Origin of the sequence: Neobacillus notoginsengisoli (assembly GCF_003515685.1) — a bacterium.
Taxonomy (GTDB): domain Bacteria; phylum Bacillota; class Bacilli; order Bacillales; family Cytobacillaceae; genus Bacillus_D; species Bacillus_D notoginsengisoli.
The window spans coordinates 115,344-173,014 of the sequence record NZ_QWEG01000011.1 but is presented as its reverse complement, the minus strand read 5'-3'; the positions used below and the strand labels follow the sequence as shown (position 1 = coordinate 173,014).

Below are 57,671 nucleotides of genomic sequence, written 5' to 3'. Positions count from 1 at the left end.
CTTCCAACTGATGGGTATTGACACGTTTAAGCCTAGGATTGGAGTTCTAACCAATCTCTATGAAGCGCATCTGGATTACCATGAAACAAAGGCGGAATACAATCAAGCGAAAGCAAATATTACAAAAAATCAAGATCAAGATGATTACTTTATTTACAATGCGGACCAGGAAGAAGTAGAAGAAATTGCCCGTAAAACAAAAGCTACACTCGTCCCATTTTCAGCGGTAAAAGACCTTGGAAGAGGGGCGTACGTGAGGGATAGGTGGCTGATGTATGGTGATGAACGAATCATCAGGAGGGACGAAGTGGCGCTTCCAGGTGCCCATAACCTCGAAAACATTCTTTCGGCTATAGCTTCTGCAAAGCTATCAGGGGTTGCCAATGATGCAATCAGGATAGTTTTAAAAACCTTTACAGGCGTCCGCCACCGTTTGCAGTTTGTTGCAGAAAAAAGCGGCAGAAAAATTTACAATGATTCCAAGGCTACGAATATCCTTGCGACAACGAAAGCCTTGGAGGCGTTTGATGCCCCGGTCATTCTTCTTGCCGGCGGTTTGGATAGAGGGAATGAGTTTGACGAATTAATCCTTGCATTAAAAAAAGTAAAAGCATTGGTTACTTTTGGCCAAACGGCCGGAAAAATTGAAGAAGCAGGAATTAAGGCAGGAATAAAAACGATTGTCCGGGCCGATAATGTTGAAGGTGCTGTACCGAAGGCGTACCAGCTCTCAGAACCTGGGGATGTGATCCTATTGTCTCCAGCCTGTGCAAGCTGGGATCAGTACAAAACTTTTGAGGTCAGGGGCGACATGTTTATCGAGGCCGTGCATAAACTTTAGTAAGGGCTTGTCTTTTGCTGGAGCGGCCGCGCGCAACTCGTTTCCGGCCTTCGGAAAGGCCCAATTTACCGGGTTAGAGGGTGTAACCAAGTGCCTGCTAAGAAAAACACTCCTGATATGATTCTGTTAATTATTACCTTGGCGCTTTTAACATTTGGCCTCATAATGGTTTACTCCGCCAGTGCTGTTTGGGCGGAGTTTAAATTCGATGATTCCTTCTTTTTTGCAAAACGGCAAATGCTCTTTGCAGGGGTTGGGATTGCTGCCATGTTTTTTATTATGAATGTAAATTATTGGACATGGCGGACTTGGGCAAAAGTCATCATTATCGTATGTTTCTTTCTTTTGTTATTAGTCTTGATTCCCGGAATCGGAAATGTGAGAAATGGCTCGAGAAGCTGGATTGGCGTTGGGGCCTTCTCCATTCAACCGTCCGAATTTATGAAACTTGCAATGATCGCCTTCCTGGCAAAATACCTTTCTGAACGCCAAAAGCTGATAACTTCCTTTAGGAAGGGGCTCGTCCCATCGCTTACACTCGTTTTTACGGCATTTGGCATGATTATGCTTCAGCCAGACCTTGGGACCGGGACTGTCATGGTAGGGACATGCATGGTGATGATATTCGTTGCCGGAGGAAGGATTCTTCATTTTGCCGGCCTAATGCTGCTTGGTGTTATTGGTTTCGCCGGCCTAATCATTTCAGCTCCCTATAGGATCAAACGGATTACTTCGTTTTTAGATCCATGGTCGGATGCGCAGGACAGTGGCTTTCAAATAATCCAATCGCTTTATGCAATCGGGCCTGGCGGCTTGTTTGGACTTGGTCTTGGGGAGAGTAGGCAAAAGTTCTTTTACTTGCCGGAGCCACAGACGGACTTTATTTTTGCCATTCTAGCGGAAGAGCTTGGGTTTATAGGCGGCTCTTTAGTGTTGATTCTCTTTGCACTTCTTTTATGGAGAGGCATCAGGATTGCACTTGGCGCACCTGATTTATACGGGAGTTTTTTGGCAGTCGGAATTGTTGCTATGATTGCGGTGCAAGTCATGATTAATATCGGGGTTGTGACTGGTCTAATGCCGGTTACTGGCATAACCCTCCCATTCTTGAGTTATGGGGGTTCGTCTTTGACCCTGATGCTGATGGCAATCGGTGTCCTTCTGAATATTAGCCGTTATGTAAAGTATTGATTAAAGAACCCTGTCATAACGGGGTTCTTTTTTTTACCTCAGCCTTCAAGGCATGCTGGTAAGAAAATCCTAGCACCTTTTCAGTCGTTTCTAGGTTTAAATTATAGTAGAATGAGGTAAATAGAGCGGGTGCTCTTCTACAACTCTCATCCGCTTAAAAAAGCATGATTGATTAGTGAGGTGGACGTATGAAAATCGCCATTAGCGGCGGGGGAACCGGTGGGCACATCTATCCGGCACTAGCCCTGGTCAGGGAAATAAAAAAACAAAATCCGAAAGCGCAGTTTTTATATATCGGAACAGAGAAGGGGCTTGAAAGCAATCTTGTCCCACGGGAAAATATCCCTTTTAAATCTATACATATAACCGGCTTTAAACGAAAAATATCTTTTGAAAATGCAAAAACAATATGGAGATTCCTTGCGGGGGTTAAAAAAAGCAAAACGATTTTAAAGGAATTCAAACCGGATGTGGTGATTGGAACAGGTGGATATGTATGCGGGCCGGTTGTATACGCGGCGGCTAAGCTGAACATCCCAACTATCATCCATGAACAAAACAGCATACCAGGCCTTACGAATAAATTTTTAAGCAGATATGTAAATAAGGTTGCCGTTTGCTTTCAAGAAGCAGAGGGATACTTCCCGAAAGATAAAGTGGTCTTTACAGGGAATCCGCGCGCTTCGGAGGTAATTGGAAAGGATGGAATCAAAGGCAGACTCTCGGCTGGCCTCGAAACACGGAAACCTGCAGTTTTGATTTTTGGAGGAAGCCGGGGTGCCCGGCCAATCAATGAGGCAGTTGTTCAATCACTTGGTGAGTTTTCCTCTAAACCTTATCAGGTCCTTTATGTGACGGGAGAAGTGCATTTTGAGGAAGTACAGAGAGAGGCTGAATTGGTGGGCAGTCCTGCCAATGTAGTGATTAAGCCGTTTATCCATAATATGCCGGAGGTTTTGGCGGGGATGGATTTGGTGGTCTCCAGAGCGGGAGCAACCACTTTGGCTGAATTGACCTCTCTTGGCAAAGCGAGCATTCTTATCCCAAGCCCATATGTAACGGCCAATCATCAGGAGAAAAATGCGCTATCGCTTAGCTCAAGAGGAGCTGCTGAACTCCTAAAAGAGACTGAGCTATCAAGCAAAAAGCTTGTTGAAACGATCGATGGGATTCTCCTGGACAGGGAAAAGCTGGTTTCGATGGGGAAGGAAGCAAAGAAACTTGGCGTTCCTGATTCCGCGGCCAGACTCTATAAACTAATGCTTGAACTGTCAAAAAAATAATCGGGGCTACCAATCCTGATTTTAATTAGCGGCTGCTCAGGAAACTCCTGAGTGCCCACTGCATAAACTAAAAAAATTACTCTATATGAAAAAGGTAAAGGATGGGTTTTATGGAAGTGGTAAAAAAAGAACTTGAATTGGCTTCCATCGGCAGAGTGAAAGAATTAGAACCAATGTCCCAGCATACAACGATTAAAATAGGTGGTCCTGCCGATTTATTTGTGGAACCTTCATCGATTGCGAATTTGCTTAAGACAATGGAAATTATCAATGGGCATCATGTTCCATGGCGTGTGGTTGGCCGTGGCTCCAATTTGCTTGTTTCCGATAAAGGCATCAATGGTGTAGTAATTAAACTCGGCCAAGGCCTTGACGAGCTAAAGATTGACGATACAGAAGTCACGGCCGGGGGCGGACAATCTCTGATTTCTCTGGCGACAACGATCAGCAGGGGGGGACTGAAAGGGTTTGAATTTGCTGGCGGTATTCCGGGATCCGTTGGTGGCGCGGTCTATATGAATGCGGGGGCACATGGTTCGGACATCAGTAAAATATTGAAAAAAGCCCATATCCTGTTCGAAGACGGCAAGATGGAGTGGCTAACAAATGAGGAACTCGAATATTCGTACAGGACTTCAATCCTGCAGAAAAAGAGGCCCGGAATTGTATTGGAAGCTGTGTTCCAGCTTCAACACGGGAACCGGGAAGAAATTACAAAGGAATTACAAAAAAATAAAGACTACAGGAAAGAGACCCAGCCTTGGAACTTTCCTTGTGCAGGGAGCATTTTCCGTAATCCTCTGCCTAATTATGCTGGAAGGCTTGTTGAGTCAGCAGGCCTCAAGGGTCATCAAATAGGAGGAGCACAAATCTCTGAAATGCATGGCAATTTCATTGTCAATACAGGGAATGCCACCGCTGAAGACGTACTTGCCCTGATTCAGCACGTAAAAGATACAATCTCAAGCCTTTACGATATCAGGATGGAAACCGAAGTAGAAATCGTTGGCAGAAATTAGAGGGAAAATCTTCTGAAAGCCCCTAAAATGTATGCTATAATATTTCCATTGGATTAGGCGAAAAGCTGTGTACCAAAACGACGGCATGAGACTATCGTGCCGTTGTTTTAGATTGTCCCGCTTTTTATTCGGGATTTTTGCACTAATCATAATGGGGTGGACAAACATGCAAAAAAATAAAGTATTATCATTGGAAGACCGTATACCAAAATTGAAGGAGCAAAGGCGTAAAAAAGCAAATAGGAGGCTCATTCTTCTGCTTTTCATGTTCTTTATCCTGATTGCATGCGTCGTTTATATTCAATCCCCTTTGAGCCATGTCAGCTCAATTAAAGTAACCGGGAATTCCTTATACAGCGAATCTCAGCTTGCTCGTGCTGCAGGTATTACAAAAAAGGATAATGTTTGGAAAATCAAAAAAAGCGTGGCTGCTGAAAAAGTAGAAAAACTCCCTGAAATCAAGGATGCCGCAGTGAAGCTAATCCTGCCAAATACCATTATGATTCAGGTTAAAGAATATGAATGGATTGGTTATCTCGTTAAAGAAGGAGGATTTTTTCCGGTTCTGGAGAACGGAAAAATTCTGGAAGATAATAAAAAACAAACCCTATCAGAAAATGTGCCTGTCCTTGTGGGTTTTAAAGAGGGGAAAGCACTGGATGAACTGGCAGAGTCACTTGGGTCCCTCCCTGAGGAAATATACAACTCCATTTCAGAAATCCACTATACGCCACAAAAAACTAATAAATTCCATGTATCACTGTTTATGAATGATGGTTTTGAAGTAAGTGCTTCACTGAGGACCTTTTCTGAAAAAATGGTTCATTATCCCTCGATAGCCAGCCAGCTTGATCCCAACATCAAAGGGGTTATTGATTTGGAAGTCGGATCTTTCTTTAAAGCGTATGAAAAAGAAAGGGAGGAAGGCCTTGAAGAAGAAGGTGAAAGGTAATCAGGTGATTTTTTCACTTGTGTGCCTTGTACTAGGTTTTATTATGGCTTTTTCCTATCATCTGACACGTGTGGAAAATAAGCATAAAAATGAAGCTGTCACAGGTAGCCAGTATGAAAAGACGCTGGATTTGCGCAACCAGCTAATCGCCCTTGAGGAAACAAATAGACGCCTTCAAAATGAATATATCACGAAACAATCGAAAATGCGGGAGATTGAAAAGGAATTATCGAAAGAAGAGGAAGGATATTCTTCGATAGCTGCGGAAGCGGAAAAATACAGGATGTTTCTCGGGAAAATGAAAGTTAAGGGGCCTGGTATCCAAGTGTCGCTCCAAGATGGAGAGTATGATCCCAAAAATGAAAATATAAATAATTATCTTGTTCATGAATACCATGTGTTCAAAGTAGTGAATGAATTATATATTTCCGGTGCTTCTGCTGTTGCCATCAATGGCCAAAGGCTCTCGAGCCGTTCCTACATTGTTTGTAACGGGCCGGTCATTACAGTCGATGGAAAACAGCACCCAGCCCCGTTTGTCATTTCAGCAATAGGTGATCCGCCTGTTCTGGAACAGGCATTAAATATGAGCGGTGGCGTAAAGGATCAATTGGTAAATGACAATATTGTCTTTACACTTGAAAAAAAGGATTTAATCTTAATGAATCCTATATTGGGCAGCTAACGAATGGAATGGAATGTCCACTTAAGAAGGCCAGGTGAATCATGTGGACAAGCAGAGACATAAACTTACCAGCTTTTCAATTATAGCCGCTATAATCGGGTTTATGGTTGCAATTCAGTTTCAAACTGTGAAGGAACCAGTCGAGAGGGACACGAGGGATATATGGCAGCTTCGCCAAGATTTACTCAAGGAAAAGAAACTCCAGTCAGACCTGCTTACTGAAATACGTTCAACTGAAGAAAAATTAGCTGGTTACGAATCCAAACGGACGCACAGAAAGGAAACCGTGTTAAAGGATACTCTTGAGGAATTGAAAACCGAAGCCGGCTTATCCGAAATCACAGCACCCGGAATCATTTTAACAATTGAACCTGTGTTTGAAGAATTCATGCTCGGTGAACCGGCTGGCAGTTCCATTTCCCCTGATTTGTTAAAAAGGCTGTTAAATGAATTGAATATGTATGAAGCAAAGGTTATTTCGGTTGATGGCCAGAGAGTGATTAATTCAACTGTCATCCGGGAAGTCAGTGCTGAAACAAGAATTGATGGCCACAGGCTGGTTAGCCTGCCGATTGAAGTGAAAGTGGCAGCGGAAAGTATGATGGAAGCTGAGAAACTATCAAATAGAATGAAAGCCTCCCAGTCGGCGGAAGAATTTTTTATAGAAAACCTTAAATTAACGGTTTCAGACCCAATGCCGGAAATCACCTTTGAGGCGTATTCTAATAAAATCAGGACGAACAACATGAAACCCGCGAATGCTGATGAAGGGGGGGATTCTTAATGTGGCTTCCGCTTTTGGCGCTTATTATTGGAGTCATCCTCGGACTTATGACCGAAATCAGGATTCCTGATGAGTATTCCAATTACTTATCGATTGCGGTCCTGGCCGCATTGGATACCCTCTTTGGCGGAATTAGGGCGCAGCTTCAAAATATTTATGATGAAAAAGTATTTGTTTCAGGTTTTTTCTTTAATATTATACTCGCAGCAAGTTTAGCTTTCCTGGGAGTACATCTTGGTGTAGACTTGTATTTAGCTGCTGTATTTGCATTTGGGGTCAGGCTGTTCCAAAACATTGCGGTCATTCGCAGGATCATCTTGTCGAAATGGACAGCAGCCAGGGAAAAAACTGAAAAAAAATGATTTTTTTTAAAGGGAATCATTTCGTTCTGACGAATATTTTTATAATATATAATTATATTTACAATTTTATGAACTCTAAAATAAAATGGGTGCAGTATGGGCTAAAAGGAGGTGCCATAGGATGAACAGCAATGAGATATTTGTAAGTCTTGACATCGGTACATCCAGTGTAAAGGTGATTATTGGTGAAAAAGTCAATGACTCATTAAATATTATCGGAGTTGGCAATGTAAAATCAGCAGGCCTGAAAAAAGGGGCCATCGTTGATATAGAGGAAACCGTTCATTCTATTAAAAAAGCAGTTGAACAGGCAGAAAGAATGATAGGAATGGAGATACGCCAGGTGATTGTTGGGGTTACAGGGAACCATGTCCTGCTCCAGCCATGCCATGGTGTTGTTGCCGTATCTGGTGAAGACAAGGTGATAACCCGCGAGGATATTTACCGGGTTGAAGATGCGGCAAAGGTGATATCGATCCCACCAGAGAGAGAAATTATCGATGTCGTACCAAAACAGTATATTGTCGATGGCCAGGATGAGATAACAGACCCCATTAACATGATGGGAGTTAGGCTTGAGATGGAAGGTTCAATCATTACTGGGTATAAAACAATTTTACATAACCTTTTGCGGTGTGTTGAACGTGCAAACCTTGAGGTTTTGGATATTACACTTCAGCCGCTGGCGGCAGGCGTGTTTTCATTATCAGAGGATGAGAAAAATCTAGGCACTGCCCTGATTGACCTTGGAGGGGGAACAACGACAATAGCGGTTTTTGAAGAAGGGAGTTTAACCTCAACGAGTGTCATACCGCTAGGCGGCGAACATATTACGAAAGATCTTTCTATCGTCCTGAGAACCTCGACTGAGAATGCTGAAAAGATAAAACTGAAATATGGGCATGCCTTTTATGAGGATGCTGCTGAGGATGAGGTGTTCAGTGTCCCTGTTATCGGCAGCGACCAGCATCAGCAATTCAACCAGCTTGAGCTATCGGAAATAATTGAAGCACGGCTGGAAGAAATTTTTGAAATGGTCCTAAATGAATTAAAGCGGTTGGGTGTGAGGGATCTTCCCGGCGGCTTTGTCCTTACCGGCGGAGTCTCGAATATGGAAGGGGTTTTGGAACTTGCCCAGGCTGTTTTCCAAACAAGGGTGAGAAGGGCAGTTCCTGATTATATCGGGGTTCGGGAACCTCAGTATACGACAGGAGTCGGCCTCATTAAGTATGCGAGCAAAAACAGTAAATATGAGGATTATGGCACCGAATCGGTAAGCATTCCACATCCTACCGAGCAAAAAGAAAAAAGGCAAACGAAACCGCAGCCAAAACAAAAGCAGGCCAAACAGCCTGAAGAAAAAATGACGACCAAAGTTAAAAAGTTCCTGGGCTACTTTTTCGAGTAATTTGAAAATCGGTCAGGCTGGGTTTTCAGCTTATGACGGCCAGGGATACTTATGCCTCTTCATTTCCGAAGCCAGATGCCGGATGTGCCGGTGTACTGGCTGTAAGGACAGGCATTAACGAATATGGACGAATTAGGAGGATTTGTCATGTTGGAGTTCGATACAAATTTAGATCAACTAGCAACGATAAAAGTAATTGGGGTTGGTGGGGGCGGAAACAACGCTGTGAACCGGATGATTGAACATGGCGTCCAAGGAGTCGAATTTATCGCGGTCAATACTGATGCGCAGGCGCTAAATCTTTCAAAAGCAGAAGTGAAAATGCAAATCGGTGCGAAACTTACCCGCGGGCTCGGTGCCGGAGCAAATCCAGAGGTCGGTAAAAAAGCTGCTGAAGAAAGCAAAGAACAAATTGAAGAGGCTCTCCGCGGAGCAGATATGGTTTTCGTAACAGCTGGAATGGGCGGGGGTACAGGAACGGGGGCAGCCCCGGTCATAGCCCAAATTGCACGTGATCTAGGAGCATTGACTGTTGGGGTTGTAACCCGTCCGTTTACATTCGAAGGAAAAAAACGCCAAACCCAAGCGGCGATGGGGATTTCTGGTATGAAAGAAGCGGTGGATACGCTGATTGTCATCCCAAATGACCGCCTCCTTGAAATTGTTGATAAAAGCACACCGATGCTCGAGGCATTCCGTGAAGCTGACAATGTCCTCCGGCAGGGGGTTCAGGGTATTTCCGACCTGATTGCCGTTCCTGGATTGATTAACCTGGATTTCGCTGATGTGAAAACAATCATGTCTAGCAAGGGATCCGCCTTGATGGGAATCGGCGTAGCATCTGGCGAAAACCGTGCTGCGGAAGCCGCGAAGAAAGCAATCAGCTCACCTTTGCTTGAAACATCTATTGATGGTGCTCAAGGCGTCCTGATGAATATTACTGGCGGGACAAACCTCAGCCTTTATGAAGTCCAGGAAGCGGCTGATATTGTCGCATCTGCTTCTGATCAGGAAGTAAACATGATTTTCGGTTCTGTCATCAATGAAAATCTGAAGGATGAAATTCTTGTAACAGTCATAGCCACTGGATTCAATGAAGAAGTAATCCAACAAAGGCCGACAGCAAGGCCGTCATTTGGCCATGCGAAGCCTGCCCCGTCACCATCCGTAAAAAGGGAAGTTAAACGGGAAGAACCGATTGTGGAACCTGTCAGGCCTTCAACAGTTTCACAGGAAGATACACTTGATATTCCAACCTTCCTACGCAACCGCAACAGAAGAAGGTAATATCTCAATACTAATGAACCAACGGCATGGCTTATAGCTATGCCGTTTTTTGGGTTCGCTTTTTAAACAGCAATTTAAACAGAACCAGAATTCTTGGTTCTGTTTTTTTTTACTTTCTCGAGCTTATTTTTCCTGCAAAAAAATAATGACAAAAAACGCAATGAATAGTTGAAACTTCCTTCTTTTCACATACAGGAAGCGACACCTTCCATCTTCTTAATAAGATATACTTTTCCGTAAACAGAACACGGTTCGCAGGTTTTTCCAGGGGCCCAAAAAGGAGGTACGTGTGACTGTTTATCTTGATGTAATCTGGGCTTTGAATTTTCTGTTTGATTGCCTGCTTCTTTGTTTAGCGGCATTCATTCTCAAAAGGCGGGTAAAAATTTGGAGAATTGCAGCGGGCGGTTTTATTGGATCTCTTATTATCCTCCTTTATTTCACTCCGGCAGCTATCTATTCCGGACATCCGCTATCGAAAATGGGTTTTTCCGTTTTAATGGTACTTGCTTCCTTCGGATATAAAAGACTTAGGTTTTTTTTGTCAGCGTTAATGGCCCTTTATTTTTCTACCTTTCTGATCGGGGGGGCTTTAATGGGAACCCATTACTTTTTCCAATCAGGTAGTGGAGCAGTCCAAGCATTTCTTTCTTCTGCTTCGGAAGGATTTGGAGACCCTGTAAGCTGGCTGTTTGTCTTTCTTGGGTTTCCACTTGCATGGCATTTTTCCCGCAGCAGGCTTGAAAACCATGAAATGGCGAAAATCAAATATGAACAGACAGTTTTTGTGGAAATTTCGGTAAACAATGAAACTTTTGAATTAAAAGGGCTCATCGACAGCGGAAACCAATTGTATGACCCTTTATCGCGTCATCCAGTCATGTTTGTTTCAGTGAAATATCTGTTACAGGAGCTCCCAAAAGAATTAGCCCTTATCGCTTCATTTCCTGATGGGATTATTCAAGGAGAAAAATCCGTTCCGCCAAAATGGGAAAGCCGTTTAAGGATTATTCCATGTGCAGTAGTAGGACAAGAACACCAGCTCATTCTTGCTGTAAAACCGGAATATGTGTTAATCAGGCAAAGCGAAAAGAACTTTAGAACAAGCAAGGTTCTTGTATCCTTTACAGCTCAAGAATTATCATCAGATGGGTCTTATGAATGTATCGTTCATCCGAAACTGCTGGCTGGCATTCCGGAAGGGGAGAGGGTTCCGGCAAGTTAATACTAATATACTCGTAAAGACATTTTTTAGAAGGAGGAAAACAAGTGAAAAAATGGAGGCTCCGCTTAAACTATTATTGGTCCAAGCTGCTGATCAAGCTCGGATTTAAAAAGGATGAAGTTTTTTATATAGGCGGGAGCGAAGCCCTTCCTCCCCCTTTAAACAAGGAAGAAGAGGAAGTACTGCTGAAAAAACTGCCTGAAGGGGATAAGGCGGCAAGATCCATCCTAATAGAGCGGAATTTGCGCCTCGTTGTTTATATTGCAAGGAAATTCGAAAACACGGGAATCAATATTGAAGACTTGATTTCAATTGGAACAATTGGCCTCATTAAGGCGGTAAATACATTCAATCCGGAGAAAAAAATAAAGCTCGCTACATATGCATCCAGGTGCATTGAGAATGAAATACTCATGTTTTTAAGAAGAAATAATAAAATCCGGTCGGAAGTCTCTTTCGATGAGCCATTAAACATTGACTGGGATGGAAATGAACTCCTCCTTTCAGATGTTCTAGGAACGGATGAGGATATTATTACCCGGGATTTGGAGGCCAACGTTGACAGGAAACTACTTTCAAAAGCTCTTCACCAATTATCCGATCGTGAAAAGCAAATAATGGAACTGCGCTTCGGTCTTGCAAATGGGGAAGAAAAAACGCAGAAGGATGTAGCCGACCTGCTTGGCATATCTCAGTCCTATATATCTCGCCTCGAAAAGAGAATTATCAAGAGACTCCGAAAAGAATTCAATAAAATGGTTTAGATGATTTTATAATTTTTTCTCGAAAAAAAAAGACAATACTAGCAAGGATTTTCGGCCTTTTTTGCCCATATTTACGGCAGAGCAGAAATCTCGGTTCTGCATATTTTTCCACTCCAAGGAGATACTGTTTTTTGAACAGCAGCTCCTATAAGGAGGGAAAAGAGCATTGACTCGAAATAAGGTTGAGATTTGCGGTGTTGATACATCGAAACTTCCAGTTCTAAAAAACGAAGAAATGCGGAAGCTTTTCAGAGAAATGCAGGATGGGGACCTGTCAGCCAGGGAAAAATTGGTCAACGGAAACTTGCGCCTTGTTTTAAGTGTCATCCAGAGATTTAACAATCGCGGGGAATTTGTTGATGACTTGTTCCAAGTTGGCTGCATCGGCCTAATGAAATCGATTGACAATTTTGATCTTGGCCAAAACGTTAAATTTTCAACTTATGCTGTACCGATGATCATTGGTGAAATACGCCGCTACTTAAGGGATAACAACCCTATTCGGGTATCCAGATCCCTGAGGGACATTGCCTATAAGGCCCTTCAGGTAAGAGAGAGGCTGATGAGTGAGACGTCCAGGGAACCTACGGCAGAAGAAATAGCGAAAGTGCTTGAAGTTCCCCATGAAGAAATCGTATTTGCCATGGATGCGATTCAGGACCCCGTTTCTTTATTCGAGCCAATTTACAATGACGGTGGGGATCCTATCTACGTCATGGATCAATTAAGCGATGAGCGAAATAAAGATACACAATGGATAGAGGAAATCGCCCTTAAGGAAGGGATGAGAAGACTGAATGAACGGGAGAAACTGATTTTGAGAAAACGGTTCTTCCAGGGAAAGACGCAAATGGAAGTAGCCGATGAAATAGGCATTTCCCAGGCACAAGTATCCAGGCTTGAAAAAGCGGCCATTAAACAAATGAGTAAAAATATCCAAAGCTAAAGCTGCCTTTTGGGCAGCTTTTTCAATTTATTCGTGTTAAAGTGTTAAAGTCCAATAATGGAATATATGCGTTAATTGGAACGGAGGGCGCCGACTCCGGCGGGATGTAGCGGCAAGTGGAGAACCATGAAAAGCGGAAGCGCCTCGGTCAGCTCCGACTAGCGGTGGAGGGCCTGAAGGAGAAGTCGGTCTTTGACTTCACCTGAAGGACCGAAGCGACTCGAGGGGCTAGGCGCAGCAGCTGGCCAAGCAGGCGCCAAAGCGCCGAGGAGGATTCACTGGCCCCCCGAGGAAAGCGTGCGCCTGGAGTGGAAGTCAACTACAAATATTATTACATTGCCCAATAAAAGCCATTGTTTACTGAAGTTGAGTACAGTTTCCTCCAATCGTGTCATATATTTTTACTAGTACAGGACAGGAGTGAAACGAGATGGTGAGAATATCTGATTTTCAAATGAAAGATGTTATCAATGTAGCGGATGGTAAAAAACTTGGAAATGTATCGGATATCGACATTAATTTAAATTCCGGTAAAATTCAGTCTGTAGTGATTAGTGGGAACGGGAAGGTATTAGGTTTCTTTGGGAAAGAGGAAGATACAGTCATCCCATGGACAAATATTTTAAAAATCGGCCAGGATGTTATTTTGGTCAGGATGACAGGCCTTCCTTTACAAACAAGCAAGGAAGAGCAGGAAAACACTGTCAGTTAGGCTAACTGGTACCGGAATGCTCCCTTGTATGGTAAACTATAGAAAAAAACAGGGGATTTTGAATGGAGCCATTTTTTTTATCAAACGAGACAACTTATTTTTTGAGAGATTGGATGGAAAAGCATCCTGGATTAGCTGCCGGTTTTTCTTCGCGAAATGGCGGGGCAGGGACGAACGAATATGGAAGCCTGAATACAGGCTTCCATGTTGGTGATGATTTTTTAGTTGTCCAGAAAAACAGGAGGTTGATCGCTGAAACGGCCGGTTTCAGTGCAGCAGATATGGTTGGTGCGGAGCAGACACATGGCATTCAAATTAAAAAGGTTGGAAATCGGCATAAAGGCATGGGAGCTTCCGATTATGAACGTTCAGTAAAAGACACGGATGGCTTTTATACGGATGAGGCCGGAGTCCTCCTGACAATGTGCTTCGCTGATTGTGTTCCGCTTTATTTCTTTGATCCAACCAATAGGATGATTGGTATTGCCCATGCTGGATGGAAAGGGACAGTTAATGGAATCGGCCCTGAAATGGTTAGGCTATGGAAGGAAGAAGGGATTCGTTCCGACAATATTTTTGCTGCCATCGGGCCTTCCATCTGCAAAAAATGTTATATTGTTGATGACTATGTTATTTCTTTTGTAAATAATAGACTGGAACATGTCGAAAAAAAACCATATAATCAAATTAGTCCAGGGCAATATTCTCTAGATTTAAAGGAAATGAACCGTATGCTGTTAATTGAGGCAGGCATACAAGAACAGAATATTGCCGAATCAAATCTTTGTTCAAGCTGCAGCAGGGAACACTTTTTCTCCCACCGCAGGGACAATGGGAAAACTGGAAGGATGCTTGGTTTTATTGGCTGGAAGGAGGATTCTTTGCGGTAATGGGAATAGCAGGAAATCTTAAAGAAATAAACAAAGAGATACATCATGCATGCCTTAAAACTAACAGAGATCCTGCCGATGTAAAGATTATCGCTGTCACGAAGTATGTTAGTAAGGAAAGAGCGGCAGAGGCGATTGAAGCGGGAATTACCCATATTGGGGAAAACCGTGACGATGGTTTTTTGGAAAAATGGGAAGCTTTAAACGGAAGAGCGGCATTTCACTTTATTGGGACTTTGCAGACGAGGAAAGTTAGGAACATTATTGATAAGGTGGATTATATCCATTCTTTGGACAGGCTTTCACTTGCGAAAGAAATCAATAAGCGTGCTAATGCCCCGGTTAAATGCCTAGTCCAGGTAAATGTATCTGGCGAAGATTCAAAGCATGGGATTAGTGCCTCTGATACATTCGAATTTATTGAAAAGCTGGCCGACTTTAAAAATATCCGTGTCGAAGGGCTAATGACAATGGCCCCTCTGACAGATGATGAAGAGGTTTTAAGAGCATGCTTCAGGAACCTGCGTGTCCTCAGGGACCGTATACAGGAAATGGGACTTGCCCATTCCCCATGTCAGGAACTGTCGATGGGAATGTCGAATGATTATACGATTGCGGTTGAAGAAGGGGCAACAATGATCCGGATCGGTACAGCACTGGTCGGGGAAAAATGATTTGGAGGTGCAGAACAAATGAGCATTAAATCAAAATTTAAAACTTTCTTTTTCTTGGATGATCAATACGATGAAGAAGAGGAATATGTGGAAGAGCCTGAACCAATCAGGCCACAAAAAAACCAGGCTGTTAAAACTACACAGAATGTTGTGAGCCTCCAAAGCGTGCAAAAATCTTCGAACTCTAAGGTTGTCTTAATTGAACCAAGAATGTATTCTGAAGCTCAGGAAATTGCCGACCACCTTAAAAACCGTCGGGCGGTAGTTGTCAATCTGCAGCGGATCGACCATGATCAGGCAAAAAGAATTGTAGACTTCCTCAGCGGTACAGTGTACGCGATTGGCGGAGACATCCAAAAAATAGGGATTAGCATTTTCCTGTGCACTCCTGATAATGTAGAGGTTTCCGGAAATATTTCCGAGTTGATGCAGGAACAAGATTTTTCTGATAAGAGGTGGTAACGGATAGATGGGTATAATTTTTGATATTTTAAATAGGGGTTTTGATTTGTACTATTGGGCATTGATTATTTACATATTAATGTCGTGGTTCCCTAACGCAAGAGGATCAGCTATTGGTCAGTTTCTTGCGAGAATATGCGAACCATACCTGGAATTGTTCAGAAGGTTTATTCCACCGCTTGGCATGATTGATATTTCGCCAATCGTTGCAATCATCACGCTGAATTTTGCACGAAAAGGTCTGTTCAGTTTATTTGGATGGTTTATGTAACCATTTTGTTTAAAGAGCAAGCGTACTTGGTTTATAGGCCAGTCTTTTGCTTTAGGATTAATTAAGTAGGAGCAGGAAGATGAACATTTATCAGCATTTCAGGCCGGCGGAAAGGGAAATTATTGACCAGGTACTGCAGTGGAAGAATCAGGTTGAAACGATGTACGCGCCTAAACTGACTGATTTCCTCGACCCAAGGGAACAGTTTATTTTAAAGGCACTTGTTGGCGAAAACGGGGATATCCGTACCGAACTGTCTGGTGGCCCTTCTTTTGCAGAGCGGAAACGGGCTCTCTTATTGCCTGATTATGCGATTTTCGAGCCGGAGGACTTCCAAATACGCCTGATCGAGGTCCAGTATCCTGCTAAATTCGTGACAGTGGAGCATCCCCATGTCCTAGGAAGTCTTATGTCACTTGGTCTTAAACGAGGTAAATTCGGTGATATTCTTGCAAGGGATGATAGAATTCAATTCCTCTGTGCGGCAGAAGTCGCCGACTTTGTAAAAATGAATCTCGAATCGATAGGAAAGGCTTCCGTCAGCTTGAGGGAAGTCCCTATAGATGGGGCAATTGAGCCGGCCGAATCCTGGTCAGAAGTAGCCACTACCGTCAGTTCATTAAGGCTTGATGCGGTCCTTGCCGCGATACATAACTTGTCTAGACAAAAGTCGCAGCTTATGATTCAGCAGGGACTTGTGAAAGTGAATTGGACTGAAATAGCGAGTCCTTCATTCGAATGCGGAGAAGCGGATATGATATCGGTCAAGGGCTATGGAAGAGCAAGGTTAAACTCCATTGAAGGCAAAACGAAAAAGGAAAAATGGCGGATCCTTGTCGGTAAACAAAAATAATTTTCACAAGAGACTTGAAGGAAAATGAAGGTTCCTGTCGAATAATAATATACAGTACATAGACAGCAAGCAAGGCTGAATCGTGCTGCTTGCGGGGAGAAGGACGAAACTTAATTAGGGAGGTGGCGTCATGCCATTAACGCCGTTGGATATACACAATAAGGAATTCACAAAAGGATTCCGGGGTTATGATGAAGATGAGGTAAATGAATTCCTCGACCAGATAATCAAGGATTATGAGTTGATTCTTAGGGAGAAAAAGGAGCTTGAAGAGCGCCTGAATGATATGAATGACCGGCTCGGCCATTTTACAAATATTGAGGAAACATTGAATAAGTCCATTATTGTCGCCCAGGAAGCTGCCGAGGAAGTGAAAAGAATCGCCCAGAAAGAAGCGAAGCTGATCATTAAAGAAGCGGAAAAGAATGCCGACCGGATTGTGAATGAGTCATTATCGAAGGCGCGTAAGATTGCTCTTGAAATCGAGGATCTGAAAAAACAATCCAAGGTATTCAGGACTCGCTTTAAAATGCTGATCGAGGCCCAACTTGATATGATCAATACCGATGACTGGGATCACTTGCTAAATTATGAGCTGGATGCAACCGAGTTAAAAGCAACGGAGGAAGAAGATTCGCTCGCTTGACGGACAGGCATGAAATGGCATATAATTTCCTAATAAGAAGAGGTAATAGTGTATACAGGCTATGAAAGGGACAGTACAGCTTATACATGCTTATGTAGCGAACCGGGGATGGTGGAAGCCCGGTAAAGCAGAAAGCTGGAAAATCACCCATGAGTCCCGCACTGAAAGGCTATAAGCCGAATAAGCTGCGGCGTCCCATCCACGTTAAGGATGCTTTGAGCGGGCAATTTTTCGTTGCCTATCAGGGTGGTACCGCGGGGAATCTTACCTTCTCGTCCCTATTTGGGATGGGGAGGTTTTTATTTTTTGCCTGTTATAGGCTGTGTTTGAATGCGTAAGTTCAGGAGGAAAAGAAAATGGATTACAAAGACACATTATTAATGCCGAAAACGGATTTCCCAATGCGCGGCAACCTACCGAAAAGGGAGCCGGAAATCCAGGCGAAATGGGAAGAAAAAGATATCTACAAAATGGTTCAGGAAGGGACAAAAGGAAGGCCGCTGTATGTCCTTCATGATGGCCCGCCTTATGCCAATGGCGATATCCATATGGGTCATGCCTTGAATAAAATTCTCAAGGATTTCATTGTCCGCCATAAGTCGATGACGGGTTACCAAGCACCTTATGTGCCTGGCTGGGATACACATGGCCTGCCAATCGAGCAGGCATTGGCGAACAAAGGGGTAAAACGCAAGGAAATGACAACGGCTGAATTCCGCCAGCTTTGCACTGAGTACGCACTTGGCCAAATTGACAGCCAGAGGACTCAGTTTAAGCGTCTTGGCGTCCGTGGGGACTGGGAAAATCCTTATATCACTCTAAAGCCAGAGTATGAGGCACAGCAAATCAAGGTATTCGGGGAAATGGCCAAGAAAGGATATATTTATAAAGGCAAAAAGCCGGTCTACTGGTCACCTTCGAGTGAATCAGCTCTCGCTGAAGCCGAAATTGAGTACAAAGATAAAAGGTCGCCGTCCATTTATGTTGCTTTTACCATTAAAGATGGAAAAGGCGTTCTAGATGCCGATACTAGCATGGTCATCTGGACGACAACTCCGTGGACGATTCCTGCCAACCTGGGAATTTCTGTCCATCCTGACCTTGCCTATGTAGTTGTTGCTGCAGGTGGGAGAAAATATGTATTAGCTGAAGCGTTGCTTGAAGTTGCGGCAAAAGAAATTGGCTGGGACACTTATGAAGTTGTTCAAAAGGTAAATGGGAAAGATCTTGAATATATTGTCGCAACGCATCCTATTTATGGACGTGATTCACTTGTCATGTTAGGTGAGCATGTTACAACAGATGCAGGTACGGGCTGCGTCCATACCGCTCCTGGACATGGGGAGGATGACTTCCAAATCGGCCGGAAATATGGCCTTGATGTACTGTGTCCAGTCGATGACAAGGGCTACATGACGAATGAAGCAGACCAGTTTGAAGGACTGTTCTATGATGAGGCCAACAAGCCGATTACAGAAGCATTGGATAAAGCAGGAGCTCTTTTAAAACTATCATTCATTACCCACTCCTACCCGCATGACTGGAGAACGAAAAAGCCGGTTATTTTCCGCGCGACAGCTCAATGGTTCGCATCTATTAAAGACTTCCGGGATGGATTGCTTGAAGCGGTTAAAGAAACAAAATGGGTTCCGGCCTGGGGGGAAACCCGCCTATTCAATATGGTCCGTGACCGTGGAGACTGGTGTATCTCACGTCAGCGAGTATGGGGCGTGCCAATCCCTGTTTTCTACGCGGAAAACGGTGAACCGATCATCACGGACGAAACAATTGACCATGTATCCAATTTATTCCGCGAGCATGGCTCAAACATTTGGTTTGAAAAAGAAGCAAAGGATCTGTTGCCAGAAGGATTTACACATCCTGATTCACCGAACGGGAAGTTTACAAAGGAAACAGATATCATGGATGTCTGGTTTGATTCTGGTTCCTCCCATCAGGCAGTGCTTGAGGAACGGGATGACCTCCAGCGGCCGGCGGACCTTTATCTTGAAGGCTCCGACCAGTATCGCGGCTGGTTCAACTCTTCACTTTCTACAGCTGTTGCCGTAACAGGTAAAGCACCATATAAAGGAGTCCTAAGCCATGGATTTGTCCTTGATGGTGAAGGAAGGAAAATGAGTAAATCACTCGGGAATGTCATGATTCCGGAAAAGATTATGAAACAGCTTGGAGCGGATATTTTGCGCCTATGGGTTGCATCTGTGGACTATCAATCAGATGTCCGTGTTTCAGACGCAATTTTAAAACAGGTTGCGGAAGTTTACAGGAAAATCAGGAATACATTCAGGTTCCTGCTTGGAAATCTGGCTGATTTCAATCCTGATACAGATGCGGTTGCCTATGAGAATTTACGCGAAGTCGATCAGTTTATGCTCGTCAAGCTTAACAAATTGATTAAACACGTGAGGCAGTCATTTGAAAAATATGAGTTTTCGGGCATTTACCATGCGGTAAACAATTTCTGTACACTGGATTTAAGTTCGTTCTACCTTGATTTTGCAAAAGATGTCCTGTACATCGAAGCAGCTGACAATCAGGAACGCCGTGCCATCCAGACAGTCCTTTATGAATCGCTTGTCGCTTTAACCAAACTTGTTTCGCCAATCCTTTCACATACTGCGGATGAGGTATGGGAGTTTATCCCTGGCGTTAATGAGGAATTTGTTCAGCTGACGGATATGCCAGAGCATAAGGAATATCCGAATGCAGATGAGCTTGTGAAAAAATGGTCTGCTTTCATGAGGCTGAGGGACGATGTCCTAAAGGCGCTTGAAGAGGCGAGAAATGAAAAAATCATCGGCAAGTCACTTACCGCGAAAGTGACCCTTTATGTGAATGAAGAGAGCCGTGCTCTCCTCCATTCAATTAAAGAAGATGTAAAGCAGCTTTTCATTGTGTCAGATTTTGAAGTGGCGGGAACGCTTGAACAGGCTCCAGAAAGTGCCTTGAAGCTTGAAACAGCTTCAATCGTCGTTACAAAAGCCGAAGGTGAAACTTGCGACCGCTGCTGGGTTGTTTCGAAAGAAGTAGGCAGCAATCCCGAATATCCGACAATCTGCCCTCGCTGCGCCAGCGTAGTGAAGGAATCTTACGCTGAAGAAGCAGCCGGAGAATAATTGTGTTTGGGCCGGAACCTGCATATGCAGGCCGGCCTTTTGTTTTTACCCGATTTTTCTTTGTTGTTTCATGCGGGTTTGTGCTAAAATGCAAAAGAAGTCATCGACAGGATGTGGAGGGTTCACTCAGTGTTTTATTATTTAATAGCGGCATTTATTATTATCCTTGATCAAATCACTAAATGGCTGATTGTTAAAAATATGAATATAGGCGACAGTATTCCTATCATTGAGGATTTTTTGTATATTACCTCACATCGAAACCGCGGCGCGGCATGGGGAATCCTGCAGGGGCAGATGTGGCTGTTTTATGTCATTACAGTCATCGTTATCATCGGAATTGTTTACTATATCAATAAAGCCGCGAAAGGAAACGCCCTCCTTGGTGTATCGCTTGGCTTCATGCTGGGCGGGGCAATTGGCAACTTTATTGACCGCGTCTACAGACAGGAAGTGGTTGATTTTATCCACACCTACATTTTCAGTTACAATTTCCCAGTTTTCAACATAGCAGATTCCGCCCTGGTCATTGGTGTATTTTTCTTAATGATCCAAATGCTAAAAGAAGAACGGGAAGCCAAAAAGGAGAAGTCATATGGAAAGAATGGTACACACCATCCTTGAGAACCAAAAGGGTGACAGAATTGACAAGGCCGTTTCAACACTAAATGAGGAATGGTCCCGGACTCAAGTCCAGCAGTGGATTAAGGATGGGAATGTTCTTGTTAATGGCAAACAAGTCAAGTCAAATTACAAATGTGCAGAAAACGATGTCATTGAAATCACAATTCCCGAGCCGGAAGAGTTGGATGCCATTCCGGAAGAAATGGACCTTGATATTTACTATGAGGATGGCGACGTCCTTGTCGTAAACAAACCGAAAGGAATGGTCGTCCACCCGGCACCTGGCCATTTAACAGGAACACTTGTAAATGGATTAATGCATCATTGTAAAGATCTTTCAGGCATCAATGGCGTATTAAGGCCTGGAATTGTGCATAGGATTGATAAAGATACTTCGGGATTGTTAATGGTGGCAAAAAATGACATGGCACACGAAAGCCTTGTCAATCAGCTTGTCGAGAAATCGGTGACAAGGAAATACAAAGCGATTGTCCACGGAAACATTCCTCATGATTATGGAACAGTCGATGCCCCGCTCGGAAGGGACCCGAAAGACAGGCAAAGCATGACTGTAGTCGACAATGGCAAACATGCTGTCACACACTTTCAGGTGATTGAACGGCTCGGAAATTTTACATTCGTTGAATGCCAGCTTGAAACAGGCCGAACTCATCAAATTAGAGTGCACATGAAATATATAGGGTATCCTCTTGCAGGTGACCCGAAGTATGGGCCAAAGAAAACCCTTGAGTTGGGAGGCCAGGCGCTCCATGCCGGTGTCCTGGGTTTCAAACATCCACGGACCGGTGAGTATCATGAATTCGAGGCACCACTGCCGGCATACTTCGACAAATTGATTGAAGAATTACGCCATAATCATTGACATCACCTCTTCATTGAGATACTATGGCTATAGTTTTATAAGCCCTTTAAAGCAGTCCTGTGAGGCTGGGAAGGAAACGGAATTGCCCTGATGGGGCATAAAACCATGGTTTTCTAACCTCCCGCGCGCTGCGGGAGGTTTTTTTATGTACTTCTTAACAGAGAAAGAAGGGTTGAATTTGGGCCAAAAAGCAATTGTCTTGGATGAACAGGCAATCAGGAGGGCGCTTACTCGGATCGCCCACCAGATCATCGAGAAAAACAAAGGGATTGAAGACTGTGTCATCGTCGGCATTAGGACCAGGGGCATCTACATTGCCGAAAGGCTTGCCGAGCGGATTAAGCAGATAGAAGGTACCCCAATTGCAACAGGGGAATTGGATATTACCCTGTACCGTGACGATCTGACAAAGGTGACAGAGGACGAGGAACCCCATGTAAAAGGATCTGATATCCCGGCTGGAGTGAAAGACAAGAAGGTCATTCTAGTCGATGACGTCCTCTACACTGGCAGGACGGTCAGAGCTGGAATGGATGCAATTATGGATCTTGGGCGCCCCGCTCAAATTCAGCTGGCTGTTTTAGTCGACCGCGGTCACCGCGAGCTGCCGATCAGGGCGGATTATGTTGGCAAAAATATCCCGACTTCAAGCTCGGAAAGGATTGTCGTTGAACTCGAAGAAGTAGACGGATCCGACCAAGTAAGCATTTACGAATAAGTTATTATACCGTACACGATTTTAAAATGAATATCCCTTTTAAACGCAGTCCAGAGAGTCTGCAAAGGGGGAAATGCCGGGACGCTTCCATATTAGGTATGACTTAAGAATGGAAGATATTTATACCCTTACGCATTTTTACCTCCTTGCACTCGCTGCAGGGAGTTTTTTTATGGCATTAAAAGCTGAATACACAACGTACGGAGGAGAAATGATGAATAGACCTATTTTAGATGTAAATGAAAAACCGAATTTGGGACAATTAATTACTTTAAGCTTGCAGCACTTATTCGCCATGTTCGGAGCTACGATACTTGTGCCGTACCTTGTCGGTTTAAGCCCTGCAATAGCACTTATTTCAAGCGGAGTTGGAACGTTAGCGTTTCTGATGATTACTAAATGGCAGGTACCTGCCTACCTCGGTTCCTCTTTCGCATTCATCGTTCCAATCATTGGTGCGAAAACAATCGGCGGACCCGGGGGGGCAATGATCGGAAGCTTTATGGCTGGGCTTGTGTATGGAATTGTCGCCTTGGTTATAAAAAAAGCTGGCCACCGCTGGATTATGAATTTGCTGCCGCCAATTGTGGTCGGCCCAGTGATCATGGTCATCGGTCTTTCCATGGCTGGGACCGCAGTAGGAATGGCGATGAATACAATGAAGGGCCCTGAACATTACAGTATGGTCCACTTTTCGGCTGCTTTGGTCACGCTTGTGGCAACCATCATTTTTTCTGTCTATATGAGAGGGACACTTAGCATTATCCCAATCCTCGCCGGGATTGTTATTGGATACGTGTATTCACTTGCGGTCGGACTGGTTGACTTCTCACCGGTTATGAAAGCGAAATTCTTCCAATGGCCTGATTTCATTATTCCTTTTGTCGATTATAAAATTAAGGTTACTCTGGACCTGATTCTTCTAATGGTTCCAGTCGCTGTTGTAACGATATCAGAGCATATTGGCCACCAGCTCGTACTGAGCAAAGTTGTCGGCCGGGATTATATTAAACAGCCTGGGCTCCATCGTTCCATGCTTGGTGACGGCACAGCCACGATGATTTCCGCGCTGATTGGCGGCCCTCCTAAGACAACTTACGGTGAAAACATCGGCGTCCTAGCGATTACGAAGGTATACAGTGTCTATGTGATTGCGGGTGCGGCTGTGGCAGCAACAATTTTCGGCTTTATTGGCACAATTACCGCGCTCATTAGTACAATCCCGACTGCGGTAATGGGCGGCGTGTCAATCCTCCTTTTTGGAATCATCGCTTCTTCGGGGTTGAGAATGCTTGTTGACAGCAAAATTGACTTTGGAAGCAATCGAAATCTCGTCATTTCATCGGTTATCCTTGTCATTGGGATTGGCGGAGCATTTATTCAGGTGACGGATGGATTTCAAATCCAGGGGATGGCATTAGCCGCAATTCTGGGAGTTATTTTGAACTTAATCCTCCCAGGAAGAGAAGCTGCAATAGATGATATGTTTGAAGCTTCAATAGAAGATCATAAAGTTAACACCTTTTAAACCGGTCCTGAGAGGCCGGTAAGGGTGCCCTCGCTAGCAATAGGTTGCAGTTCTGCCTGCCTATTGCTGGAACTTGGTCGCGCCCTGGCTTTGCTTAGGGCGCATTTTTTACGCCCTTATGTAAAACATCTGGGGAGGAATGAATGATGCACCTATTGACGATGGCTGATTTACAGCCAGAAGAAATCACTAGTTTAATCGTCGAAGCGGAAAGTTTTGCTAAAGGGGCTGTATGGCAGCCAGAACGGAGCGTTTATGTATCGAATCTCTTCTTTGAACCGAGCACACGCACGAAATGCAGCTTTGAAATGGCTGAAAGGAAACTTGGCCTTGAGGTTATTCAATTTGAGGCTAGCGCATCAAGCGCTCTGAAAGGTGAAAGTCTCTACGATACTGTAAAAACAATGGAGTCGATTGGGGTGGACGCGTTAGTCATTCGCCACCCGGAGGATCAGTATTATGATGAACTTAAAGAAACTTGCGGTATTTCCATTTTGAATGCAGGGGATGGATGTGGCCATCATCCAACACAATCCCTTCTTGACCTCATGACAATAAAGCAGGAGTTCGGGAGGTTTACTGGATTGAAAGTAGCAATCGTCGGGGACTTTCGCCACAGCAGGGTTGCTCACTCCAACGCAGATGCATTAAGACGTCTAGGGGCCGAGGTTGTTTTCTCTGGACCGCCAGAATGGTTTGACGAAAACAGCCCGTACGAACCGATTGACAGGGCGATCAGGACCGCGGATGTCATTATGCTTCTGAGGATCCAGCATGAAAGACATGAAAGAAAATACAGGATTACGAGAGAAGAGTACCATCGCAGGTACGGGCTTACTCCAGAAAGAGAGAGAAGAATGAAGCCTGGCAGCATTATCATGCACCCTGCACCGGTTAACAGAGATGTAGAAATAGCCGGCGGCCTGGTTGAATGTCCCCGTTCAAGAATTTTCAAACAAATGGAAAATGGCGTTTATGTCAGGATGGCTGTTTTAAAAAGGTCGCTTTCACAAATAAAAGGGGGGCATAATGTTGAAGTTTTTGCTAAAAAACGTGCACTTGCCAGATAATCTAGAAACTGAATGGGAAAAAATGACTGATATTTACATAGAGGATGGACTGATTGCCGAGATCGGGCCCTCCCTTAACAAGGATGCCGACAGAATTATCAACGGAAGCGGACTGGTAGCTTCGCCAGGGTTTATTGACCTCCATGTCCATCTTAGGGAGCCAGGAGGAGAGAAAAAGGAAACGATCGAGACTGGGACGAAAGCAGCCGCCAAAGGAGGCTTCACAACAATCGCCGCAATGCCTAACACAAGGCCTGTACCTGATACAAAGGAACAGCTTGACTGGCTCCAGGACCGGATCGCCCAGACAGCGGTTATCCGGGTTCTCCCATATGCCTCAATCACACTTCGAGAATTGGGCCGGGAATTGACAAACTTCAAGGAATTAAAAGAGAGCGGCGCATTCGCCTTTACGGATGACGGCGTCGGTGTACAGTCAGCGGCAATGATGCTTGAGGCGATGAAAAAGGCAGCTGCTCTAGATATGGTCATCGTCGCCCACTGCGAGGAAGACTCACTCATTAACAAAGGATGTGTCCACGAAGGCTCTTTTTCTAAAAAGAACAACCTGGCCGGTATACCTTCAGTATGCGAATGCGTCCATATTGCAAGGGATGTGCTGCTTGCGGAAGCAGCAGGCTGCCATTATCATGTGTGCCATATTAGCACAAAGGAATCAGTCCGCGCGGTGAGAGATGCGAAGCGGGCGGGCATCAGGGTAACAGCGGAAGTAACCCCGCATCATTTGCTAATGTCCGAGGAGGATATACCTGGTCTCGATGCCAATTATAAAATGAACCCGCCACTCCGTTCAAAAGAAGACCAGTTGGCGTTAATTGAAGGGCTTTTGGACGGAACAATCGATTTTATTGCCACTGACCATGCACCACATACCGAAGAAGAAAAAGCGTGGGGAATGGAAAAAGCTCCTTTTGGTATTACAGGTCTCGAAACAGCTTTCCCACTCTTGTATACCCATCTCGTTGAGAAGGGAATATGTACGCTTATGGAACTGATTGAATACTTGACGATAAAGCCAGCGCGCGCATTCGGCCTTCCATACGGCACACTTGAGGTTGGGGGGCCAGCAGATCTCGTTTTGCTCGACTTGGAAGAAGAGAAGGAAATCAACCCCAATGAATTTTTGTCAAAAGGAAAGAACAATCCGTTTGGCGGCTGGAAGTGCAAAGGTTGGCCTGTTCTTACAGTTGCCGGAGGGGAAATCGTCTGGGAAATGGAGCGAAAGGAAGCTTTCATTAGATAAAGGCTTTCGGGAGACGGTTGTGTGTCATCCTGATTAATTGAAAAGGGCGTGGAACACTTGATATTGAAAGAGGATTGCAGAGTAATAGAGCAAATCGAGATAGCGGATTCTATTTATAAACTGACCGTTGAAGGAGATATCGCCCTAACCGCTGAACCTGGGCAATTCGTCCATGTTAAAACAGGCGGGCGGGAAGGACCGCTATTAAGGCGCCCAATCAGTATTAGTTCAATCAATAGAGAAGCCCGCCAGTTTACGATGATTTTTCGGGCAGCAGGGCGGGGGACTTTCCTTCTTGCCAGCTTGCTTAATGGAATGGCGGTTGATATCCTCGGTCCGCTCGGCAACGGATACCCATTGTCCGAAGCTTGGCCAGGCAGTACAGCGCTCCTTGTTGGAGGAGGAATCGGTATCCCGCCTCTTTATGAATTGTCCCGCCAGCTTACACTTCAAGGTGTCAAAGTTACTCACGTCTTGGGTTTCCAGACTGCATCTGTCGTATTTTATGAGCAGGAGTTTTCCGCCTTAGGAAAAACGTATATTACGACAGTTGATGGAACCTATGGTGAAAAAGGATATGTTACGGACACGATTTTTAAAGAACAAATAGACTTTGACACCCTTTTTGCCTGCGGGCCGATCCAAATGCTGAAGGCGCTCGAGACAGGCTTCCCGAACAAAAAGGCATTTTTATCCCTTGAAGAACGGATGGGCTGCGGAGTCGGGGCCTGCTTTGCATGTGTATGCAAGGTTCATGGGGATCCCGATGGCCGCCTTTACAAAAAGATTTGCAGTGACGGTCCGGTATTCCGGGCAGGGGAGGTAGTTTTATGAGCATGCTGGATGTAACATTGCCAGGCCTTTCTCTGAAAAATCCTGTCATGCCTGCTTCCGGCTGTTTCGGGTTCGGGCGGGAGTTTAGCCAGTTATATGATTTGAACATATTGGGGGCAATCATGATAAAGGCGGCGACAGCAGAGCCCCGTTTTGGGAACCCGACTCCGCGGGTAGCGGAAACCCCATCCGGGATGTTGAATGCAATTGGCCTGCAAAATCCCGGGTTTAAGGAGATTATGGCACAGGAGCTTCCGTGGCTTGAACAGTTCAATGTACCAATCATTGCTAATGTGGCCGGTTCTACGGAAGAAGAATATGTGGAGGTTGCCAGAAATATTTCCAGAGCAAAAAATGTTTCTGCACTCGAATTGAATGTGTCTTGCCCAAATGTAAAGGAAGGCGGAATCGCCTTTGGCACCGATCCTTTAACGTGCCAAGAGTTGACGAGAAAAGTGAAAGCCGTCTCAGCCGTACCTGTCTATGTGAAGCTTTCGCCAAACGTTACGAACATTGTTGATATAGCCCTTGCAGCAGAAGCCGGGGGAGCCGACGGACTGACGATGATCAATACACTCCTTGGAATGAGACTTGATTTGGCAACAGCCAAGCCGGTATTGGGGAATACAACCGGGGGCCTTTCTGGGCCGGCAGTCAAGCCGGTTGCCCTCAGGATGGTGTATGAGGTGAGCATGAAGACGACTCTTCCTATAATTGGAATGGGTGGCATTCACTCGGCAGCCGATGTGATTGAGTTTTTCTATGCAGGAGCCAGTGCCGTGGCGATTGGGACAGCGAATTTTACGGATCCGTTCCTTTGTCCTGGGATTATCGAAGAGCTGCCTGTCCTTTTAAAGCAACTCGGTTATGAACATATACTTGAATGCAAAGGAAGGAGCTGGAACCATGGAAGAAAACCCGCTTATCATCGCGCTTGACTTTAAGGGAATGGACGAAGTTGAGGCATTCCTTGAACCGTTTAGGGGACAAAATCTGTTTGTTAAAGTTGGGATGGAGCTTTTTTATAAGGAAGGGCCAAACACTGTCTATCGATTGAAGGAACTAGGCCATCGCGTTTTTCTTGATTTGAAGCTTCATGATATTCCGAACACCGTCATGAGGGCAATGAAATCTCTGGCCGGCCTCGGATGCGATCTCGTCACTGTCCATGCTGCGGGGGGGAGAGCCATGATGGAAGCTGCGTTGGAAGGGCTTGAAGCAGGTGTGCCATCTGGGTTAAGCCGTCCATCATGTGTAGCGGTCACACAGCTGACGAGCACCGAGGAAGCACATATGAAGACTGAGCAGCTCATTTCAGTCAGCCTGAGAGAATCTGTTTATCATTATGCATCGCTTGCGAAAATATCTGGTCTTGATGGAGTCGTATGTTCTGCATGGGAGGCCAGCGGGATTATACAAAGGCTAGGCAATGGATTTTTGACAGTCACTCCAGGAATCCGCATGGGCACAGAAGACCATCAAGATCAAAAAAGGGTTGCCACACCAGAAATGGCAAGGGAGCTTGGCATTCATGCAATCGTTGTCGGACGTCCTATAATACGGGCTGCCAATCCGGTGGAAGCTTATGGGACTTGGATGAAATCATGGAGAGGAGCGTCACAATGAGCAAAGAAATAGCAGCATATTTATTAGAAATAAATGCTGTTACCTTAAGGACCAATAATCCTTTCACTTGGACATCCGGCATGAAGTCGCCGATTTATTGCGATAACAGGCTGACCCTGTCTTTTCCGGAAATCAGGACGGCCATCGCTATTGAGCTAACAGACCGGATCAAGGAATATTTTTCCGGAGTGGATGTCATTGCCGGAACTGCAACCGCGGGCATTCCCCATGCCGCATGGGTCAGTGAAAAAATGGGGCTTCCTCTGTCCTATGTGCGAAGCAGTGCAAAAGGACATGGAAAAGGAAATCAAATCGAAGGCAAGGTCAGCCCCGGGCGAAAGGTGGTCATTATCGAGGATCTTATTTCTACCGGAGGAAGTGTCATTGCAGCCGCCAACGCCCTTAAAGAGGCAGGTGCGGAGGTTCTGGGGGTAGCGGCAATCTTTACTTATGGATTGGAAAAGGGGCGCAAGAAGCTCGAGGAAGCAGGTCTCCATACGGTTACAATCACTGATTTTCCCGAACTTGCGCAGGTTGCTGTGGAAAAAGAATATATTAAACAGGCCGAACTTGCATGCTTAATGGAATGGTATGTAAACCCGGAAGAATGGGGAAAAGCGAAAGCATAGCAAAACAAAGCGCCCAGCTTGATGAATGAGGCTGGGCGGCCGAAGTTTATGGAGATTTTTTATCTATTTATTCCGGCTATTTTGCCTAAGCGATAAAATCATTTCTTCTTCCGGAGTAACGTAGGCCGTTTTCTGGCTATCATATATCACGAAACCAGGCTTTGCCCCGCTTGGCTTTTTCACATGCCTGACACGCGTATAATCTACCGGCACCGAGCTGGAATTGCGAGCCTTTGAAAAATAGGCTGCCAGAATGGCTGCTTCCCTAATTGTATCGTCTGATGGGTCCTTGTGCCGGATTACGACGTGGGAGCCGGGAATATCCTTCGTGTGGAGCCAGAGCTCATCCCTGCCTGCAAGCTTAGTTGTCAAATAGTCATTTTGTTTATTATTTTTGCCTACAAGGATTTCTGTTCCGTCGGAAGCTGTATAAACATCAAGAACAGGCTTGGCGTTTTGTTGTTTTCTTACATTCTTCCTGTTGCGCTGCCTGATGTAGCCGCCCTCGGCAAGTTCTTCTCTTATTTCCTCTATGTCTCTAGGAGAAGCCGAATCGAGTTGCTGAAGGAGGCTGTCAAAATAGACCACTTCATTTTCCGCTATCTTAATCTGCTCCTGGACGGCTAAAACAGCATTTTTAGCCTTCTGGTACCTCGAAAAGTACTTCTGGGCATTTTCAGGCGGGGTTTTCTGCGGATCAAGCGGAATGACGGCCGTTCCGCCATTTTCATCATAATAATCAAGAACTTCAATTTCCTTCATACCTTTTTTGGCTGCATGCATATTAGCAGTAAGAAGCTCCCCGAATTTCTGGTATTGATCCGCTTTTTCAGCATCCTTCATCGTTTTTCTTAACTTTTCAATCTTCTTTTCATTTTTTTCCTTCTCGTTGGCAATAAAACGATCTAAATCACCGGCCCGCTGTTTCACCCGGTCCCGTTCTGCCTTTCCAAAATAAAAACGGTCCAGCATCTCACTTAATGAGCCAAAGGTTTTCGATTCCCCTTTCAAATGGAGAAGGGGGAATAAATAAAAAGCGTCCTTACTACCTGTAGAGGTTATAGCAGCTTCGATTTTATTTTGTCGCAAATCCTCAATCATGGATAGAAACGCATTCGGCAAAGTGGCCCTGTTGGCAAGCCCGCTCCTAAAAACAGCTTCTCTGGAAAACAGCGGCGAAACGCCCGAAAAAGCATCAACAAGCTGTTTATCAAGCTTCCCGCTGTTAAAGTCGATGGCCTGTAGGACATCTTCAGCAGTCGCCGAAAAGGGATCCTGCTTATGTTGCTCAGGCGGAGCGATGTATGTCTGTCCGGGTAGGACGGCCCTGTGTGTATTGACTGCAAAGGAAACATGCTTGATGCTGTCAAGGATAATTCCCCGGCTTTTATCAACAAGGATGATATTGCTGTGTTTTCCCATGATTTCAACAATCAATTGTTTATAGCTGACGTCGCCAATTTCATTTCTTCCTTTTATTTCAAAAATCAGGATTCTGTCTGTCCCGGATTGCCGGACACCTTCTAGGATATAACCTTCGATATGCTTTCTGAGCAGCATGCAGAACATTGGCGGTTCACTTGGATTTTCGTGGAATTCGCCAGTCAGCTGGACACGCCCGTAACTTGGGTGTGCTGACAGAAGGAGGCGGTGATTCGTTCCATTAGCACGGATGACTAAGATGATTTCATTTTTAAAAGGCTGCTGGACTTTATTGATCCGGCCGCCGGAAATGGTTTTTGCCAGTTCGCCGGTCATAGCTCTCGTAAATAATCCATCAAATGACATAAGTAGTACCTCTTTCTCCAGATAACTAGATAATTATTGAACATTGTTGTTGATTTGCGCTCCACAAAGGGAAGCTTCTGAGAATAATCATCGCAGGGACAGGCGGTTTTTGCCTGTCACGAGGCGCTTCGCTTTCCGCGGGGCGTCAGTGGAGCCTCCTCGGCGCTTTAGCGCCTGCGGGATTCTCCACCTTGCCGCTACATCCCGCCGGAGTCTTCGCACCTTCCGCTCCAATCAACTATGCATAATTATTTTGTTCAATCTATTTTTTAGTAGTTTTTTAATCCCGGTTAAAACAGCCGATTACCTCTATTTTAGCATTTTTTTGGACGAGGCTGAATAAGCTTACGTGAGAGCCTAAGATTGCGGCTTTAAAAGGCGAATCTGGAGGTAGTTAAAGGGGGAAGTGAAATGGCCGGATGAAATTCCACGAAATGAATGTAAAACAAGTTGAAAAGGCACTGAATACTGATTTTTCGTCTGGATTAACAATGGAAGAGTCGGCCAGGAGAATCAGCATCCATGGCTATAATGAGTTGGCTGAAGGGGAAAAGCAATCTGCATTGCTTCTATTTCTGAGCCAGTTTAAGGATTTCATGGTTCTAGTCCTGCTTGCAGCAACACTCGTATCAGGCCTGCTAGGTGAGTATATTGATGCCATTGCCATTATTGCCATTGTCATTTTAAATGGGTGCCTTGGCTTTTTTCAGGAAAGAAAGGCCGAAAAGTCTCTCCAGGCTTTAAAGGAATTATCTGCCCCCCAGATTATTGTGCTCCGTGAAGCGAAATGGATGAAGATTCCCTCAAAAGAGGCCGTACCAGGCGATGTAGTTAAATTTTCAAGCGGAGATCGAATCGGGGCGGATATTCGCATAATCGAATCGAACAGCCTTGAGATTGAGGAATCAGCCCTTACCGGAGAGTCAGTTCCTGTTTCAAAGGATGCGGACGTTCTCGTCGCAGAAAGTCCTGGATTGGGAGATATGGAAAATCTCGCATTTATGGGAACGATGGTGACAAGGGGAAGCGGGACAGGTACTGTTGTAGCAACCGGTATGAAAACGGCAATGGGACAAATTGCCGACTTGCTTCAAAATGCCGAAGCGGCAGAAACTCCGTTGCAGCGGAGACTTGCCCAGCTTGGTAAAATTCTTATTACAGTTGCCCTCATGTTAACCTTACTGGTCGTTATCATAGGATTGCTTCAGGGTCATGGGCTATATGAGATGGTCCTAGCCGGGGTGTCACTGGCCGTTGCTGCCATTCCTGAAGGTCTTCCTGCCATTGTAACAGTTGCTCTGTCACTTGGCGTCCAGAAAATGATTAAAAATAATGCAATCGTCAGAAAGCTTCCAGCCGTTGAAACCCTTGGCTGTGCTTCCGTCATTTGTTCCGATAAAACCGGTACGATGACGCAAAATAAAATGACTGTGACTCATCTTTGGAGCGGGGGGAAAACGTGGACAGTAGATGGAACAGGCTATCAGCCAAAAGGAAATTTTTATGCCGATAGCCGGGAGCCCATCAATTTACGTAAAGAAAAAGCGCTACAGCAAATGCTGATGTTCGGTATGCTCTGCAACCATTCTGAGCTTGTTTCAAAGGACAGGGAACTGGTGCTGGATGGAGACCCAACAGAGGGAGCGCTTCTTGTCAGTGCAATGAAAGCAGGCTATGACAGAAAAAAACTGCTTGAAGAATATGAAATTATCAACGAATTCCCATTTGATTCCACCCGGAAAATGATGAGTGTGGCCATTAGGGACAAGCACGGAAAACAATTTATTGTCACAAAAGGCGCACCTGATGTTTTAATCGGGGTAAGCAGCACGATCCTTGTTAACGGGAAAGTCCAGGCGATGAAGGGAGAGGCAAAAGCGGAAGCTTTAAAAGCTGTGGATAACCTGGCTGGAAAGGCTCTCAGGACGATTGCAGTCGCTTATAAACCAATTTCTTCAGGCTCCCTGATTTTGACTGAAAGGGAAGCGGAAAAGGATTTGATCTTCATTGGCATTCAAGGCATGATTGATCCGCCTCGCCCTGAAGTAAAAGATGCCGTCAGAGAATGCCGTGAAGCTGGAATAAAAACGGTGATGATAACCGGGGATCATGTTGCAACAGCTAAGGCGATTGCCAAGCAGCTTGGCATCCTTGAAAAAAACAGTACGGTTATGGACGGAAATAAACTGTCCGGACTTTCTGTTGAGGAACTGGAGAAAGTGGTGGAGGGGGTCTCGGTCTTTGCCAGAGTTTCTCCCGAACATAAATTGAAGATTGTAAAAGCCTATCAAAACCGGGGGCATGTTGTGGCGATGACGGGTGACGGAGTGAATGATGCACCTGCCATAAAGGCGGCTGATATTGGCGTAGCGATGGGAATTGCCGGCACCGATGTTGCAAAGGAAGCGTCCGCTCTCGTCCTTCTGGATGATAATTTTGCGACAATTAAATCAGCCATAAAGGAAGGCAGGAATATTTACGAGAATATCAGAAAGTTTGTTCGTTATTTGCTAGCTTCAAATGTTGGTGAAATTCTTGTTATGCTGTTTGCAATGATTCTCGGACTTCCCCTTCCGCTCGTCCCTATCCAGATTTTATGGGTTAACCTTGTGACAGATGGCCTGCCGGCTATGGCGCTGGGCCTTGATAAGCCGGAAGAAAACGTCATGAGGCGCAAACCAAGGAGCCCGAAAGAAGGGGTGTTCGCCCGTGGGCTTGGCTGGAAGGTCATTTCCCGGGGATTCTTAATTGGCATCGTTACCCTTGCAGCCTTCTTGGCTATTTATTACCGGCATCCCCAAGAGCTACATTATGCCCGGACAGTCGCATTTGCGACACTTGTCCTCGCTCAGTTAATTCATGTTTTCGACTGCAGAAGTGAAATATCTGTTCTTTCCAGAAATCCCTTTGGGAACCAATACCTTGTCTGGGCAGTCGTTTCATCCGCTGCTCTGATGGTTGCAGTTATCTACTATCCACCTCTGCAGCCTGTTTTCCACACGCTGCCGATCAAGGCGAGGGACTGGATGTTAATCGTAGGGTTATCCGCAATTCCAACTTTTTTATTGGCGGGAACATTTTTGGCAAGAAAAACAAAATAAGGTATGATATAATCACAAAGGTAGTAGAGAAGTCTCTATTACCTTTTCTTTATGGAACCGGAAGGATGTGCTGATGATGGTTATAAGCATGACTGGTTTTGGACACAGCAAAAAAGAGGCCGAAACCTTTTCCATAAATGTTGAAATAAAGACTGTGAATCACCGGTTTTGTGAATTTAGCTTCCGGATGCCGCGCTATTTGGTTAGAATGGAAGAGAAGATGAAGAAAACACTAGGCCGCCATATAAAAAGAGGGCGTGCAGAAGTGCATATCTCAATTGATGGTGACGGTCCCCACACGAAAAAACTAAAGGTTGACTGGAACTTGATTGATGATTTTTATCGTTTTGTTTCTGAGGCAGGCCCAAAATACGGATTCCATTCTGATGATGCGTTTAAACAAATTCTTACACGTGAAGACTTTATACATATTGAGGAATATGAGAACGGATTTGATAAATTCGAGCCCCTGATCCTCGAAGCATTGGATGAGGCCGGCGCCATGGTAAAGGAAATGCGATTGGCAGAGGGGGCCGAGCTCAAAAAGGATTTAATCGGAAATTTGCTTGAAATAAAGGAAATCGGCTTTGAATTGACCGGCTATGCCCCTTCCGTTGTTGAGCACTATAGAGCAAGGCTCGCAAAAAGAATGACAGATTTTCTTGGCGGGGAACTTGATGAATCCAGGCTTTTGGCTGAATCAGCTATTTTTGCTGATAAATCAGACATAAATGAAGAACTGGCAAGGCTGAAAAGTCATATAAGACAGTTTCTAACCATAATAGAAAAGGCCGAACCGATTGGCCGAAAGCTTGACTTTCTTGTACAGGAAATGAATAGGGAAGTGAATACGATTGGTTCCAAAGCAAATGACGCCGGAATTTCAGAAAAGGTTGTTGATATGAAAAGCCTGCTTGAGAAACTGAAAGAACAGATCCAAAACATTGAGTAGGCATTGTTTAGAAAGCGGCCCGAGGGTCGAAACTAACTTTTTGACGAGTGGAGAATTGGCATGCATATTAAATTGATAAACATTGGATTTGGCAATATCGCAAGTGCAAACCGGATCATTTCGATTGTAAGCCCAGAGTCCGCGCCGATCAAAAGAATTATTCAGGATGCCCGGGACAGGGGCTCATTAATTGATGCGACATATGGAAGAAGGACGAGGGCTGTCATCGTAATGGATAGCGATCATGTCATTTTATCGGCTGTCCAGCCTGAAACGGTGGCAGGAAGGCTTTCGGACCGTGAAGATATTTCGGAAGAAGGGTAGGATATACTAAATGCAAGAAAAAGGATTGCTTATCGTGCTTTCAGGGCCTTCAGGAGTAGGAAAAGGGACTGTTAGAAAGGAAATTTTCAGTCAGCCGGACACCTCCTTTGAATATTCAATTTCGATGACGACTAGGAAGCCCCGTGAAGGGGAAGTACATGGTGTGGATTATTTCTTTAAAACACGGGAAGAGTTTGAAGAGCTGATTTCCCAGGGCAAGCTTCTTGAATATGCTGAATATGTTGGCAACTATTATGGGACTCCTGTAGACTATGTAAGGGAAACTCTTGATGCCGGCAGAGACGTATTCTTGGAAATAGAAGTAAAAGGAGCGCGCCAGGTTCGGGAAAAGTTTCCTGAAGGGCTGTTTATTTTCCTGATGCCGCCGAGCCTGACAGAGCTTCAACACAGAATTGTGACAAGAGGCACCGAAACAGAAGATCTCATCCGCAACAGAATGCTTACAGCGCGGGAAGAAATTGAGATGATGCATCTTTATGATTATGTGGTTGAAAACGATCAGGTGGAACTTGCCTGTGAGCGCATTAAAGCCATCGTGACTGCGGAACACTGCCGCCGGGAACGAGTGGAACAACGTTATATCAAATTACTGGAGGCGGAATAAATTGCTATATCCATCAATAGATTCACTACTGAATAAAATTGATTCAAAATATTCGCTGGTATCTGTCGCTGCAAAACGCGCACGCTTTATGCAGCAACACGAGGACATGCGCCTTGAGAAATATGTATCCCATAAATTTGTCGGCAAGGCACTCGAGGAAATTGAAACCGAGGAATTAACCTACCGTATTAGTAAATAGCCAAAACATCGACTGAATCTGTCGGCTTTTCATTTTTTTTGCTTATTTAGCTAGTAAAAATCACGCTTGATAACAACCGGGAGAGGCTGGATGTGGGCAACTGCCCGTCAGCCTCTTTCTTTTTAAAAAAAGTCTGTGTTTAAGTGCAAGTGACGAGTTTTTGTAGTGTTGATTGGAGCGGAGGGCGCGTAGACTCCTGCGGGAGAAAAGGTCAGTGGGAGACCCCACAGGCGCTTGCGCCGAGGAGACTCCCAGACCGCCCGCGGAAAGCGAAGCGCCTGGAGCAGAAATCAACAGACTTGGTTAACACCGCTTTTAAAAGAAGCATGTGCCAAAAGCGGAAAACAATAAGAACAAACACAAGCGCCCATTGCCGGCGCTTGTGTTTTTAAAGAGGCAAAACGTGAAAAATTACCTCTATTCCTTCATAATGGAGACAGGAATTGTGAACCAAACAAGGCGGTGGATGCAAAAATGCTTAATAATAAAAAAATCCTGTTATGTGTGACAGGTGGAATTGCCGTTTATAAAGCAGCAGCTCTTACAAGCAAGCTCGTTCAGGCTGGCGCTCAAGTGAAAGTCATCATGAGCGAATCGGCTGCCAAATTTGTTGCGCCGTTAACTTTCCAAGCATTGTCCAGGAATGACGTATATACCGATACATTTGAGGAAAAGATACCCGGCGCGATTGCCCATATCGATTTGGCTGACTGGCCAGATCTGATTATTTGCGCTCCTGCAACGGCCAATACGATTAGCAAACTTGCTGCCGGAATTGCTGATAATATGGTTACGACTACAATGTTAGCTTCAACCGCTCCAGTGTGGATTGCTCCGGCAATGAATGTCCATATGTACAACCACCCGGCAATAAAGCGGAATATCGAAACACTTTACGAGTTCGGATATCGGTTTATTGAGCCGGCTGAAGGGTACCTGGCCTGCGGGTATGTGGGTAAGGGGCGGCTTGAAGAACCTGAAAAAATCGCAGAATTGGCAGACCGTTTTTTTCAGGGTGGAAAAGGGGACTTAAAGGGAAAAACCATTCTTGTCACCGCGGGACCGACAAGGGAGAGAATCGACCCAGTACGCTTTATTTCTAATGATTCAAGCGGGAAAATGGGCTATGCAATTGCGGAAGAAGCCGTAAAAAAAGGGGCCAACGTCATTCTTGTTTCCGGACCTGTAACCATTCAGCCGCCCAACGGAGCGATGGTCATTGATGTCGAAAGTGCCGAAGAAATGTACCATGCAATCCTTTCCAATTTTGATAAAGCCGATATTGTGATAAAATCAGCAGCTGTCTCTGATTACCGCCCGAAAACCTCATATGAGTATAAAGTGAAAAAGAAGCCGGGTGACGAAACAATCGAGCTCGAAAGAACGAAAGATATCCTCAAAGAGCTTGGGACACTTAAAACACATCAGGTGCTAATAGGGTTCGCAGCGGAAACAAATAATCTTGAGGAATATGCAAGGAAAAAGCTATTGGAAAAGAATGTGGATTTAATTGTGGCCAATAACGTAAAAACCAAGGGAGCCGGTTTCGGAAGCGAGACGAACATTGTGACACTGTTTAGACGTGACGGCTCTGGTGAAAGTCTTCCGATTATGTCAAAACACGAGGTCGCAAAAAGGATCTTGCGTGAAGCTTTTATTCTGGCAGAGGAGGCCGGTAAATGAATATTGCCAGTGTCATCGTCGATGTGCCTGCAAAACAAACGGATAAACCTTTCGACTACAGGATTCCTGAAGGGTGGCTAGGGACGATTGTTCCGGGGATGAGAGTCGTCGTACCATTTGGGCCGAGAAGGGTGCAAGGGTTTGTAGTCGCTTTAAAGGATCATTCAGAATTTAATAAACTCAGGGAAATCCATGAACCAATGGACCTGGTGCCTGTCTTGAACAAAGAGCTGCTGGAACTAGGAAATTGGCTTACTGACCATACACTCAGTTTTAAAATATCTGCTTTTCAGGCCATGCTTCCTGCGGCTCTGAAAGCAAAATACAATAAAAAGGTAAAGCTCGCCCAAGGAGTGAGCATCGAGGAACTGCCTGAAGGAATTCACCATTATTTTGAAGGCGGCCAGTCCATCGGCTGGGAGGATGCTGTAAAAGGAGGGCTTGTTCCCGTCCTTCAGAAGGAAGCTGCTGCGGGAAATGTAGAGGTCCTTTATGAAGTGCGTGAAAGGCTGGGCAAAAAGCAAATAAAATTTGTCTTCCCGCTCCTTTCACAAGATGAATTAAGATTAGCTTTGGAGGAAATATCCCCAAGAGCCGCCAGGCAAAAGGACCTTTTGGAATACTTCATTGAACACCCAGACCCCGCTGAGGCGCGAAAGCTTGTGGGGGACTCAGGCTTTTCCCCTTCTGCAATTAAAGGTCTTGTAGACAAAGGGCTGCTTGGCGAGAAAGAGCTTGAAGTTTACAGGGACCCATACGAAGATCGGGAATTTCCGAAAACTGAACCGCTTAAGCTGACTTTTGACCAGCATACGGCTATTGCACCAATCCTATCATCTATAGAGGAGAACCGCCACGAGGTGTTTTTGCTCTATGGAGTGACAGGCAGTGGGAAAACAGAAATATATTTGCAATCGATTCAGGAAGTTATCGAAGAAGGGAAGGAAGCAATTGTCCTCGTTCCTGAAATTTCCTTAACCCCGCAAATGGTCGAGCGTTTTAAAGGGCGGTTTGGCGCCAAGGTTGCTGTCCTGCACAGCGGACTTTCGGCAGGTGAGAAATACGATGAATGGAGAAAAATCCAGCGTCGCGAAGTAAAAGTCGCTGTCGGGGCGCGATCCGCCATTTTTGCCCCATTTGAAAATCTCGGAATCATCATTATTGATGAAGAGCATGAAACGAGCTATAAGCAGGAAGAAATGCCGCGTTACCATGCAAGGGATGTGGCAATTGAAAGGGGACGAAAGCACAAATGCCCGGTTATTTTGGGCAGTGCAACTCCTTCCCTTGAATCGTTTGCAAGGGCGCAAAAAGGGGTTTATTCTCTACTGAAGCTTCCGGATCGAATGAATAACCAGCCAATGCCGGAAGTCGAGATTGTCGATATGAGGGAAGAGTTGCGCTCAGGTAACCGGTCGATGTTTTCTCGTAAACTTTTTGAGAAAATGGAGGACAGGCTTGAAAAAAAGGAGCAGATTGTTCTTTTCCTTAATAAACGCGGCCACTCTTCATTCGTCATGTGCCGGGATTGCGGTTATGTCATGGGCTGCCCGCATTGCGATATATCGTTAACGTACCACAGAAGAAATGAGCAGATGAAATGCCATTACTGCGGCTATGAAAGCCGAGTGCCGCTGCAGTGCCCGGAATGCTTGAGTGAGCATATCCGCTACTTCGGCACCGGCACCCAAAAGGTTGAAGAAGAACTAGGCAAGCTCCTCCCTCATGCTAGAGTGGTAAGGATGGACATGGATACGACCGGGAGAAAAGGATCCCATGAAAGGCTTTTAAAAGAATTTTCCGAGGGAAGGGCAGACATCCTGCTCGGAACGCAAATGATTGCCAAGGGTCTCGATTTTCCGAATATCACACTAGTAGGTGTCTTGTCCGCCGACACGATGCTTCACCTTCCTGATTTCCGGTCTTCGGAAAAAACGTTCCAACTTCTGACACAGGTAAGCGGGAGGGCAGGGCGCCACGAACTTCTGGGAGAAGTCGTCATTCAAACGTACACGCCTGAACATTACAGCATTGAGCTCGCTGGCAGCCAAAACTATGACCTTTTTTATCAGAGGGAAATGATGAATAGAAAAGTCCATAAATACCCGCCTTTCTTTTACCTGGCCATGGTGACCGTCAGCCACGGCGAGCTGATGAAGGCAGTATCAGTCACAGAGCAGATTACTGCATTTTTGAGGGCAAGGGTATCAGAGGAAGCGGTCGTACTTGGGCCGGTCGCTTCTCCAATTCCCCGAATTAACGACCGCTACCGCTACCAATGCCTCGTGAAATATAAGCGGGAACCGGCCCTAGGGGAAAATTTGAAGCAAGTGCTTGATCGCTACCAAAAAGAAGATGGTTCCGGAGGCCTCCAAGTCTCAGTCGACCTCAACCCCTACCTGCTCATGTAGTAAGCGAGAAAATAGATTAGAAGAAACTTTTTTTGGCAAAAGTAATAAAGTGAAACTTCCATCAGTGGGGCGCTTTTTCCCCGCTGATGGTTAGTTGAACCAATCGGACCTTTACGGGCAGTTGACCCCCCTTATCTTTTTTGTACCCTAATTCTTGAATTTGGGGTCTTACTGCCCGTTAAGAGTGGGATATAAAAGGAAATTGGAGGAACAATCATTTGGCAATACGAAAAATAGTTCTGCATCCTGCAGAAATACTTGAGAAAAAATGTAATGAAGTGTCGCGTTTTGATAAAAAGCTCGCGAAGCTTCTTGATGATATGTACGATACGATGATTGAGTTTGATGGAGTAGGCCTCGCTGCCCCGCAAATCGGGCAACAAGTCCAAGTGGCGATTGTGGATGTCGATGATGAATCCGGGACAATTGAGATGGTGAATCCCCGCGTTCTGTCCGTTTCGGGGGAACAGACCGGGGCGGAAGGCTGCTTGAGCTTTCCGGGTCTTTATGGCGAAGTAACGAGACCTAATTATGTGAAAATTGAAGCCTATGACAGGAAGGGAAAAAAGTATTCACTTGAGGCGGAGGGGTTTCTTGCGCGGGCAATTCAGCATGAAATCGACCATTTAAACGGAATCCTTTTTACTTCTAAGGTAACGCGGTATTTGGAAGAAGACGAACTTGAGGGAGTGGCAGACGAGTGACGAAAGTAATTTTTATGGGGACGCCCGATTTTTCGGTGCCGGTACTAAGAAAGATTTTGGAGGATGGCTACAATGTCATCGCCGTAGTAACTCAGCCTGACAGACCGGTAGGGAGGAAAAGGGTATTGACACCTCCACCTGTCAAAACCGAGGCTTTAAAACATGGAATTCCTGTCTATCAGCCCGAAAAAATAAGGAACAGAGAAGAACTTGATAAGGTTATTGATTTAAAGCCGGATTTAATTGTGACAGCGGCTTTCGGGCAGATTTTGCCAAAAGAATTGCTTGAGGCCCCGGAATATGGCTGTATCAATGTCCATGCCTCACTTCTCCCTGAACTGCGCGGCGGCGCGCCAATTCATTATTCGATTATCCAAGGGAAGGATAAAACCGGGATTACCATTATGTATATGGAAGAAAAACTTGATGCAGGGGATATTCTTTCACAGGTTGAGGTTCCCATTACGGAAACGGATAATGTCGGAACGCTGCATGATAAGCTGAGCGTGGCGGGAGCGAAGCTTTTATCCGAGACACTGCCCCGGCTTTTAAAAGGGGAATTGACTCCGTTGAAACAAAATGATGAAGAGGCAACCTTTGCCTATAACATAAAAAGAGAACAAGAGCGAATCGACTGGTCAAAGGGCGGAAAAGAGATTTACAATCATATCCGCGGAATGAATCCGTGGCCGGTAGCCTATACAACGTTGGACGGACAAGTTGTGAAACTATGGGAAAGTGAAAAAGCACACGATTCCAAACAAGGCGGACCGGGTGAAATCCTATCCATCGATGAGAATGGAATCATTGTAGCGACTGGTGATCAAACTGCAATCAAAATCCTTAAGCTTCAGCCTTCTGGGAAAAAGCCAATGGACGCGGATGAATTTTTGCGCGGTGCTGGAGTGAAACTTCAGGCTGGGAATAAATTTGGCAGTTAAATTCATCGCTTCTTGATAGATTGAAAGGAGAGAAGGGCCCTTCTCGATCCAGTGGCCCGAAATGAGTGGCGGCAAAAACGAAAAATGTCAGGGAGACAGCTTTGGAGCTTCTCGAAACGATAGAAAAGAACCAGGCATACAGCAACTTGCTGTTGAACCATACGATTGAAAAGAATAAGCTGCCGCAAAAGGATATCGGCCTATTAACAGAGCTAGTTTATGGAACACTACAAAGGAGCATGACCCTTGATTATTTTCTTTCTCCCTTTCTGAAAAAGGGGAAGAAAGCAGACCCGTGGGTGATTCATTTGTTAAAACTGACAGTTTATCAAATGCTTTACCTTGACAGGATACCAGACAGGGCAGCTATTTTCGAGGCTGTGGAAATTGCGAAAAAGCGGGGGCATAAGGGGATCTCTTCCATGGTAAACGGGGTATTGAGAAGTATACAGAGAGAAGGGGTTCCTTCACTTGAAGAGATTAAAGATCCATCAGAACGCCTCGCTATAGAGACAAGCCATCCAACGTGGCTTGTAAAGAGATGGCTTGATCAATTCGGATATGAAAAGACGAAAGAAATGTGTGAAATCAATTTGACCGCTCCACTCCAGACTGCAAGGGTCAACTTAACAAGGATGACCAGGGACGATTGCATAAAGCATTTGGAATCGGAGGGCTTCAAGGTAGAGGCAAGCCCGATTATCCCGGAGGCAATCAGGGCGCTAAAAGGAAATCTCGCTCATTCTTCGGCTTTTAAAGAGGGACTCTTGACCATTCAAGATGAGAGTTCCATGCTTGCTGCCTACGCACTTGGGGTAAAAGAGGATGAAACAATCCTCGATGCATGTGCCGCGCCAGGGGGGAAGAGCACCCATATCGCTGAAAAGCTTTCCGGGACGGGAAAAGTTATTTCGCTCGATCTGCATGAACACAAAGTGAAGCTAATCAGGGATAATGCTTCAAGGCTGGGGCTTCGGAATATAGAAGCCAGTGCGATGGACAGCAGAAATGCATCAGGCAGTTTTCAGCCTGAAACGGTTGACAGGATTCTCCTTGACGCGCCTTGTTCAGGCTTGGGCGTCATGAGAAGGAAACCTGATATGAAGTATACGAAAAGGGAAAAAGACCTTGAAAGACTCGTTCAGATTCAGCAGGAACTCTTGGATTCGGTTGCTCCATTGTTAAAAAAAGGTGGAATTCTTGTCTACAGTACGTGTACAGTAGATAAAGGAGAAAACCAGGACAGTGTGGCGGCATTCCTTCAAAGGCATCCCGAGTTCGAATTCGATGAAAGTCTCATTGATAGAATGCCTGCGGCTGTAAGGCCACTCATAACAAATAGCAGCCTGCAAGTAATGCCTCAGGATTTTGGCTCTGACGGTTTTTATATTGCAAGTCTGCGAAAGAAGGTGTAACGGTTGGAAAACGTAAATACAACAAAGAAAAGCACAGAAGAAGAAACACAGAAACCGTCGATTTATTCCCTTCAGCTTCATGAACTGAAGGAATGGCTTACAGATAATGGGGAAAAACCATTTCGGGCTGAGCAAATTTTTGACTGGTTATATCAGAAAAGAGCTGGGTCCTTCGAGGAAATGAGCAACCTTTCAAAAGGTCTAAGGGAGAAGCTCGATCATCACTTCAACCTTACAACCTTAAATACGGTCATCCAACAAACCTCCGCGGATGGCACCATCAAGTTTTTATTTGAATTGCATGACGGGTATTCCATTGAGACAGTGCTCATGCGCCATGAGTACGGAAATTCTGTTTGTGTCACAACACAGGTTGGCTGCAGGATCGGCTGCACCTTTTGCGCCTCCACGCTGGGAGGATTAAAGCGTCATCTTGAAGCGGGGGAAATCGTCGCCCAGGTTGTCAAGGTCCAACAGGCATTAGATGAATCGGATGAGCGGGTAAGTTCAGTGGTCATTATGGGAATTGGCGAACCTTTTGACAATTATGATAACATGCTATCTTTCCTGAAAATCATTAATCATGACAAAGGACTGAATATAGGTGCTCGCCATATAACAGTGTCAACAAGCGGAATCATTCCGAAAATCTATCAGTTTGCAGATGAAAACATGCAAATCAATTTTGCCATCTCCCTCCATGCCCCTAACACAGAACTCCGGAGCAGGCTGATGCCGATTAACCGTGCCTATAAACTTGATGACTTAATGAAAGCTGTAAGGTATTATATCGATAAGACAGGGAGAAGAATAAGCTTTGAATACGGGTTGTTTGGGAATGTAAACGACCAGCTGGAGCATGCTGAACAATTGGCTTCTCTCGTAAAAGGGCTAAAATGCCATGTCAATTTGATTCCTGTCAACTATGTTCCGGAACGGGATTATGTCCGCACACCAAAAGACCAAATTATTGCTTTTGAAAAGGCTTTGAAAAACAGGGGAATCAATGTGACAACAAGAAGGGAACAGGGCCATGATATTGACGCTGCCTGCGGACAGCTGCGTGCGAAGGCGCGTCAGGAGGAGTTGGAGAAGTAGATGAAAGCGGTCTATATGACTGATCAGGGGAAAATCAGAAGCCATAACGAAGACTGTGGAGGCATTTTTTTGAATGGCGACGGAAACCGGCTCGCTATAGTTGCGGACGGGATGGGCGGCCACAGGGCTGGCGATGTTGCTAGTGGAATGGCTTTGACGGAAATGAAGAAGTTCTGGGAAACATCCTCGGGCATTAATCGGCCTGACCAGGCCGAGACTTGGTTTAAAGAACATATCACACTTGTGAATGACTCACTTTTTAAACATGCCCGGGCAAATGAAGAATGCGATGGAATGGGGACAACGATTGTAGCAGCGATTATGCTTGAAGATTTTGCAACGATTGCAAATATCGGCGATAGCCGCTGCTATATTCTTAATGAGTCCGGGTTCAGGAAAATTACCGAGGATCATTCACTTGTTAACGAGCTGCTGCGCTCTGGTCAGATTTCAAGGGAAGACGCGGAAAATCATCCCCGGAAGAATGTCCTGCTCAGAGCCCTTGGTACGGAAGAAAAAGTTGAAATGGACGTAAGCACGATTATGTTCGAAGAAGGGGATGCCCTATTGCTTTGCTCTGACGGCCTTTCAAACAAGGTAAACGAGAAGGAAATGGCTGAAGTGCTAAAGAGCGGCGACAGTCTGGAGGATAAAGCAGCCCGTCTTGTTTCGCTTGCCAATGAATATGGCGGGGAAGACAATATAACCCTGGCGATTGTCGAATTTACCCGAGTCAGCGAGGGTGATGACTAAATGATGATTGGAAAAAGGATCAGCGGCCGCTATAAAATTTTGGATGCTATCGGCGGCGGTGGCATGGCCAATGTTTACCTTGCTCATGATGTCATTCTTGACCGGAATGTTGCCGTTAAGGTGCTCCGTCTTGACTTTGCAAATGACGAAGAATTCATCCGCCGCTTCCATCGCGAGGCCCAGTCGGCAACGAGCCTGGCCCACCCGAATATTGTCAGCATTTATGATGTTGGCGAGGAAGAGGGCATTTACTATATTGTCATGGAATTTGTGGATGGCCAGACCCTTAAGCAGTACATACAGCAATTTTCCCCGCTAAGGGTCGATGCTGCAATTGATATTATGAGGCAGCTGACGTCAGCGATCGCCCATGCGCACCAAAATCATATCGTCCACCGGGATATTAAGCCGCACAATATTCTTGTTGACAATAAAGGCAATGTAAAAATTACCGATTTCGGAATTGCCATGGCGCTAAGCGCGACAAGCATCACTCAGACCAATTCAGTTCTCGGTTCTGTCCACTATCTGTCACCTGAACAGGCGAGGGGCGGAATGGCGAATAAAAAGTCTGATATTTATTCCCTGGGGATCGTCATGTTTGAACTTTTGACAGGCCGGCTTCCTTTTTTCGGGGAATCCGCGGTTTCAATTGCGCTAAAGCACTTGCAAACCGAAACGCCATCCATCAGGAGATGGAACCCGCAAATTCCCCAAAGTGTCGAAAACATCGTCTTGAAGGCAACGGCAAAGGACCCTTTTCTTCGATATGACAGTGTTGAGGAAATGGAAGAAGATTTACAGACATCTCTTTATCCAGAGAGATTAAATGAACCTAAATTCTTTGTCCCTGAAGATATCGACGCAACGAAAGCTATTCCCGTCATAACGGCGGAGCAATCCGTGAAAAATCTTGACGAGACAATCGTCCATGGACAGGCAAAGCATGAGGAAACCGCGGCAAAGCCAAAACAAGGAAACGAAAAGAAAAAGCGAAAAAAATGGCCGATTATTCTTGTTTCGACCTTTATTTTATTAGTACTCCTGGGTATAGGCGCAATTACGGTGTTTCCCGGAATATTCGGCGCAAAGGATAGAGAAATTCCTGATGTGAGTGGCGGAACGCTGGACAATGCCATTTCCGAGTTAAAGCAAGCTGGCTTTACCATTGGAGATACAAAGGAAATAACCCATGAAGATATACAGGAAGGTTTAATAGTGAAAACGGACCCGCCAGCCGGTAGAACGGTTAAGGAAGGTACGGAGATAGATTTGTATGTCAGCTCTGGCAAGGAAAAATTCGAGCTATCTGATTATAAGGACAGGCAATATGATACGGTTGCGGCCCTCTTGGATAAGGAGAATTTCAAGGATATCAGGGCAAATGAAATTTATGACGACAGTGATCCGGGAACGATTCTTAAACAGAACTTACCTCCGGGAAGATCGGTTGTCCCTGAAGAGACTGAATTAGAATTCACTGTCAGTAAAGGTCCTGAAAAAATTACCCTGCGCGATTTAAGAGGGTACAATGAAAAGACACTTGATGATTATGCGGACCTCACTGGACTGAATATAAAAAAAGCCGAACCAGTCTACGATGATAACGTGGATAAAGGGCTTGTCATTTCACACACGCCTCCTCCAGGCACTCAGCTTGTAAAGGGGGAAACCGTCACGGTTGTCCTTTCTAAAGGGAAAGAAGAAATTTTGCCGAGAACATACAGAAAAGAAGTAATGGTCGAATACAATCCAGACGTGCCCGGTCAGCCGCAGGAATACGCCATTCTTATTGATGATGTTGAGCACAGCATGACAGAAGCTGCGGATACAGGCGTGATTACAGCGAACAGGACATTTGTCATTGAGTTGAAAGTGCCTTATGGCAAAAAAGCAGGCTACAAGATTATGCTGGACAATAGAGTGATTGAAGATGAAACAATCACTTATGATGAAGCGCAATAACTTTAACCGGAGTATTTATCGGCCAGTGCGAATGAATAATCAAGGAGTGTGTATATGCCTGAAGGAAAAATTATCAAGGCATTGAGTGGATTTTACTATGTGGTGAATGAAGATGGAGTGACTCAGTGCAGGGGAAGAGGAGTTTTCCGGATAAACAACATTACTCCACTAGTTGGGGATAATGTTGTATTTCAAGCGGAAAATGATAAGGAAGGATACATTCTGGAGGTCAAAGAGCGGAAGAATGAGCTAGTCAGGCCGCCAATCGCGAATGTTGACAGAGCTTTTTTAGTCTTTTCGGCTGTCGAACCTACCTTCAGCCCGGCATTATTGGACCGTTTCCTCGTTCTCGTTGAGTACAATCACATTGAGCCTATTATTTGTATCACGAAAACGGATCTCGCAAGCGAGGCGGAGTTGGAAATGCTTGAGGACTATGCAACGGGATATAGGGCGGCTGGCTATGAAGTTCTTTTCGTCTCGTCCGAAACCGAAGCTGGTGTTGAACAGCTCTATCCGCATCTTGAACAAAAAATTTCCGTTTTCGCGGGGCAGTCCGGGGTAGGCAAGTCCTCCCTTTTAAATGTGCTCAGACCAGATTTGGATTTAAAAACAAATGATATATCTGCCCATTTAGGAAGGGGACGCCACACGACCCGCCATGTTGAACTAATTGAAATTGGGGACGGGCTTGTAGCTGATACCCCCGGATTCAGTTCGCTCGAGTTCCAGGAGATTGAAGCGGAAGAGCTCGGTTCATGCTTTCCGGAAATCATGAAAGCAAGCGAACGCTGCAAGTTTCGTGGCTGCCTTCATGTGAAGGAACCGAAATGCGCTGTAAAAGCAGCCGTTGAGGAGGAGGTCATTCCTCGTTACCGGTATGAAAATTATTTAAACTTTTTGCAGGAAATAAAAGATAGAAAGCCGAGGTACTAATGAATGGTGAAAATTGCACCTTCCATCCTTTCAGCAGATTTCTCTAAGCTGGGAGAGGAAATTAAAGATGTTGAACGAGGCGGAGCGGATTATATCCATGTCGATGTCATGGATGGCCATTTTGTCCCGAATATCACGATTGGACCGCTCATCGTTGAAGCAGCAAGAAGAGCAACAAGCCTCCCACTTGATGTCCATTTAATGATTGAGAATCCCGATCTTTATATTGAGGATTTTTCAAAAGCGGGTGCAGATTACATTACTGTCCATGTTGAGGCATGCCGCCATTTACACAGGACCATTCAACTGATTAAAAGTTTCGGGGTGAAAGCAGGCGTTGTCCTGAACCCTGCAACTCCGGTCAGTTCAATAGAACATGTCATTGAAGATGTGGATATGGTTTTGCTAATGTCCGTTAACCCGGGTTTTGGCGGGCAAAAATTCATTCCGGGAGTACTACCGAAAATACGGGAAGTGAAGTCAATGGCGGACAGGTTCTCTACAGAGGTTGAAATTGAAGTGGATGGCGGCGTAAACGCTGAAACGGCCAGGCTTTGTATTGAGGCTGGAGCAACGGTCTTAGTCGCTGGTTCTGCAATCTATAATCAGTCTGACAGGGCCAAGGCAATTGCCGAAATCCGCGGCAGCTGAACCTAACGTATTTTGCCAGCTTTGTGCTGGCTTTTTCTTATTGTCAAGAATATTTAACGATAGGAGGCAAGTAGTTTGAATATAAATATTATGGGCGGAGGACCGCCTGCCCTTATCCCGTCACTTGAATCCTATAGAAGTCCTGAAGATAAATGGATCGGAGTGGACCGGGGGACGGCCGTGCTGTTGGAGCGAGGTATTAATCCGTATGCTGCTTTCGGGGACTTTGATTCGGTAACCGAAGAGGAATTAGCCTTCATTAAAACGAGTATTCATAATCTCCGAAAAGTGAAACCCGAAAAGGATGAAACGGATATGGAACTTGCCCTCGAATGGGCTGTTCAACAAAATCCTCGTATGATTCGGCTTTTTGGAGCGACAGGGGGAAGAATTGATCATTTCCTTGCAAACCTTCAGCTCATGCAAAGATATAATGAGAAACAATATGCTCCTGAGCTAAAGATGATTGATATCCGTAACACCGTATACATAAAATCCGCTGGTACTTATCAGGTGAAAAAAGATGAAAATAAATATATATCCTTCCTGCCTGGAACGAGTGATGTGTCTGGCCTGACATTGAAAGGGTTTAAATACCCTCTAGAAAACCGCCATATTCCAAAGGGTTCAACATTATGCATTAGCAATGAACTTGTTGGCGATTATGGTACTTTTTCATTTTCCGAAGGCATATTAATAATCATAAGAAGCGATGACTGAGTTGCTTTCGGATTTTATGTACTTATTTATAATGAAAGAATATCCTGAATATGAATGAGGTAGAGATTAAGGCGTGTGAAAAGGTGAGGAGGGGCATTATGAAATTCTATACAATCAAACTGCCAAGGTTCCTAGGCGGACTGGTAAGGGCCATGATCGGGATGTTTAGAAAAGGTGAATGAAAAAGGTGGCACCCTTCTGCAGGGTGCTTTTGTTTTCGTGTAGGAAACCAACTAAACGCGGTTTTATTCGATGCAAGGAACCGAATTCGTGATAGTAACCCAGTAAATCGAGCCTTCGGGGTATCGTTTTATAAGCAAAAAAGGCACCCATTTGGATGCCTTTTTCTGATTGTATTAAACGCGTTCAACTTTGCCTGATTTAAGCGCCCTTGCGGAAACCCATACGCGCTTAGGCTTCCCGTCAACAAGAATGCGTGCTTTTTGAAGGTTTGCACCCCATGTGCGCTTGTTTGCGTTCATAGCGTGAGAACGTTTATTTCCTGTTGTTGTTTTCCTGCCGGTAATAACACATTTGCGTGGCATATTCTTTCCCTCCTTAACATCCAAAAGCAAGTACTTTTAAGAGATCGGTGTCAATATCCGGTACAAATCCGGTGCGGGGAAAATAAAACTATCCCCGTTTATAAAAGATACTTTAATAATTTATCACACAACCATTATGATTGCAATAGATGAACAAAAAGCTTTCAAGAAAAAAACCTTGACATCAAAGCCAAAGTGTTGCTGTATTATTAAAGGGCAGTATAACTTTTAAAAAAGACGGGACTATAGTAAAATGACTTTAGCTAATGAGCAAGAAGGAATGGCGAAATCGCCTCGATATAGGTGAAGAACACTGTACCGAGGCTCAGTAGCTGGACAAATCTCGAGTAGAATAGTTGCTTTTGGATTTTTATTAAAAGGGGGAACGTTCATGTCCATCGAAATGAAAACGAAGTTCGGGCAAATCGATATTTCAAATGAAGTAATCGCAACCATTTCAGGCGGCGCGGCAATAGACTGCTATGGCATCGTTGGGATGGCTTCGAAAAACCAAATCAGGGACGGCCTCACTGAGATCTTGCGGAAGGAAAACTTCACACGCGGGGTGATTGTCCGCCAGGAAGAGGGCCAGGTCCATATCGATATGTACATTATCGTAAGCTACGGAACGAAAATTTCCGAGGTTGCCCACAACGTGCAATCGAAAGTGAAATATACCCTCGAAAAAACAGTTGGCTTAACGGTTGACTCGGTAAATATTTACGTTCAGGGAGTTCGTGTAGCGAACCCGTAGTGAGGAGGAAGTTTTTGTGTCTATGAAAGAACTAAATGGTGCACAGTTTGCGGAGATGGTTATCCAGGGGGCCAACCACCTTTCAGCTAATGCGAAACTGGTTGACTCTTTAAATGTTTTTCCTGTACCGGATGGCGATACTGGGACGAATATGAACCTGTCCATGACATCGGGCGCCAAGGAAGTTAAGAACAATGTACAAAAACATATTGGCAAAGTCGGATCAGCTCTTTCAAAAGGGCTTTTAATGGGTGCGCGCGGAAATTCCGGCGTCATTTTGTCTCAGTTATTCAGGGGCTTTGCAAAAGCGATTGAGAACAAAGAGTCGATTGGCGGGAAAGAATTTGCTGCCGCGCTTGAAGCTGGAGTGGAAACTGCCTATAAAGCTGTTATGAAACCAGTTGAAGGAACGATTTTGACCGTTGCTAAGGATTCAGCGCGCAAAGGGGTACAGGCAGCAACGAAGTCGGATGATATTATTGAAATAATGGAAGCGGTATTTGCTGAGTCAAAGGCCTCCCTAGAAAGGACACCTGACTTGCTGCCGGTGTTGAAAGAGGTAGGCGTTGTTGACAGCGGCGGGCAGGGGCTCGTCTTTGTTTATGAAGGCTTCCTTGCAGAGTTGAAGGGAGAAAAACTTCCTGATTCGCCAGCAGCGATGCCATCTATGACTGATCTTGTGAGTGCCGAACACCATCGGAGCGTTCAAGCCTACATGAATACAGAAGATATTGAATTCGGTTACTGCACCGAATTCATGGTCCGATTTGAAAAGGACAAGCTTGCTGGAAGAACTTTCAAGGAAGAACTATTTAGGCAGGACCTTAGTAAATATGGTGATTCTCTTCTCGTCATTGCTGATGAGGAAGTTGTCAAAGTCCATATCCACTCCGAAGAGCCTGGCACAGTCCTAAGTTATGGCCAGCGGTATGGAAGTTTGATTAATATTAAGATTGAGAATATGCGCCAGCAACATTCCACTATCATTGGTGAAACCCATACTCCTCTTGTAACAGGGAACAAAAAAGTGGAACGACGCGAATATGGGGTTGTTACAGTATCAATGGGTTCGGGAATAGCAGAATTATTCAAAAGCATTGGGGCCCATTCCGTGATCGAGGGCGGACAGACAATGAATCCGAGCACTGAAGATATTGTCAAAGCAATTGAAGAAGTAAACGCTGATAAGGTGTTTATTTTGCCAAACAATAAAAATATTATTATGGCAGCGCAGCAGGCTGCAGAAGTAATCGGTTCACAAGCCGTCGTCATCCAGTCGAAGACGGTTCCTCAGGGCTTGTCGGCATTGCTTGCCTTTAACCCGGGTACTGATATGGATTCAAATGAAGCCGCGATGAACGAGGCTATGAGCCATGTAAAAACGGGACAGATTACCTATGCTGTACGTGATACGAGCATTGACGGGCTTGAAATCGAAAAAGACGATTTCATGGGAATCAATGAAGGTAAAATTGTTGTGAAGAGCAGGGAAAAGGCGGCTGCGGCCCGTGAACTTCTCGCCAAAATGCTTGATGAAGATTCTGAAATTCTCACCATTCTAAAGGGCGAGGATGTAACGGATGAAGAGGCCGAGGCAATTACCCAGTTTGTTGAAGAAAACTTCAAGGATGTCGAAGTTGAAATCCATGATGGGAAACAACCGCTTTATTCCTTCATTTTCGCAGTCGAATAAGATAAAAAAGGCATTCCTCCAGGATAGGGGAATGCCTTTTTTGTTAATTATATAGGTTGAAATTAATTTTTACACAAATTAGCCAAGGAAGTAGGTTGATTGGAGCGGAAGGCACGAAGACTCCTCGAAAATGCTATCGCATTTCCTTCGTGCAAAGCCTATTCAAGGTAGCCATTTGTCCTGCGGGATGCGGCGGCAAGGTGGAGACCCCACAGGCGCCAAGGCGCCGAGGAGGCTCCACTGACGCCCCGCGGAAAGCGAAGTGCCTCGTGACAGGCAAAAAGCCGCCTCGAGACAGGCAAAGATCGCCTGTCTCTGCGATGCAAATTCCTTGGAGCTTTCCTTTGTGTCCCTGCGATGATTATTCTCAGAAGCTTTCCTTTGTGAAGCGCAAATCAACAAAGATTCACCATGAAAAGAAAACTTCTAGTTCAACCTATAATAGGAGCAAAATAAACAGACTGGCACAGACTTAATAAAAAATTGTCAAATCGCGTTGAGATTCGGTAAAATAAAGGATAGGTTTCAACAAATGAACGGGTTCTGCCCGGAGTCGACAAGGGGAAGTGGAAAATGAAGTATAAAAGTGTTTTTGATATCATCGGCCCGGTCATGATTGGGCCTTCGAGTTCCCATACGGCTGGTGCCGCGCGCATTGGAAAAGTAGCGAGAAGCCTTTTTGGCCGGGAGCCTAAATGGGTGAACATTTCGCTATACGGGTCTTTTGCAAAAACGTACAAGGGCCATGGGACAGATGTGGCGCTTGTAGGCGGCTTGCTTGATTTTGAAACAGATGATCCAAGAATTATTGACGCTATTGACCTTGCAACTGAAAAAGGGATGAAAATTAGATTCATAGAAGAAGATGCCCTGGCAGATCACCCAAATACAGCGAGAGTTATGATTGGTGATGATAAAGGAGAGCTTGAGCTTGTTGGTATATCAATCGGCGGAGGGAAAATAGAAATAACCGAACTGAATGGTTTTGAATTGAAACTTTCCGGCCATCATCCGGCAATTTTAGTTGTCCATAATGACCGGTTCGGCGCTATTGCGAATGTGGCAAATATTCTTGCCAACAATAAAATTAATATTGGCCACATGGAGGTCTCGAGGAAAGAAGTAGGGAAGATGGCCTTGATGACCATTGAGGTGGACCATAATATTGGGCAGGATATACTTAACGAGATAGAAAAACTGCCTAATATCTTAAAAGTGACCAAAATTGTTGATTAGACAATTGGGGAAATAAAGGGGTGAAGCGGATGTTCCGCAACGTAGCAGAGCTGGTTGAACTTGCGACCAGCAGAGATGTAAAAATATCGGAAATCATGATTGAACAGGAAATGGAAGTGACCGGCCGTTCGAGGGAAGAGGTGCTCGGCCAGATGGACCGGAATTTAGAGGTCATGGAACAAGCTGTTGAACGGGGGATAAGTGGAGTCAAATCTCACTCCGGACTGACTGGCGGAGATGCCGTTTTATTACAGGAATATATCAAAAAAGGGAATTTTTTGTCCGGCGAAACGCTGCTTGACGCGGTCAGTAAGGCTGTAGCCACAAATGAGGTGAACGCAGCAATGGGAACCATTTGCGCGACTCCTACGGCTGGTTCCGCTGGTGTTGTGCCTGGTACATTATTCGCTGTAAAACATAAATTGAACCCGACAAGAGAGCAGATGGTCCAATTCTTATTTACATCCGGCGCTTTTGGGTTTGTTGTCGCTAATAATGCCTCGATTTCCGGCGCCGCGGGAGGCTGCCAGGCGGAAGTAGGTTCGGCAGCGGGTATGGCTGCCGCCGCTTTGGTAGAACTAGCCGGAGGAACTCCCGAGCAATGCGCCGAAGCAATGGCCATTACATTGAAAAACATGCTTGGACTCGTCTGCGATCCTGTTGCCGGGTTAGTGGAAGTCCCGTGTGTTAAACGAAATGCGATGGGGGCATCTAACGCGATGGTTGCCGCGGACATGGCTCTTGCGGGAATCAAGAGCAGGATTCCTTGCGATGAAGTCATTGACGCGATGTACAAGATTGGCCAGTCGATGCCAACTGCTTTAAAAGAAACCGCACAGGGAGGGTTGGCGGCGACTCCAACCGGCAAAATGCTGGAAGCGAAAATCTTTGGAATCCCGCACATAAAACAGTGAATAAGAACCTCATGCAATCAGTAAAAGTGCTGAAAGGAATTGGCGACGAAACGGCAGATCTTCTTGCCGGCCTGAATATTGTAACAATTAAGGACCTGCTCGAACATTTTCCGTTCCGTTACGAAGACTACAGGCTGCGCGACCTCGCTGATGTGAAGCATGATGAGAGAATAACCGTGGAAGGGAAGGTTCACAGCGAGCCTTCCCTTGCCCGTTTTGGCAAAAAGAGGTCCAGGATGACGGTCCGCCTGCTCATCGGGCGCTATCTCGTCCAGGCGATCATCTTCAATCAGCCTTATTTGAAGAATAAAATTACGATTAACGAAACTGTCACGGTTACCGGCAAATGGGACCAGCATCGGATGGCGATTACGGTCTCCGAAATGCACTTTGGGGAAAACAGACGCGGGAAATTGTTCGAACCTGTTTATGCTTTGAAGGGAAGCCTGACAATGAGGAACATGCGCAAGTATATTGCTCAGGCATTCGCTATGTATGGGGACGATATTGAAGAAACGCTGCCGGATGGGTTAGTCAGGAAATACAGGCTTCCAAACCGGAGAGAGGCGCTTGAAACGATGCATTTTCCTGAAATACCGGAAGATGTTCAAAAGGCGAGGCGCCGGTTTGTTTACGAAGAGTTCCTATCCTTCCAGCTGAAAATGCAGGCCCTTAGGAAAATTGAGCGGGAGCAAACCCCGGGGATCGTCCAGAAATATGATTTGGATAAGGTAAAAGAATTTATAGACCGTCTCCCATTTCCGCTGACAGGCGCACAAAAAAGAGTCGTGAATGAAATCCTTACTGATATGAAATCCCCGTACAGGATGAACCGCCTGCTTCAGGGGGACGTTGGTTCAGGGAAGACTGTCGTCGCGGCCATTTGTTTGTATGCCAGTGTAACCACGGGTAGGCAGGGAGCTTTGATGGTCCCAACAGAAATTCTGGCGGAACAGCATGCAGCTTCTTTAAAAGAGATTTTCGATCCCTTTCATGTCAGATGCGCGCTTTTAACAAGTTCAGTAAAAGGAAAAGCGAGAAAAGAACTACTAGCGGAATTAGCTGAAGGAAAGATCGATATTCTTGTTGGAACCCATGCACTCATTCAGGAGGAAGTTTCTTTTGCTAGACTTGGATTTGTTATTACGGATGAGCAGCATCGGTTTGGGGTCGAACAGCGCAGAATTTTAAGGGAAAAGGGAGAAAAACCCGATGTGCTCTTTATGACGGCTACTCCGATTCCAAGGACTCTGGCTATCACTGTCTTTGGTGAGATGGATGTATCTGTCATTGATGAAATGCCGGCCGGCCGGAAAACGATTGAAACATACTGGGCGCGCGAAGATATGCTTGAGCGGGTGCTTGGGTTTATCGAGAAGGAATTGCACAAGGGACGTCAGGCTTATGTCATTTGCCCGCTTATTGAGGAATCCGACAAACTGGACGTACAAAATGCGATAGACGTCCACAGTTCACTCACCTTCTATTTCCAAAACCGTTTCAAAGTCGGCCTTATGCACGGCCGTCTGCCTTCTGCCGAAAAGGAAGAGGTGATGCGGTCGTTCGCAGAAAATCAAATCCAGATTCTTGTATCGACAACGGTGGTTGAAGTGGGCGTCAATGTGCCAAATGCTACAGTGATGGTTATATATGATGCAGAGCGGTTCGGGCTTGCACAACTCCATCAGCTTCGAGGAAGGGTTGGCAGGGGAAGTGATCAGTCGTATTGCATCCTCTTGGCTGAACCGAAATCAGAAATCGGGAAAGAACGAATGAAGATCATGACTGAAACAAATGATGGCTTTGTTGTGAGTGAAAAAGATTTAGAGTTAAGAGGACCGGGGGATTTCTTTGGCAAAAAGCAAAGTGGCGTCCCAGAATTCAAAGTAGCTGACATGGTCCATGATTACCGGGCTTTGGAAACAGCGAGGGATGATGCCGCAAAACTTGTCCAGTCAAGGGCGTTTTGGGAAGCACCTGAATACGGGAGACTCCGTACTGAACTCGAGGAGGCCGGGGTGTTGAAAGGGGAGAAGCTTGATTGATCCCCCTTTCAAGCATTTTTTTGTCTTGCATTCTAGATATCTTGCTTATATACTACTATTAGTACCTAGTCATAAGAGTAATGGCGGTGGATCGGATGAGGCGAAATAAAAAGGAACGGCAGCAGGAATTGGTGTTGACAATAAAGGAAAATCCTTTTATTACGGATGAGGAACTCGCGGAGCTTTTTTCTGTCAGTGTCCAGACGATCAGGCTCGACCGGCTCGAGCTATCGATTCCAGAGCTTCGGGAACGGATTAAACATGTTGCCGAAAAAAGATTTGAAGATGAAGTGCGCTCCCTCCCTCTTGAGGAGGTCATCGGGGAGATTATTGATATGGAACTGGATCAAAGCGCCATTTCCATATTGGATATCAAGAAAGAGCATGTATTTAAACGGAACAGGATCGCCCGTGGACATCATTTGTTTGCACAGGCAAACTCGCTTGCGGTAGCGGTCATTAATGATGAACTTGCTTTAACGGCCAAATCATCCTTGCGATTCAAACGTTCAGTGCATGAGGGTGAGCGTGTAATCGCAAAGGCAAAGGTCACCGGATTTGATCATGAACACGGCAGGACGTTTGTGGAAGTCAAAAGCTATGTGAATAATGAGCCCGTATTCATTGGCGAGTTTGAAATGTTCCGCTCA

The 57,671-nt window shown here is 45.2% G+C and carries 56 protein-coding genes and 1 other annotated feature (2 of these 57 cut by a window edge); of the genes, 54 read left to right on the top strand and 2 right to left on the bottom strand.

All coding sequences use genetic code 11. The features are described 5' to 3' along the window. The 31 genes from murD to pyrE all read left to right on the top strand — a co-directional run. Nucleotides 1–841 carry the 3' portion of a UDP-N-acetylmuramoyl-L-alanine--D-glutamate ligase gene (murD, locus tag D1B31_RS17435; RefSeq protein WP_118922774.1) on the top strand. 509 nt of this gene lie to the left of the window's left edge, so only the last 841 of its 1,350 coding nucleotides appear in the window; its start codon lies off the left edge, out of view; the stop codon is at nt 839–841. A 90-nt stretch (nt 842–931) separates the two neighbouring features. Next, nucleotides 932–2,032 (top strand): stage V sporulation protein E, encoded by a 1,101-nt coding sequence (gene spoVE, locus D1B31_RS17430; protein WP_118922772.1) that lies wholly within the window; start codon nt 932–934, stop codon nt 2,030–2,032. A 188-nt stretch (nt 2,033–2,220) separates the two neighbouring features. Further along, nucleotides 2,221–3,315, top strand: coding sequence for an undecaprenyldiphospho-muramoylpentapeptide beta-N-acetylglucosaminyltransferase (gene murG, locus D1B31_RS17425; protein WP_118922770.1), 1,095 nt, complete (start codon nt 2,221–2,223; stop codon nt 3,313–3,315). A gap of 110 nt (nt 3,316–3,425) precedes the next feature. Continuing rightward, the gene (gene murB, locus D1B31_RS17420; protein ID WP_118922768.1) at nt 3,426–4,334 is read left to right on the top strand and encodes a UDP-N-acetylmuramate dehydrogenase; all 909 of its coding nucleotides are present in this window, start codon (nt 3,426–3,428) and stop codon (nt 4,332–4,334) included. A 166-nt stretch (nt 4,335–4,500) separates the two neighbouring features. Continuing rightward, nucleotides 4,501–5,286: a cell division protein FtsQ/DivIB gene (locus D1B31_RS17415; RefSeq protein ID WP_118922766.1), complete on the top strand. Its 786-nt coding sequence runs from the start codon at nt 4,501–4,503 to the stop codon at nt 5,284–5,286. Further along, nucleotides 5,240–5,971, top strand: coding sequence for a DUF881 domain-containing protein (locus tag D1B31_RS17410; protein WP_118922764.1), 732 nt, complete (start codon nt 5,240–5,242; stop codon nt 5,969–5,971). The genes D1B31_RS17415 and D1B31_RS17410 overlap by 47 nt, the downstream gene beginning before the upstream one ends. A gap of 103 nt (nt 5,972–6,074) precedes the next feature. Then, nucleotides 6,075–6,755 carry a DUF881 domain-containing protein gene (locus tag D1B31_RS17405; protein ID WP_118922899.1) on the top strand — a complete coding sequence of 227 codons (681 nt, stop codon included), beginning with the start codon at nt 6,075–6,077 and terminating at the stop codon, nt 6,753–6,755. After that, nucleotides 6,755–7,117 (top strand): small basic family protein, encoded by a 363-nt coding sequence (locus tag D1B31_RS17400; protein WP_118922762.1) that lies wholly within the window; start codon nt 6,755–6,757, stop codon nt 7,115–7,117. The genes D1B31_RS17405 and D1B31_RS17400 overlap by 1 nt, the downstream gene beginning before the upstream one ends. A 121-nt stretch (nt 7,118–7,238) precedes the next feature. Then, complete coding sequence (gene ftsA / locus D1B31_RS17395) at nt 7,239–8,525, top strand: cell division protein FtsA (protein WP_118922760.1); 1,287 nt, start codon at nt 7,239–7,241, stop codon at nt 8,523–8,525. Between the two features lie 147 nt (nt 8,526–8,672). Next, on the top strand, nt 8,673–9,812 hold the full coding sequence (ftsZ, locus tag D1B31_RS17390; RefSeq protein ID WP_118922758.1) for a cell division protein FtsZ: 1,140 nt from the start codon (nt 8,673–8,675) through the stop codon (nt 9,810–9,812). A gap of 289 nt (nt 9,813–10,101) precedes the next feature. After that, nucleotides 10,102–11,037, top strand: coding sequence for a sigma-E processing peptidase SpoIIGA (spoIIGA, locus tag D1B31_RS17385; protein ID WP_118922756.1), 936 nt, complete (start codon nt 10,102–10,104; stop codon nt 11,035–11,037). A gap of 44 nt (nt 11,038–11,081) precedes the next feature. Then, a complete protein-coding gene (gene sigE, locus D1B31_RS17380) occupies nt 11,082–11,801 on the top strand; it encodes an RNA polymerase sporulation sigma factor SigE (protein ID WP_118922754.1) in 720 nt (239 codons plus the stop codon). A gap of 166 nt (nt 11,802–11,967) precedes the next feature. Beyond that, nucleotides 11,968–12,747, top strand: a complete 780-nt coding sequence (gene sigG, locus D1B31_RS17375; RefSeq protein WP_118922752.1) for an RNA polymerase sporulation sigma factor SigG — start codon at nt 11,968–11,970, stop codon at nt 12,745–12,747. Nucleotides 12,748–13,177: 430 nt separating this feature from the next. Next, nucleotides 13,178–13,459 carry a YlmC/YmxH family sporulation protein gene (locus D1B31_RS17365; RefSeq protein ID WP_118922748.1) on the top strand — a complete coding sequence of 94 codons (282 nt, stop codon included), beginning with the start codon at nt 13,178–13,180 and terminating at the stop codon, nt 13,457–13,459. A gap of 62 nt (nt 13,460–13,521) precedes the next feature. After that, a complete protein-coding gene (pgeF, locus tag D1B31_RS17360; RefSeq protein ID WP_118922746.1) occupies nt 13,522–14,349 on the top strand; it encodes a peptidoglycan editing factor PgeF in 828 nt (275 codons plus the stop codon). Further along, a complete protein-coding gene (locus D1B31_RS17355; protein ID WP_118922744.1) occupies nt 14,349–15,023 on the top strand; it encodes a YggS family pyridoxal phosphate-dependent enzyme in 675 nt (224 codons plus the stop codon). Before pgeF ends, D1B31_RS17355 begins: the two co-directional genes overlap by 1 nt. Before the next feature lie 18 nt (nt 15,024–15,041). Continuing rightward, complete coding sequence (locus D1B31_RS17350; RefSeq protein WP_118922742.1) at nt 15,042–15,485, top strand: cell division protein SepF; 444 nt, start codon at nt 15,042–15,044, stop codon at nt 15,483–15,485. Between the two features lie 7 nt (nt 15,486–15,492). Beyond that, complete coding sequence (locus D1B31_RS17345) at nt 15,493–15,756, top strand: YggT family protein (RefSeq protein WP_118922740.1); 264 nt, start codon at nt 15,493–15,495, stop codon at nt 15,754–15,756. Between the two features lie 79 nt (nt 15,757–15,835). Then, entirely contained in the window at nt 15,836–16,609 is a 774-nt protein-coding gene (locus D1B31_RS17340) for a YlmH family RNA-binding protein (RefSeq protein WP_118922738.1), read from the top strand. Between the two features lie 130 nt (nt 16,610–16,739). Next, nucleotides 16,740–17,255, top strand: coding sequence for a DivIVA domain-containing protein (locus D1B31_RS17335; RefSeq protein ID WP_118922736.1), 516 nt, complete (start codon nt 16,740–16,742; stop codon nt 17,253–17,255). A 52-nt stretch (nt 17,256–17,307) separates the two neighbouring features. After that, nucleotides 17,308–17,538, top strand: a binding site (T-box leader). Nucleotides 17,539–17,611: 73 nt separating this feature from the next. Further along, entirely contained in the window at nt 17,612–20,392 is a 2,781-nt protein-coding gene (gene ileS / locus D1B31_RS17330) for an isoleucine--tRNA ligase (RefSeq protein WP_118922734.1), read from the top strand. Nucleotides 20,393–20,521: 129 nt separating this feature from the next. Then, complete coding sequence (gene lspA, locus D1B31_RS17325) at nt 20,522–21,016, top strand: signal peptidase II (RefSeq protein WP_118922732.1); 495 nt, start codon at nt 20,522–20,524, stop codon at nt 21,014–21,016. Next, on the top strand, nt 20,988–21,899 hold the full coding sequence (locus D1B31_RS17320) for an RluA family pseudouridine synthase (protein ID WP_118922730.1): 912 nt from the start codon (nt 20,988–20,990) through the stop codon (nt 21,897–21,899). Before lspA ends, D1B31_RS17320 begins: the two co-directional genes overlap by 29 nt. Before the next feature lie 145 nt (nt 21,900–22,044). Continuing rightward, entirely contained in the window at nt 22,045–22,617 is a 573-nt protein-coding gene (pyrR, locus tag D1B31_RS17315; RefSeq protein WP_118922728.1) for a bifunctional pyr operon transcriptional regulator/uracil phosphoribosyltransferase PyrR, read from the top strand. 214 nt (nt 22,618–22,831) lie between these two features. Next, nucleotides 22,832–24,145: a solute carrier family 23 protein gene (locus D1B31_RS17310; RefSeq protein WP_118922897.1), complete on the top strand. Its 1,314-nt coding sequence runs from the start codon at nt 22,832–22,834 to the stop codon at nt 24,143–24,145. Nucleotides 24,146–24,288: 143 nt separating this feature from the next. Then, nucleotides 24,289–25,215: an aspartate carbamoyltransferase catalytic subunit gene (locus tag D1B31_RS17305; RefSeq protein WP_118922726.1), complete on the top strand. Its 927-nt coding sequence runs from the start codon at nt 24,289–24,291 to the stop codon at nt 25,213–25,215. Next, the gene (locus tag D1B31_RS17300) at nt 25,178–26,479 is read left to right on the top strand and encodes a dihydroorotase (protein WP_420846122.1); all 1,302 of its coding nucleotides are present in this window, start codon (nt 25,178–25,180) and stop codon (nt 26,477–26,479) included. Before D1B31_RS17305 ends, D1B31_RS17300 begins: the two co-directional genes overlap by 38 nt. A gap of 60 nt (nt 26,480–26,539) precedes the next feature. Continuing rightward, a complete protein-coding gene (locus D1B31_RS17295; RefSeq protein WP_275670728.1) occupies nt 26,540–27,313 on the top strand; it encodes a dihydroorotate dehydrogenase electron transfer subunit in 774 nt (257 codons plus the stop codon). Further along, nucleotides 27,310–28,251, top strand: coding sequence for a dihydroorotate dehydrogenase (locus tag D1B31_RS17290; RefSeq protein WP_118922720.1), 942 nt, complete (start codon nt 27,310–27,312; stop codon nt 28,249–28,251). Before D1B31_RS17295 ends, D1B31_RS17290 begins: the two co-directional genes overlap by 4 nt. Continuing rightward, complete coding sequence (gene pyrF, locus D1B31_RS17285) at nt 28,220–28,939, top strand: orotidine-5'-phosphate decarboxylase (protein ID WP_118922718.1); 720 nt, start codon at nt 28,220–28,222, stop codon at nt 28,937–28,939. Before D1B31_RS17290 ends, pyrF begins: the two co-directional genes overlap by 32 nt. Next, complete coding sequence (pyrE, locus tag D1B31_RS17280) at nt 28,936–29,568, top strand: orotate phosphoribosyltransferase (RefSeq protein ID WP_118922716.1); 633 nt, start codon at nt 28,936–28,938, stop codon at nt 29,566–29,568. The genes pyrF and pyrE overlap by 4 nt, the downstream gene beginning before the upstream one ends. 63 nt (nt 29,569–29,631) lie before the next feature. Here the strand turns inward: pyrE and D1B31_RS17275 are convergent, their stop codons facing one another. After that, nucleotides 29,632–31,356: an Rqc2 family fibronectin-binding protein gene (locus tag D1B31_RS17275; protein ID WP_118922714.1), complete on the bottom strand. Its 1,725-nt coding sequence runs from the start codon at nt 31,354–31,356 to the stop codon at nt 29,632–29,634. A 419-nt stretch (nt 31,357–31,775) separates the two neighbouring features. Between D1B31_RS17275 and D1B31_RS17270 the strand changes: the two genes are divergently transcribed. From D1B31_RS17270 to spoVM, 17 genes are all read left to right on the top strand, one after another. Continuing rightward, complete coding sequence (locus tag D1B31_RS17270; protein WP_118922712.1) at nt 31,776–34,457, top strand: calcium-translocating P-type ATPase, SERCA-type; 2,682 nt, start codon at nt 31,776–31,778, stop codon at nt 34,455–34,457. Nucleotides 34,458–34,530: 73 nt separating this feature from the next. Then, nucleotides 34,531–35,409 carry a YicC/YloC family endoribonuclease gene (locus D1B31_RS17265; protein WP_338036490.1) on the top strand — a complete coding sequence of 293 codons (879 nt, stop codon included), beginning with the start codon at nt 34,531–34,533 and terminating at the stop codon, nt 35,407–35,409. Nucleotides 35,410–35,469: 60 nt separating this feature from the next. Then, on the top strand, nt 35,470–35,733 hold the full coding sequence (gene remA / locus D1B31_RS17260; protein WP_118922708.1) for an extracellular matrix/biofilm regulator RemA: 264 nt from the start codon (nt 35,470–35,472) through the stop codon (nt 35,731–35,733). 10 nt (nt 35,734–35,743) lie between these two features. Then, nucleotides 35,744–36,358 (top strand): guanylate kinase, encoded by a 615-nt coding sequence (gmk, locus tag D1B31_RS17255; protein WP_118922706.1) that lies wholly within the window; start codon nt 35,744–35,746, stop codon nt 36,356–36,358. Nucleotide 36,359: 1 nt separating this feature from the next. After that, nucleotides 36,360–36,557 carry a DNA-directed RNA polymerase subunit omega gene (rpoZ, locus tag D1B31_RS17250; protein WP_118922704.1) on the top strand — a complete coding sequence of 66 codons (198 nt, stop codon included), beginning with the start codon at nt 36,360–36,362 and terminating at the stop codon, nt 36,555–36,557. A gap of 474 nt (nt 36,558–37,031) precedes the next feature. After that, nucleotides 37,032–38,240: a bifunctional phosphopantothenoylcysteine decarboxylase/phosphopantothenate--cysteine ligase CoaBC gene (gene coaBC, locus D1B31_RS17245; RefSeq protein ID WP_118922702.1), complete on the top strand. Its 1,209-nt coding sequence runs from the start codon at nt 37,032–37,034 to the stop codon at nt 38,238–38,240. Beyond that, a complete protein-coding gene (gene priA / locus D1B31_RS17240) occupies nt 38,237–40,651 on the top strand; it encodes a primosomal protein N' (protein WP_118922700.1) in 2,415 nt (804 codons plus the stop codon). Before coaBC ends, priA begins: the two co-directional genes overlap by 4 nt. Before the next feature lie 218 nt (nt 40,652–40,869). Next, entirely contained in the window at nt 40,870–41,355 is a 486-nt protein-coding gene (def, locus tag D1B31_RS17235; RefSeq protein WP_118922698.1) for a peptide deformylase, read from the top strand. After that, nucleotides 41,352–42,296, top strand: coding sequence for a methionyl-tRNA formyltransferase (fmt, locus tag D1B31_RS17230; RefSeq protein ID WP_192894793.1), 945 nt, complete (start codon nt 41,352–41,354; stop codon nt 42,294–42,296). The genes def and fmt overlap by 4 nt, the downstream gene beginning before the upstream one ends. A gap of 65 nt (nt 42,297–42,361) precedes the next feature. Next, a complete protein-coding gene (gene rsmB / locus D1B31_RS17225) occupies nt 42,362–43,711 on the top strand; it encodes a 16S rRNA (cytosine(967)-C(5))-methyltransferase RsmB (RefSeq protein ID WP_118922689.1) in 1,350 nt (449 codons plus the stop codon). A gap of 3 nt (nt 43,712–43,714) precedes the next feature. Further along, entirely contained in the window at nt 43,715–44,809 is a 1,095-nt protein-coding gene (rlmN, locus tag D1B31_RS17220; RefSeq protein ID WP_118922687.1) for a dual-specificity RNA methyltransferase RlmN, read from the top strand. Next, nucleotides 44,810–45,562: a Stp1/IreP family PP2C-type Ser/Thr phosphatase gene (locus tag D1B31_RS17215; RefSeq protein WP_118922685.1), complete on the top strand. Its 753-nt coding sequence runs from the start codon at nt 44,810–44,812 to the stop codon at nt 45,560–45,562. Next, the gene (pknB, locus tag D1B31_RS17210; protein WP_118922683.1) at nt 45,563–47,527 is read left to right on the top strand and encodes a Stk1 family PASTA domain-containing Ser/Thr kinase; all 1,965 of its coding nucleotides are present in this window, start codon (nt 45,563–45,565) and stop codon (nt 47,525–47,527) included. Nucleotides 47,528–47,581: 54 nt separating this feature from the next. Next, on the top strand, nt 47,582–48,463 hold the full coding sequence (rsgA, locus tag D1B31_RS17205) for a ribosome small subunit-dependent GTPase A (protein WP_118922681.1): 882 nt from the start codon (nt 47,582–47,584) through the stop codon (nt 48,461–48,463). A 3-nt stretch (nt 48,464–48,466) separates the two neighbouring features. Beyond that, nucleotides 48,467–49,114, top strand: coding sequence for a ribulose-phosphate 3-epimerase (gene rpe / locus D1B31_RS17200; protein WP_118922679.1), 648 nt, complete (start codon nt 48,467–48,469; stop codon nt 49,112–49,114). A gap of 75 nt (nt 49,115–49,189) precedes the next feature. Next, nucleotides 49,190–49,834, top strand: coding sequence for a thiamine diphosphokinase (locus D1B31_RS17195; protein ID WP_118922677.1), 645 nt, complete (start codon nt 49,190–49,192; stop codon nt 49,832–49,834). 98 nt (nt 49,835–49,932) lie between these two features. Next, nucleotides 49,933–50,016 carry a stage V sporulation protein SpoVM gene (gene spoVM / locus D1B31_RS17190; protein WP_048824436.1) on the top strand — a complete coding sequence of 28 codons (84 nt, stop codon included), beginning with the start codon at nt 49,933–49,935 and terminating at the stop codon, nt 50,014–50,016. A gap of 174 nt (nt 50,017–50,190) precedes the next feature. Here spoVM and rpmB read toward each other — a convergent pair whose 3' ends face one another. Continuing rightward, on the bottom strand, nt 50,191–50,379 hold the full coding sequence (gene rpmB / locus D1B31_RS17185) for a 50S ribosomal protein L28 (RefSeq protein ID WP_118922675.1): 189 nt from the start codon (nt 50,377–50,379) through the stop codon (nt 50,191–50,193). A 391-nt stretch (nt 50,380–50,770) separates the two neighbouring features. Here rpmB and D1B31_RS17180 point away from each other — a divergent pair, with 391 nt between their 5' ends. The 6 genes from D1B31_RS17180 to fapR all read left to right on the top strand — a co-directional run. Next, nucleotides 50,771–51,133, top strand: a complete 363-nt coding sequence (locus D1B31_RS17180; protein ID WP_118922673.1) for an Asp23/Gls24 family envelope stress response protein — start codon at nt 50,771–50,773, stop codon at nt 51,131–51,133. 22 nt (nt 51,134–51,155) lie between these two features. Next, complete coding sequence (locus D1B31_RS17175) at nt 51,156–52,826, top strand: DAK2 domain-containing protein (RefSeq protein WP_420846121.1); 1,671 nt, start codon at nt 51,156–51,158, stop codon at nt 52,824–52,826. Between the two features lie 573 nt (nt 52,827–53,399). Beyond that, nucleotides 53,400–54,062, top strand: a complete 663-nt coding sequence (sdaAB, locus tag D1B31_RS17170; RefSeq protein ID WP_118922669.1) for an L-serine ammonia-lyase, iron-sulfur-dependent subunit beta — start codon at nt 53,400–53,402, stop codon at nt 54,060–54,062. 29 nt (nt 54,063–54,091) lie between these two features. Then, nucleotides 54,092–54,976, top strand: a complete 885-nt coding sequence (sdaAA, locus tag D1B31_RS17165; protein WP_118922667.1) for an L-serine ammonia-lyase, iron-sulfur-dependent, subunit alpha — start codon at nt 54,092–54,094, stop codon at nt 54,974–54,976. Between the two features lie 11 nt (nt 54,977–54,987). Continuing rightward, nucleotides 54,988–57,021: an ATP-dependent DNA helicase RecG gene (recG, locus tag D1B31_RS17160; RefSeq protein WP_240035323.1), complete on the top strand. Its 2,034-nt coding sequence runs from the start codon at nt 54,988–54,990 to the stop codon at nt 57,019–57,021. A 95-nt stretch (nt 57,022–57,116) separates the two neighbouring features. Next, nucleotides 57,117–57,671, top strand: the 5' portion of a protein-coding gene (gene fapR / locus D1B31_RS17155) for a transcription factor FapR (RefSeq protein WP_118922663.1). It continues 42 nt past the right edge of the window; only the first 555 of its 597 coding nucleotides appear in the window; it begins with the start codon at nt 57,117–57,119; the stop codon falls past the right edge of the window.

What these genes read in the sequence shown, in the direction of transcription:
- D1B31_RS17275 (WP_118922714.1), bottom strand. Translation starts at nt 31,356, where the DNA reads ATGTCATTTGATGGATTATTTACGAGAGCTATGACCGGCGAACTGGCA.
- murB (WP_118922768.1), top strand. Translation starts at nt 3,426, where the DNA reads ATGGAAGTGGTAAAAAAAGAACTTGAATTGGCTTCCATCGGCAGAGTG.
- rpmB (WP_118922675.1), bottom strand. Translation starts at nt 50,379, where the DNA reads ATGCCACGCAAATGTGTTATTACCGGCAGGAAAACAACAACAGGAAAT.
- D1B31_RS17270 (WP_118922712.1), top strand. Translation starts at nt 31,776, where the DNA reads ATGAAATTCCACGAAATGAATGTAAAACAAGTTGAAAAGGCACTGAAT.
- pyrR (WP_118922728.1), top strand. Translation starts at nt 22,045, where the DNA reads ATGTACTTCTTAACAGAGAAAGAAGGGTTGAATTTGGGCCAAAAAGCA.
- D1B31_RS17410 (WP_118922764.1), top strand. Translation starts at nt 5,240, where the DNA reads ATGAAAAAGAAAGGGAGGAAGGCCTTGAAGAAGAAGGTGAAAGGTAAT.
- recG (WP_240035323.1), top strand. Translation starts at nt 54,988, where the DNA reads ATGCAATCAGTAAAAGTGCTGAAAGGAATTGGCGACGAAACGGCAGAT.
- D1B31_RS17290 (WP_118922720.1), top strand. Translation starts at nt 27,310, where the DNA reads ATGAGCATGCTGGATGTAACATTGCCAGGCCTTTCTCTGAAAAATCCT.
- D1B31_RS17265 (WP_338036490.1), top strand. Translation starts at nt 34,531, where the DNA reads ATGATGGTTATAAGCATGACTGGTTTTGGACACAGCAAAAAAGAGGCC.
- priA (WP_118922700.1), top strand. Translation starts at nt 38,237, where the DNA reads ATGAATATTGCCAGTGTCATCGTCGATGTGCCTGCAAAACAAACGGAT.
- pyrE (WP_118922716.1), top strand. Translation starts at nt 28,936, where the DNA reads ATGAGCAAAGAAATAGCAGCATATTTATTAGAAATAAATGCTGTTACC.
- D1B31_RS17215 (WP_118922685.1), top strand. Translation starts at nt 44,810, where the DNA reads ATGAAAGCGGTCTATATGACTGATCAGGGGAAAATCAGAAGCCATAAC.
- D1B31_RS17365 (WP_118922748.1), top strand. Translation starts at nt 13,178, where the DNA reads ATGGTGAGAATATCTGATTTTCAAATGAAAGATGTTATCAATGTAGCG.
- pgeF (WP_118922746.1), top strand. Translation starts at nt 13,522, where the DNA reads ATGGAGCCATTTTTTTTATCAAACGAGACAACTTATTTTTTGAGAGAT.
- D1B31_RS17405 (WP_118922899.1), top strand. Translation starts at nt 6,075, where the DNA reads ATGGTTGCAATTCAGTTTCAAACTGTGAAGGAACCAGTCGAGAGGGAC.
- pknB (WP_118922683.1), top strand. Translation starts at nt 45,563, where the DNA reads ATGATGATTGGAAAAAGGATCAGCGGCCGCTATAAAATTTTGGATGCT.
- ileS (WP_118922734.1), top strand. Translation starts at nt 17,612, where the DNA reads ATGGATTACAAAGACACATTATTAATGCCGAAAACGGATTTCCCAATG.
- pyrF (WP_118922718.1), top strand. Translation starts at nt 28,220, where the DNA reads ATGGAAGAAAACCCGCTTATCATCGCGCTTGACTTTAAGGGAATGGAC.
- rsgA (WP_118922681.1), top strand. Translation starts at nt 47,582, where the DNA reads ATGCCTGAAGGAAAAATTATCAAGGCATTGAGTGGATTTTACTATGTG.
- remA (WP_118922708.1), top strand. Translation starts at nt 35,470, where the DNA reads ATGCATATTAAATTGATAAACATTGGATTTGGCAATATCGCAAGTGCA.
- spoVM (WP_048824436.1), top strand. Translation starts at nt 49,933, where the DNA reads ATGAAATTCTATACAATCAAACTGCCAAGGTTCCTAGGCGGACTGGTA.
- D1B31_RS17310 (WP_118922897.1), top strand. Translation starts at nt 22,832, where the DNA reads ATGAATAGACCTATTTTAGATGTAAATGAAAAACCGAATTTGGGACAA.
- coaBC (WP_118922702.1), top strand. Translation starts at nt 37,032, where the DNA reads ATGCTTAATAATAAAAAAATCCTGTTATGTGTGACAGGTGGAATTGCC.
- rpe (WP_118922679.1), top strand. Translation starts at nt 48,467, where the DNA reads ATGGTGAAAATTGCACCTTCCATCCTTTCAGCAGATTTCTCTAAGCTG.
- gmk (WP_118922706.1), top strand. Translation starts at nt 35,744, where the DNA reads ATGCAAGAAAAAGGATTGCTTATCGTGCTTTCAGGGCCTTCAGGAGTA.
- D1B31_RS17345 (WP_118922740.1), top strand. Translation starts at nt 15,493, where the DNA reads ATGGGTATAATTTTTGATATTTTAAATAGGGGTTTTGATTTGTACTAT.
- murG (WP_118922770.1), top strand. Translation starts at nt 2,221, where the DNA reads ATGAAAATCGCCATTAGCGGCGGGGGAACCGGTGGGCACATCTATCCG.
- sdaAA (WP_118922667.1), top strand. Translation starts at nt 54,092, where the DNA reads ATGTTCCGCAACGTAGCAGAGCTGGTTGAACTTGCGACCAGCAGAGAT.
- D1B31_RS17355 (WP_118922744.1), top strand. Translation starts at nt 14,349, where the DNA reads ATGGGAATAGCAGGAAATCTTAAAGAAATAAACAAAGAGATACATCAT.
- D1B31_RS17350 (WP_118922742.1), top strand. Translation starts at nt 15,042, where the DNA reads ATGAGCATTAAATCAAAATTTAAAACTTTCTTTTTCTTGGATGATCAA.
- D1B31_RS17400 (WP_118922762.1), top strand. Translation starts at nt 6,755, where the DNA reads ATGTGGCTTCCGCTTTTGGCGCTTATTATTGGAGTCATCCTCGGACTT.
- sdaAB (WP_118922669.1), top strand. Translation starts at nt 53,400, where the DNA reads ATGAAGTATAAAAGTGTTTTTGATATCATCGGCCCGGTCATGATTGGG.
- D1B31_RS17305 (WP_118922726.1), top strand. Translation starts at nt 24,289, where the DNA reads ATGATGCACCTATTGACGATGGCTGATTTACAGCCAGAAGAAATCACT.
- ftsA (WP_118922760.1), top strand. Translation starts at nt 7,239, where the DNA reads ATGAACAGCAATGAGATATTTGTAAGTCTTGACATCGGTACATCCAGT.
- ftsZ (WP_118922758.1), top strand. Translation starts at nt 8,673, where the DNA reads ATGTTGGAGTTCGATACAAATTTAGATCAACTAGCAACGATAAAAGTA.
- D1B31_RS17320 (WP_118922730.1), top strand. Translation starts at nt 20,988, where the DNA reads ATGGAAAGAATGGTACACACCATCCTTGAGAACCAAAAGGGTGACAGA.
- D1B31_RS17175 (WP_420846121.1), top strand. Translation starts at nt 51,156, where the DNA reads ATGAAAGAACTAAATGGTGCACAGTTTGCGGAGATGGTTATCCAGGGG.
- D1B31_RS17180 (WP_118922673.1), top strand. Translation starts at nt 50,771, where the DNA reads ATGTCCATCGAAATGAAAACGAAGTTCGGGCAAATCGATATTTCAAAT.
- D1B31_RS17335 (WP_118922736.1), top strand. Translation starts at nt 16,740, where the DNA reads ATGCCATTAACGCCGTTGGATATACACAATAAGGAATTCACAAAAGGA.
- D1B31_RS17415 (WP_118922766.1), top strand. Translation starts at nt 4,501, where the DNA reads ATGCAAAAAAATAAAGTATTATCATTGGAAGACCGTATACCAAAATTG.
- D1B31_RS17340 (WP_118922738.1), top strand. Translation starts at nt 15,836, where the DNA reads ATGAACATTTATCAGCATTTCAGGCCGGCGGAAAGGGAAATTATTGAC.